Annotated in this window: 54 protein-coding genes, 1 tRNA gene and 1 pseudogene (1 of these 56 running past the window's edge); 33 read left to right on the top strand and 23 right to left on the bottom strand. The window is 70.4% G+C overall.

What is annotated here, in order from left to right:
* Window positions 1-1,992: the 5' portion of a cation-translocating P-type ATPase gene (locus WD341_RS18390; RefSeq protein ID WP_368426946.1), read on the bottom strand. Its footprint begins 492 nt before the window's first position; only the first 1,992 of its 2,484 coding nucleotides appear in the window; the start codon lies at window positions 1,990-1,992; its stop codon lies beyond the left edge, outside the window.
* Window positions 1,993-2,111: 119 nt separating this feature from the next.
* Between WD341_RS18390 and WD341_RS18385 the strand changes: the two genes are divergently transcribed.
* The 3 genes from WD341_RS18385 to WD341_RS18375 all read left to right on the top strand — a co-directional run bounded on the left by WD341_RS18385 (window position 2,112) and on the right by WD341_RS18375 (window position 6,995).
* Complete coding sequence (locus WD341_RS18385) at window positions 2,112-2,258, top strand: hypothetical protein (RefSeq protein WP_368426945.1); 147 nt, start codon at window positions 2,112-2,114, stop codon at window positions 2,256-2,258.
* A 188-nt stretch (window positions 2,259-2,446) separates the two neighbouring features.
* Window positions 2,447-4,174: a Na/Pi cotransporter family protein gene (locus WD341_RS18380; RefSeq protein ID WP_368426944.1), complete on the top strand. Its 1,728-nt coding sequence runs from the start codon at window positions 2,447-2,449 to the stop codon at window positions 4,172-4,174.
* Window positions 4,175-4,265: 91 nt separating this feature from the next.
* Entirely contained in the window at window positions 4,266-6,995 is a 2,730-nt protein-coding gene (locus WD341_RS18375; RefSeq protein WP_368426943.1) for an HAD-IC family P-type ATPase, read from the top strand.
* Between the two features lie 88 nt (window positions 6,996-7,083).
* Here the strand turns inward: WD341_RS18375 and WD341_RS18370 are convergent, their stop codons facing one another.
* Window positions 7,084-7,938 (bottom strand): universal stress protein, encoded by an 855-nt coding sequence (locus WD341_RS18370; RefSeq protein WP_368426942.1) that lies wholly within the window; start codon window positions 7,936-7,938, stop codon window positions 7,084-7,086.
* Window positions 7,939-8,017: 79 nt separating this feature from the next.
* Between WD341_RS18370 and WD341_RS18365 the strand changes: the two genes are divergently transcribed.
* Both WD341_RS18365 and WD341_RS18360 read left to right on the top strand, forming a co-directional pair.
* Window positions 8,018-8,548, top strand: a complete 531-nt coding sequence (locus tag WD341_RS18365) for a hypothetical protein (RefSeq protein WP_368426941.1) — start codon at window positions 8,018-8,020, stop codon at window positions 8,546-8,548.
* Between the two features lie 130 nt (window positions 8,549-8,678).
* Window positions 8,679-9,434 carry a class I SAM-dependent methyltransferase gene (locus tag WD341_RS18360; protein ID WP_368426940.1) on the top strand — a complete coding sequence of 252 codons (756 nt, stop codon included), beginning with the start codon at window positions 8,679-8,681 and terminating at the stop codon, window positions 9,432-9,434.
* Window positions 9,435-9,500: 66 nt separating this feature from the next.
* Here WD341_RS18360 and WD341_RS18355 read toward each other — a convergent pair whose 3' ends face one another.
* Both WD341_RS18355 and WD341_RS18350 read right to left on the bottom strand, forming a co-directional pair.
* Window positions 9,501-9,785: an SRPBCC domain-containing protein gene (locus tag WD341_RS18355; RefSeq protein WP_368426939.1), complete on the bottom strand. Its 285-nt coding sequence runs from the start codon at window positions 9,783-9,785 to the stop codon at window positions 9,501-9,503.
* 20 nt (window positions 9,786-9,805) lie between these two features.
* Window positions 9,806-11,356, bottom strand: a complete 1,551-nt coding sequence (locus WD341_RS18350) for a winged helix-turn-helix domain-containing protein (RefSeq protein WP_368426938.1) — start codon at window positions 11,354-11,356, stop codon at window positions 9,806-9,808.
* Window positions 11,357-11,495: 139 nt separating this feature from the next.
* On the opposite strand from WD341_RS18350, the gene WD341_RS18345 reads away from it, so the two are divergent.
* Window positions 11,496-11,858 carry a hypothetical protein gene (locus tag WD341_RS18345; RefSeq protein WP_368426937.1) on the top strand — a complete coding sequence of 121 codons (363 nt, stop codon included), beginning with the start codon at window positions 11,496-11,498 and terminating at the stop codon, window positions 11,856-11,858.
* Window positions 11,859-12,265: 407 nt separating this feature from the next.
* Here the strand turns inward: WD341_RS18345 and WD341_RS18340 are convergent, their stop codons facing one another.
* Window positions 12,266-13,351, bottom strand: coding sequence for a hypothetical protein (locus WD341_RS18340; protein ID WP_368426936.1), 1,086 nt, complete (start codon window positions 13,349-13,351; stop codon window positions 12,266-12,268).
* 137 nt (window positions 13,352-13,488) lie between these two features.
* Here WD341_RS18340 and WD341_RS18335 point away from each other — a divergent pair, with 137 nt between their 5' ends.
* Entirely contained in the window at window positions 13,489-14,970 is a 1,482-nt protein-coding gene (locus tag WD341_RS18335; protein ID WP_368426935.1) for a ferric reductase-like transmembrane domain-containing protein, read from the top strand.
* A 259-nt stretch (window positions 14,971-15,229) separates the two neighbouring features.
* On the opposite strand, the gene WD341_RS18330 is transcribed toward WD341_RS18335, so the two are convergent.
* Window positions 15,230-16,021, bottom strand: coding sequence for a potassium channel family protein (locus WD341_RS18330; protein ID WP_368426934.1), 792 nt, complete (start codon window positions 16,019-16,021; stop codon window positions 15,230-15,232).
* Window positions 16,022-16,194: 173 nt separating this feature from the next.
* Here WD341_RS18330 and WD341_RS18325 point away from each other — a divergent pair, with 173 nt between their 5' ends.
* The gene (locus WD341_RS18325; RefSeq protein ID WP_368426933.1) at window positions 16,195-16,494 is read left to right on the top strand and encodes a hypothetical protein; all 300 of its coding nucleotides are present in this window, start codon (window positions 16,195-16,197) and stop codon (window positions 16,492-16,494) included.
* 51 nt (window positions 16,495-16,545) lie between these two features.
* Here the strand turns inward: WD341_RS18325 and WD341_RS18320 are convergent, their stop codons facing one another.
* On the bottom strand, window positions 16,546-17,586 hold the full coding sequence (locus WD341_RS18320) for a DUF21 domain-containing protein (RefSeq protein ID WP_368426932.1): 1,041 nt from the start codon (window positions 17,584-17,586) through the stop codon (window positions 16,546-16,548).
* Window positions 17,587-17,779: 193 nt separating this feature from the next.
* On the opposite strand from WD341_RS18320, the gene WD341_RS18315 reads away from it, so the two are divergent.
* The 3 genes and pseudogenes from WD341_RS18315 to WD341_RS18305 all read left to right on the top strand — a co-directional run bounded on the left by WD341_RS18315 (window position 17,780) and on the right by WD341_RS18305 (window position 19,263).
* Window positions 17,780-18,160 carry a hypothetical protein gene (locus tag WD341_RS18315; protein ID WP_368426931.1) on the top strand — a complete coding sequence of 127 codons (381 nt, stop codon included), beginning with the start codon at window positions 17,780-17,782 and terminating at the stop codon, window positions 18,158-18,160.
* A 276-nt stretch (window positions 18,161-18,436) separates the two neighbouring features.
* Window positions 18,437-18,631 (top strand): annotated as a pseudogene (locus tag WD341_RS18310) (helix-turn-helix domain-containing protein); the annotation flags it as partial.
* Between the two features lie 53 nt (window positions 18,632-18,684).
* The gene (locus tag WD341_RS18305; protein ID WP_368426930.1) at window positions 18,685-19,263 is read left to right on the top strand and encodes a DNA cytosine methyltransferase; all 579 of its coding nucleotides are present in this window, start codon (window positions 18,685-18,687) and stop codon (window positions 19,261-19,263) included.
* 170 nt (window positions 19,264-19,433) lie between these two features.
* Here WD341_RS18305 and WD341_RS18300 read toward each other — a convergent pair.
* Together WD341_RS18300 and WD341_RS18295 are read right to left on the bottom strand one after the other, a co-directional pair.
* A tRNA-Ser gene (locus WD341_RS18300) sits at window positions 19,434-19,522 on the bottom strand.
* Between the two features lie 85 nt (window positions 19,523-19,607).
* Window positions 19,608-20,906, bottom strand: a complete 1,299-nt coding sequence (locus WD341_RS18295; protein WP_368426929.1) for an oligosaccharide flippase family protein — start codon at window positions 20,904-20,906, stop codon at window positions 19,608-19,610.
* A 251-nt stretch (window positions 20,907-21,157) separates the two neighbouring features.
* Here WD341_RS18295 and rplU point away from each other — a divergent pair, with 251 nt between their 5' ends.
* From rplU to WD341_RS18230, 13 genes are all read left to right on the top strand, one after another.
* The gene (rplU, locus tag WD341_RS18290) at window positions 21,158-21,472 is read left to right on the top strand and encodes a 50S ribosomal protein L21 (RefSeq protein WP_368426928.1); all 315 of its coding nucleotides are present in this window, start codon (window positions 21,158-21,160) and stop codon (window positions 21,470-21,472) included.
* A gap of 25 nt (window positions 21,473-21,497) precedes the next feature.
* A complete protein-coding gene (gene rpmA / locus WD341_RS18285; RefSeq protein WP_368426927.1) occupies window positions 21,498-21,779 on the top strand; it encodes a 50S ribosomal protein L27 in 282 nt (93 codons plus the stop codon).
* A 114-nt stretch (window positions 21,780-21,893) separates the two neighbouring features.
* Window positions 21,894-22,949, top strand: a complete 1,056-nt coding sequence (gene obgE, locus WD341_RS18280) for a GTPase ObgE (RefSeq protein ID WP_368426926.1) — start codon at window positions 21,894-21,896, stop codon at window positions 22,947-22,949.
* A 7-nt stretch (window positions 22,950-22,956) separates the two neighbouring features.
* Complete coding sequence (gene proB, locus WD341_RS18275) at window positions 22,957-24,114, top strand: glutamate 5-kinase (protein WP_368426925.1); 1,158 nt, start codon at window positions 22,957-22,959, stop codon at window positions 24,112-24,114.
* A gap of 49 nt (window positions 24,115-24,163) precedes the next feature.
* Complete coding sequence (locus tag WD341_RS18270) at window positions 24,164-25,480, top strand: glutamate-5-semialdehyde dehydrogenase (RefSeq protein ID WP_368426924.1); 1,317 nt, start codon at window positions 24,164-24,166, stop codon at window positions 25,478-25,480.
* The gene (locus WD341_RS18265; protein WP_368426923.1) at window positions 25,477-26,202 is read left to right on the top strand and encodes a nicotinate-nucleotide adenylyltransferase; all 726 of its coding nucleotides are present in this window, start codon (window positions 25,477-25,479) and stop codon (window positions 26,200-26,202) included. Before WD341_RS18270 ends, WD341_RS18265 begins: the two co-directional genes overlap by 4 nt.
* A gap of 137 nt (window positions 26,203-26,339) precedes the next feature.
* The gene (gene rsfS, locus WD341_RS18260; RefSeq protein ID WP_368426922.1) at window positions 26,340-26,654 is read left to right on the top strand and encodes a ribosome silencing factor; all 315 of its coding nucleotides are present in this window, start codon (window positions 26,340-26,342) and stop codon (window positions 26,652-26,654) included.
* Between the two features lie 100 nt (window positions 26,655-26,754).
* Window positions 26,755-27,225 carry a 23S rRNA (pseudouridine(1915)-N(3))-methyltransferase RlmH gene (gene rlmH, locus WD341_RS18255; RefSeq protein ID WP_368426921.1) on the top strand — a complete coding sequence of 157 codons (471 nt, stop codon included), beginning with the start codon at window positions 26,755-26,757 and terminating at the stop codon, window positions 27,223-27,225.
* A gap of 93 nt (window positions 27,226-27,318) precedes the next feature.
* Window positions 27,319-27,966, top strand: a complete 648-nt coding sequence (locus WD341_RS18250; RefSeq protein ID WP_368426920.1) for a 2,3-diphosphoglycerate-dependent phosphoglycerate mutase — start codon at window positions 27,319-27,321, stop codon at window positions 27,964-27,966.
* A gap of 153 nt (window positions 27,967-28,119) precedes the next feature.
* Window positions 28,120-29,517 (top strand): murein hydrolase activator EnvC, encoded by a 1,398-nt coding sequence (locus WD341_RS18245; RefSeq protein WP_368426919.1) that lies wholly within the window; start codon window positions 28,120-28,122, stop codon window positions 29,515-29,517.
* On the top strand, window positions 29,517-30,887 hold the full coding sequence (locus tag WD341_RS18240; RefSeq protein WP_368426918.1) for a S41 family peptidase: 1,371 nt from the start codon (window positions 29,517-29,519) through the stop codon (window positions 30,885-30,887). Before WD341_RS18245 ends, WD341_RS18240 begins: the two co-directional genes overlap by 1 nt.
* A 199-nt stretch (window positions 30,888-31,086) precedes the next feature.
* Window positions 31,087-32,373, top strand: a complete 1,287-nt coding sequence (locus WD341_RS18235; RefSeq protein ID WP_368426917.1) for a divergent polysaccharide deacetylase family protein — start codon at window positions 31,087-31,089, stop codon at window positions 32,371-32,373.
* An 8-nt stretch (window positions 32,374-32,381) separates the two neighbouring features.
* Window positions 32,382-32,903 carry an RNA pyrophosphohydrolase gene (locus WD341_RS18230; protein WP_368426916.1) on the top strand — a complete coding sequence of 174 codons (522 nt, stop codon included), beginning with the start codon at window positions 32,382-32,384 and terminating at the stop codon, window positions 32,901-32,903.
* A gap of 41 nt (window positions 32,904-32,944) precedes the next feature.
* On the opposite strand, the gene WD341_RS18225 is transcribed toward WD341_RS18230, so the two are convergent.
* The 6 genes from WD341_RS18225 to WD341_RS18200 all read right to left on the bottom strand — a co-directional run bounded on the left by WD341_RS18225 (window position 32,945) and on the right by WD341_RS18200 (window position 39,011).
* Window positions 32,945-33,778: a ferritin-like domain-containing protein gene (locus WD341_RS18225; RefSeq protein WP_368426915.1), complete on the bottom strand. Its 834-nt coding sequence runs from the start codon at window positions 33,776-33,778 to the stop codon at window positions 32,945-32,947.
* 254 nt (window positions 33,779-34,032) lie between these two features.
* On the bottom strand, window positions 34,033-34,443 hold the full coding sequence (locus tag WD341_RS18220; RefSeq protein WP_368426914.1) for a F0F1 ATP synthase subunit epsilon: 411 nt from the start codon (window positions 34,441-34,443) through the stop codon (window positions 34,033-34,035).
* Window positions 34,444-34,464: 21 nt separating this feature from the next.
* Window positions 34,465-35,901 carry a F0F1 ATP synthase subunit beta gene (atpD, locus tag WD341_RS18215; RefSeq protein ID WP_368426913.1) on the bottom strand — a complete coding sequence of 479 codons (1,437 nt, stop codon included), beginning with the start codon at window positions 35,899-35,901 and terminating at the stop codon, window positions 34,465-34,467.
* A 72-nt stretch (window positions 35,902-35,973) separates the two neighbouring features.
* A complete protein-coding gene (locus tag WD341_RS18210) occupies window positions 35,974-36,861 on the bottom strand; it encodes a F0F1 ATP synthase subunit gamma (RefSeq protein ID WP_368426912.1) in 888 nt (295 codons plus the stop codon).
* A gap of 60 nt (window positions 36,862-36,921) precedes the next feature.
* A complete protein-coding gene (atpA, locus tag WD341_RS18205) occupies window positions 36,922-38,451 on the bottom strand; it encodes a F0F1 ATP synthase subunit alpha (protein WP_368426911.1) in 1,530 nt (509 codons plus the stop codon).
* Complete coding sequence (locus WD341_RS18200) at window positions 38,451-39,011, bottom strand: F0F1 ATP synthase subunit delta (RefSeq protein WP_368426910.1); 561 nt, start codon at window positions 39,009-39,011, stop codon at window positions 38,451-38,453. The genes atpA and WD341_RS18200 overlap by 1 nt, the downstream gene beginning before the upstream one ends.
* Window positions 39,012-39,343: 332 nt before the next feature.
* Between WD341_RS18200 and WD341_RS18195 the strand changes: the two genes are divergently transcribed.
* Window positions 39,344-40,174: a dimethylarginine dimethylaminohydrolase family protein gene (locus WD341_RS18195; RefSeq protein WP_368426909.1), complete on the top strand. Its 831-nt coding sequence runs from the start codon at window positions 39,344-39,346 to the stop codon at window positions 40,172-40,174.
* A 121-nt stretch (window positions 40,175-40,295) separates the two neighbouring features.
* Here the strand turns inward: WD341_RS18195 and WD341_RS18190 are convergent, their stop codons facing one another.
* Window positions 40,296-42,569 carry a primosomal protein N' gene (locus tag WD341_RS18190; RefSeq protein WP_368426908.1) on the bottom strand — a complete coding sequence of 758 codons (2,274 nt, stop codon included), beginning with the start codon at window positions 42,567-42,569 and terminating at the stop codon, window positions 40,296-40,298.
* Window positions 42,570-42,620: 51 nt separating this feature from the next.
* Here WD341_RS18190 and WD341_RS18185 point away from each other — a divergent pair, with 51 nt between their 5' ends.
* From WD341_RS18185 to WD341_RS18175, 3 genes are all read left to right on the top strand, one after another.
* The gene (locus WD341_RS18185) at window positions 42,621-43,397 is read left to right on the top strand and encodes a DUF484 family protein (protein WP_368426907.1); all 777 of its coding nucleotides are present in this window, start codon (window positions 42,621-42,623) and stop codon (window positions 43,395-43,397) included.
* Window positions 43,376-44,344 carry a tyrosine recombinase XerC gene (locus WD341_RS18180; RefSeq protein ID WP_368426906.1) on the top strand — a complete coding sequence of 323 codons (969 nt, stop codon included), beginning with the start codon at window positions 43,376-43,378 and terminating at the stop codon, window positions 44,342-44,344. Before WD341_RS18185 ends, WD341_RS18180 begins: the two co-directional genes overlap by 22 nt.
* A gap of 100 nt (window positions 44,345-44,444) precedes the next feature.
* Window positions 44,445-44,927 carry an anti-virulence regulator CigR family protein gene (locus WD341_RS18175; protein WP_368426905.1) on the top strand — a complete coding sequence of 161 codons (483 nt, stop codon included), beginning with the start codon at window positions 44,445-44,447 and terminating at the stop codon, window positions 44,925-44,927.
* A 12-nt stretch (window positions 44,928-44,939) separates the two neighbouring features.
* Here the strand turns inward: WD341_RS18175 and WD341_RS18170 are convergent, their stop codons facing one another.
* The 3 genes from WD341_RS18170 to WD341_RS18160 form a co-directional block, all read right to left on the bottom strand.
* Window positions 44,940-46,148: an MFS transporter gene (locus WD341_RS18170; RefSeq protein WP_368426904.1), complete on the bottom strand. Its 1,209-nt coding sequence runs from the start codon at window positions 46,146-46,148 to the stop codon at window positions 44,940-44,942.
* A 46-nt stretch (window positions 46,149-46,194) separates the two neighbouring features.
* The gene (locus tag WD341_RS18165; protein ID WP_368426903.1) at window positions 46,195-46,458 is read right to left on the bottom strand and encodes a Usg family protein; all 264 of its coding nucleotides are present in this window, start codon (window positions 46,456-46,458) and stop codon (window positions 46,195-46,197) included.
* 139 nt (window positions 46,459-46,597) lie between these two features.
* Window positions 46,598-47,011 (bottom strand): tellurite resistance TerB family protein, encoded by a 414-nt coding sequence (locus WD341_RS18160; RefSeq protein WP_368426902.1) that lies wholly within the window; start codon window positions 47,009-47,011, stop codon window positions 46,598-46,600.
* A gap of 155 nt (window positions 47,012-47,166) precedes the next feature.
* Here WD341_RS18160 and WD341_RS18155 point away from each other — a divergent pair, with 155 nt between their 5' ends.
* A complete protein-coding gene (locus WD341_RS18155; protein WP_368426901.1) occupies window positions 47,167-48,102 on the top strand; it encodes an AEC family transporter in 936 nt (311 codons plus the stop codon).
* Between the two features lie 318 nt (window positions 48,103-48,420).
* On the opposite strand, the gene nth is transcribed toward WD341_RS18155, so the two are convergent.
* Window positions 48,421-49,059 carry an endonuclease III gene (gene nth / locus WD341_RS18150; protein ID WP_368426960.1) on the bottom strand — a complete coding sequence of 213 codons (639 nt, stop codon included), beginning with the start codon at window positions 49,057-49,059 and terminating at the stop codon, window positions 48,421-48,423.
* Window positions 49,060-49,184: 125 nt separating this feature from the next.
* On the opposite strand from nth, the gene WD341_RS18145 reads away from it, so the two are divergent.
* Entirely contained in the window at window positions 49,185-49,745 is a 561-nt protein-coding gene (locus WD341_RS18145; protein ID WP_368426900.1) for a DUF2244 domain-containing protein, read from the top strand.
* A 13-nt stretch (window positions 49,746-49,758) separates the two neighbouring features.
* On the opposite strand, the gene dapB is transcribed toward WD341_RS18145, so the two are convergent.
* Complete coding sequence (gene dapB / locus WD341_RS18140; RefSeq protein WP_368426899.1) at window positions 49,759-50,568, bottom strand: 4-hydroxy-tetrahydrodipicolinate reductase; 810 nt, start codon at window positions 50,566-50,568, stop codon at window positions 49,759-49,761.
* 137 nt (window positions 50,569-50,705) lie between these two features.
* Here dapB and WD341_RS18135 point away from each other — a divergent pair, with 137 nt between their 5' ends.
* The 3 genes from WD341_RS18135 to WD341_RS18125 all read left to right on the top strand — a co-directional run bounded on the left by WD341_RS18135 (window position 50,706) and on the right by WD341_RS18125 (window position 52,213).
* On the top strand, window positions 50,706-51,272 hold the full coding sequence (locus tag WD341_RS18135; RefSeq protein ID WP_368426898.1) for a GNAT family N-acetyltransferase: 567 nt from the start codon (window positions 50,706-50,708) through the stop codon (window positions 51,270-51,272).
* On the top strand, window positions 51,269-51,922 hold the full coding sequence (locus WD341_RS18130) for a putative 2OG-Fe(II) oxygenase (RefSeq protein ID WP_368426897.1): 654 nt from the start codon (window positions 51,269-51,271) through the stop codon (window positions 51,920-51,922). The genes WD341_RS18135 and WD341_RS18130 overlap by 4 nt, the downstream gene beginning before the upstream one ends.
* Before the next feature lie 90 nt (window positions 51,923-52,012).
* Window positions 52,013-52,213: a CsbD family protein gene (locus tag WD341_RS18125; protein ID WP_368426896.1), complete on the top strand. Its 201-nt coding sequence runs from the start codon at window positions 52,013-52,015 to the stop codon at window positions 52,211-52,213.
* 18 nt (window positions 52,214-52,231) lie between these two features.
* Here WD341_RS18125 and WD341_RS18120 read toward each other — a convergent pair whose 3' ends face one another.
* Window positions 52,232-52,912, bottom strand: coding sequence for a tyrosine-protein phosphatase (locus tag WD341_RS18120; protein ID WP_368426895.1), 681 nt, complete (start codon window positions 52,910-52,912; stop codon window positions 52,232-52,234).
* A 2-nt stretch (window positions 52,913-52,914) separates the two neighbouring features.
* Window positions 52,915-54,051: a molecular chaperone DnaJ gene (gene dnaJ, locus WD341_RS18115; protein ID WP_368426894.1), complete on the bottom strand. Its 1,137-nt coding sequence runs from the start codon at window positions 54,049-54,051 to the stop codon at window positions 52,915-52,917.
* Window positions 54,052-54,101 lie beyond the last annotated feature (50 nt).

The following is a 54,101-nucleotide window of genomic DNA, read 5'->3' as shown; positions in this document are numbered from 1 at the left end:
GAGCAGCGGGTGTCCGAGCAGCGGCACCAGCGCCGCGCTGATGACCAGCGGGATGTGGACCAGAAGCAGGTAGGCGAACGACAGCTGCAGATTGCGGAACAGCTGGCGACCCTCGGCGATGGCCCGCACGATGGTGCGGAAGTTGTCGTCGAGCAGCACGATGGCCGCGACCTCGCGGGCGCTCTGAGTACCGCGCTCGCCCATCGCGACGCCGATGTCGGCGGCCTGCAGGGCCGGCACGTCGTTGACGCCGTCGCCGGTCACCGCGACGATCTCGCCGGCCGCCTGCAGGGCGCGCACGAGCGCGAGCTTCTGCCTCGGCGACGCGCGGGCGACGACGTCTGCGCCGGTCAGCCCCTGCTCCTCTGCCGCGCCGGATTCCTCCAGGGCGTCCGCGGTCACGACCCGCGGGCGGTCGCCGCCGAGGCCGGCCTCCCGGGCGATCGCGCCGGCGGTCGCCGGATGGTCGCCGGTCACCATGATCACCCGGATGCCGGCCTGCCGACAGGCGAGCACCGCCTCCCGGACACCCTCGCGCAGCGGGTCCCCGAAGGCGAGCAGGCCGGCCAGCCGAAAGCCCCGCTCCGGCTCGAGAGCGCCGCTCGCCGCGGGGTCGAGCGGCTGCGAGGCGCAGGCGATCACCTTATGGCCCGAGGTCGCGAAGGCGATGACTCGCTCGCGCCAGGCCGCGAGGTCCGCCGGCGCGTCGCCGCAGCGGTCGAAGACCGTCTCCGGCGCCCCCTTGACGACGGCAAGGCGCGACCCGTCCGGCAGGCGCACCAGCGCGGTTTCCCGGCGCCGCTGCTCGGTGAAGGCAAAGTTGGCGAGGCGCTCGACTCCGGCCGCGGGCGGTGCGCGCGCGAGCAGCGCGGCGTCGAGCGGGTCGCCGCTGTCGGGCCGGGACGCCAGCACAGCCAACGCGAGGAGCTCGCCGGGCGCGAGGGAGGCCGCGGCCACCTCGTGCGCCAGCTCCAGCCGGCCCTCGGTCAGGGTCCCGGTCTTGTCCGAGCAGATGCAGGTGACCCGGCCGATGTTCTCGACCGCGACGGCGCGGCGCACCAGCGCCTGGCGGCGCGCCAAGCGATAGACGCCGACGCCCAGGAAAAAGGTGAAGACCACCGGAAACTCCTCCGGCAGGGCGGCTACGGCAAGGGTCGCAGCGCTGATCAGCGCGTCGACCGGGCCGTGGCCCTGCGCGAGGCGGATCGCGGCGAGCAGCAGGCAGAGCGCCAGGGCCGCGACCAGCACCACCCCAACGAGACGGGCGATGGCACCCTGGAGCGGCGTCCGGCCGGCGCCGCCGGCCAGGGCCGAGCGGACGATCTCGCCGTAAAGCGTCTCCGCGCCGGTGTAGGCGACCCGCACGCGGGCCCGGCCGGCGAGCAGGCGGGTTCCGGCGAAGACCCAGCTGGCGGCATCGCCGACCGGCCCATCGCCCGCGGGAGCCTCCTCGCAAGGCGCCTCGCCCTCTGCCAGCGGCCGCTTGCGCACCGCAGCGGCCTCGCCGGTCAGGCTCGATTCGTCGACCTGCAGCGCATCGCCGGAGAGCACGAGGCCGTCGGCGGGGAAGACCTCGGACGGGCCGACTTCGACCAGGTCGCCAGGCACCAGCTCGCGCGCCGGCAGGCGGGTCCGCCGACCCTCGCGCAGCACCGTCGCGCTTGCCGCCAGCCGGCTCGCGAGCCCAGCGGTCGAGGCGCGCGTCCGGTGGTGCAGGTAGAGATCCATGGCGGCGAGCGGCAGCAGCGCGACCGCCAGGACCGCCGCTTCCGCATAGTCGCCGAGCAGCGCGAACAGGGCGGCGACGCCGACCAGGAACCAGATCATCGGGTCGCGCGCGGTGTCGAGGGCCATGCCCAGCCAGGTGCCGGGCGGGGCGACCAGGACATCGTTCGCGCCGAAGCGCGCGCGCCGGTCCAGGACCTGCTCTGCGGAGAGCCCGTCGGCCGACAGGCCCGCCAGCCGGTCGGCGGGGAGAGGACGGCTCGGCATGGCGCGGCTCTCCAGGCGCGTGACGGTCCCAGGGTCGGGCAGTCTCCCGCGTTTGCCGGCCGCGGCGCAATCGCCGCGCGGTTCCAGTCGCTGTGGGGCATCGAAGCGTCGCTCGCCCGGTGCACGCGATCCCCGGGCCGGCCGACCCGACCGCCCACTACATCGCCCTGCGCGCCCTGCTCGAGACCGACGCCTCCTCGGCCGGCGACGTCGGCCTGCAGCTCGGTGCGGCAACCGCCGTCGGAGCGCTGGCTGCTGGCCCATGAGAGCTGGAGCCTCGAGCCACGGTCGGCGCAAAGGAAGCTCGCGACCGCTTAAGGCTTGCGCCGCGCCCGGCGAGACGGTTTTTTCGGGTGCGGGGGGCAAAGGAACCGGGAGTCGGTGCCGGCGCGCCGCCGACCGTCCGGAGTTCGCTCGTGCCGTTCCGCCTCTCGCTTCCGCCCGCCGTCCGCCGATGATCCCGCAGGCGACAATCCTGCAGGCGACGATCCTTCACTGGGCCGAGGTGATCGCGGGGCTCGGCCTGTTCTTCGCCGGCATGGAGCTGCTGTCGGGCAACCTGCGCAGCCTGACGAGCCGCCGCTTCCAGCGGGCCGTCGCATCCTGGACGAAACGGCCGGGCCAGGGCTTCCTCTGGGGCCTGCTGGCCGGCGCCGTCACCCAGAGCAGCGCGGTCGTCACCTTCGTCGTCGTCGGCCTCTTGATGGCAGGCAACCTGACGGTGCGCCGCGGCCTGCCGATCCTGCTGGGCTGCAACCTCGGGGTCGGCGCCTTGCTGTTCGTCGTCTCGCTCGAGGTCGGCACCGCCGTGTTGCTGCTGGTCGGCCTGGTCGGCATCGGCGTCACCCTGGACCGCCTGCAGCGCTGGCGGACCCTGCTGTGGGCGCTGTTCGGGGTCGCCCTGCTGTTCGTGGGGCTCGACTTCGTGCGCAGCGGCAGCGCGCCGCTCGCCGAGACGGGACTGCTGCGCGACGCCCTGGCGGCGACCGCGGACTCGGCGCTGCTGGCCTTCCTGATCGGCGCGGCGCTCAGCGTCGCCGTGCACTCCTCCCTGGCCGTCGCGGTGCTGGCGATGTCGCTGGCCGCGGCCGGGCTGTTCGGCTTCGAGACCGCGGTGATGGTGATCTACGCCACCAACTTCGGCTCGGGGCTGCGCATCCTCTTCCTGTCCTGGAGGCTGCGCGGCGAAGCGCGCCAGCTCGCGATGTTCCAGGTCGCGGCAAAGGTCGCCGGCTGCCTCGTCTTCCTGCCACTGTTCTTCCTGGAGCGGGCGACCGACTGGCCGCTCGCGCTGGCGCTGATCGAGTGGCTGAGCCCGGACGCCGACCAGCGCATCGCCTGGGCCTTCCTGCTGTTCAACGGCGGCGTCGCGCTGCTGCTGCTGCCGCTGCTGGCGCCGGCCGCGCGGCTGCTGGCCCGCGTCTGGCCGCGCACGGCGGCCGAGGAGGCGGCGCGGCCGGCCTTCCTCGGCGACTACGCCCTCGACGACCCGGAGCTGGCGCTCGACCTGGCGGCGCGCGAACAGCACCGCCTCTACCTGACGATCCTCGGCCTGCTCGACCCGCTGGTCGAGGAGCGGCAGCCGGCGCCGGGCCCGGGGCCGGACGGGCGGGCGGCGCGCGAGCTGCTGCGGGTCACCCAGGGTTTCCTCGATGACCTCGGCCGGCAGGCGATGACGCCGCGGCAGTACGAGCGCTACTACGCCCGGCTCGACGCCCAGGGACACCTGGAGGGCCTGCTCGCCGACGTCGGGCGCTTCGCCGAGGTCCTGGCGCGGCTGGAGGCCAGTGCCGGCGGTCGCCGCCTCGGCCACCTGCTCGGCCACTCGCTGCACGCGGTAATGCACGCCTGCGCCGAGGCGCTGACGCCCGAGGCCGGCCCGGAGGAGGTCGCCCAGGCCCGGGCGCTGACCGCCGACCGCGGGCCGGTCCTGCGCAGCGTGCGCGAAGGCTACCTCGGCGACAGCGCCCGGGCCGAGGAGCCGACGCTCGCCGGCGCCATGCTGACCGGCTTCTCGCTGTTCGAGCGCCTCCTCCTGCGCCTTGGCGCGCTGCTGGCGCGCCGCGCCGGGCCGGGAGAGACCCGGTCGGGGCATGGCTTGTCGCGGACACGGGAAGAGGCGGCGGAGGGGATCCCGTGTCTACCTTCTCTGCTTGCGGAATTCACTAAGGAGCGATCCTAGTTGGCGGCAGGAATCCGGTCGCTCCGATGGTCTGGATGCCTATCATGAGTGCCCCTCCCTTGATGTCGCTCGCTGGTAGAGAAGACCCAAGATGCGCGTTGCCCCCAACTCGGCCAGCCAAACAAGGCCTCAGCCAGTTCGCGCTGCCCACGCACGAGATGCGGCAAGCGTTATAGCCGACCTGGCCTCGACCTCGCGTGGCCTAAGCGCCACAGAGGCCCTGGAGCGGCTTCGACAGCATGGCCCCAATGCCATTCCTTCTGGCACCCGCCGCCACCCCGTCCTGCGGTTCCTTTCACAGTTCAAGAATGCGCTCATCTATTTCTTGCTTGCCGGCGCTGCGGCGGCGGCGGCGCTGGGGCATTTCGTCGATGCCGGGGTGATCCTTGCTGTTGTCATCGTGAACGCGATCGTCGGGTTCCTGCAGGAGGGCAAGGCCGAGGACGCGCTGGCGGCGATCGGCAACATGATTGCGCCACATGCGAACGTACTCCGCGACGGGATGCGAAGCAGTGTCCCGATGGCGGACCTCGTCCCAGGCGATGTCGTTCTGATCGAGGCCGGCGATCGCGTCCCCGCCGAGTTGCGTCTGTTGCGAGCCCGCAGCCTGCGCATCGACGAGGCGATCCTGACAGGCGAGTCGGTGGCGGCAGCCAAACACGCCGATCCCGTAGCTGAGGACGCCCCGCTGGGAGACCGGCGCTCGGTGGCGTTCTCCGGCACTCTGGTCGCCTCGGGGCAAGGTACGGGTGTCGTCTTCGCGACCGGTCTCGACACCGAGATCGGGCGCATCAGCGAACTCCTGGGCAGCGTCGAGGAACTGACCACGCCGCTTCTGCGCCAGATCAATCGCTTCGGCCGGCGGTTCACGCGGTTCGCCTTCGCCGGGGCGGCGGTGCTGTTCGTCTTTGCGGTCGGTCTGCGGGGCTTCAGCTGGGACGAGGCGCTGATGGCTGTCGTCGCCCTCGCCGTCAGCCTCGTCCCCGAGGGGTTGCCCGCCGTCATCACGATAACTCTGGCCATCGGCGTCCAGCGAATGGCGGCGCGCCATGCGGTGATCCGCCGCCTGCCGGCGGTGGAAACGCTCGGCGCGACGTCTGTCATCTGCTCCGACAAGACCGGAACGATGACCCGCAACGAAATGACGGTCAGGCGCGTCGTCACACCCGGACAGGCGATTTTCGTCGAAGGCTCCGGCTACAATCCGGGCGAGAATCGGCTCTTTGAAGAAGGCGGACTGCACGGTCCCGAAGGCCATGCGACGTCGCTTTCGCTAATCCGCGCCGGTTTGTTGTGCAACGACGCCCGGCTGCGGACCAACGGGGCGGAGTGGCATGTCGAGGGGGACCCGATGGAGGGGGCGCTCGTCACGCTGGCGATGAAGGCTGCGTTCGATCCCGAGAACGAGCGCGCGGAGTGGCCGCGTCTGGACGAGATCCCCTTCGATGCCGAGCATCGGTTCATGGCGACGTTGCATAAGATGTCTTTCGCCGAACACGTTGTCCTGGTCAAAGGAGCTCCTGAAGCCGTGTTGGCCATGTGTAGCCGGCAGGAATCCACGGAAGGTGCGACGGCGCTCGACGCGGGCTTCTGGTCGGAACGGATTGCCGAAGCCGCGGCGCAGGGCGAGCGGGTTCTGGGCTTTGCCATGCGCCATATGCCTGAGAGCGCCGAGCGCATCGATTTCGTCGATGTCGAATCCGGACTGACGTTCCTCGGCATCGTGGGTTTCATCGATCCGCCCCGTGACGAAGCGATCCGTGCCATCGCAGAGTGCCGTACGGCCGGGATCGGGGTGCGCATGATCACCGGTGACCATGCCGCCACAGCCAAGGCCATTGCGCGTCAGCTGGGCCTGGGCGATGACCCGGCCGTGCTGACGGGAAACGATCTCGACCGACTGTCGGGTGAGGCATTCGCGCAGGCCGTCCGCGACACGGTGGTTTTCGCCCGTACCAGCCCCGGGCACAAACTGCGCATCGTGCAGGCGCTTCAGGCCGAAGGACGAGTCGTCGCCATGACCGGCGATGGGGTCAACGATGCGCCTTCGCTCAAGCAGGCCGACGTGGGCATCGCGATGGGCCTCAAAGGCACCGAGGCCGCCAAGGAAGCCTCGGAAATGGTTCTGATGGACGACAACTTCGCCTCGATCGTCGCCGCAGTCCATGAAGGCCGTACCGTTCATGACAACATCCGCAAGGTGGTCGGCTGGACGCTACCCACCAACGGCGGCGAGGCGCTGACGGTCATCGTCGCGATCCTGTTCAGCTTCGCGATGCCGATGACACCGGTCCAGATCCTGTGGGTGAACCTGATCCTTGCCGCGACGCTGGGCCTCGCGCTTGCCTTCGAGCCGTCCGAGCCCGGCGTCATGCGCCGCGCCCCGCGCCGCCCGGATGCGGGACTCCTGACGCCGTTCATCCTGTGGCGAGTCTTCTTCGTCTCGCTCCTGTTCGCGGGGATTTCGCTGGGGGTGTTCTTCTGGGCGCTCGGCGAGGGACGCGATCTAGACACGGCACGTACGATGGTGGTGAACACGCTGGTGGTGCTGGAGATCTTCTATCTGTTCAGCGTGCGCTTTCTGCACATGACGTCTCTGACGCTGACGGGGGCAAGGGGTACGACGGCCGTGCTGGTCGCGCTCTTGGTAGTAGTGGCCGGACAGCTCGCCTTCACCTATCTGCCGATCATGAACACCATCTTCGGGTCGCGCCCGCTGACGATTGCGGAAGGGGCACTGATCGTTGCCCTGGGGGCGGCGAGTTTCGTGCTCCTGGAGGTTGAGAAGCACTTCCTCCGCGGCCGCTTCGCGAACGAGTAGCGGTGGCCAGCTCGGCCATGCAATCTGGCGACGACCCGGCTGAATGGGAGCCGCCGATCGGCCCGCCATCGATACGGCCCAGCAGCAGCTATTCCGTCGGCGGCACCGCAAGAATGTCAATGTCGAGGCTTCCCATCAGCTCCTGCGCGACGCTGCCCAGAAAAAGGCGCTTCACCCCGGATAGGCCGCGCGTTCCGATCACCAGAAGATCGGGCTTCGCCTGCTCGACAACACCGACAATCGCCAGGGCGCCGAGCCCCTCGACGATGCGCGCACCGTAGCTCAAGTCGCCAAGGCCAAGTCCCCGGATGAACTCGGCGACCTCGCGGCGGATGGCCTGGAACTCGCGCTCAGCTTCCTCCCTGACGCGGTCCTCCGCGACACCTGCAAAGGTCATCATCTGCCGGGTGATTGGTGCATAAGCATGGACGAAGCTTACCTCGGCGCCATCAAGCAAACCGAGGGCCTGTGCCTTCCGGGCCGCCACCGCCGAGGTCTCTGACATGTCGATGGCGATGAAGACCTTCTTCCAGCGTTCACCGGTCATGGCGTTGGCCATGAGCACGGGCCGACCTGCGGTCCGGGTGACGCGTTCGATGGTGGTGCCGACAAAGACATCGCGCAGGAACTGGCGCCGATGCGCACCCAGAACGATCACATCGGCGGCGCGCTCCCGAGCCACTTCGCTGATGATCTGGAAGGCATCCCCCGCCCGGCTGAACACCTCGCACTTGTCGGGTTTCCCGAAGCTGCCGACCTGCGCTTCGAGCAAGGCCTCCGCGCTTCGCATCTCCTCGTGCATGCGGGCTTCTGGCTGATCGTCCTCGACGACATGCAGGACCCCGAGTCTCGCTTCCTGGGCCTGGGCAAGCTGCACCGCACGCCAAACAGCGGGTTTCGAGCGGCTCGACAGGTCAGAGGCGGCTAGGAGGGCTCTCAGCATGGCAGTGTCGCCTACGTGTAGCTCGATCGCATGCGAGTATGGCGGGCTGACCTCGTCTTTGGAACCCGGGTCGCACTTGTTGGAGCAGCTCAGGGGCGCTGACGACCTCCTCGAGGATCTCGGCTGTCAGGCGAGGACGCGGCGGCAATACGAGCGCTACTACGCCCGACTCGACGCCCAGAAGCGCCTCGATGACCTGCTCGCCGACGTCGAGCGCTTCGCGGAGGTCCTGGCGCGGCTGGACGGCAACGCCGGCGGTCGCCGCCTCGGCCAGCTGCTCGGCCACTCGCTGCACGCGACGATGCACGCCTGCGCCGAGGCGCTGTCGCCCGAGGCCGGCCCGGAGGAGGTCGCCCAGGCCCGGGCGCTGACCGCCGACTGCGGGCCGGTGCTGCGCAGCGTGCGCGAAGGCTACCTCGGCGACAGCGCCCGGGCCGAGGAGCCGACGCTCGCCGGCGCCATGCTGACCGGCTTCTCGCTGTTCGAGCGCCTCCTCCTGCGCCTCGGCGCGCTGCTGGCGCGCCGCGACGGGCCGGCAGAGACCCGGTCGGCGCATGGCTTGGCGCGGACACGGGAAGAGGTGGCGGAGGGACAGCCCTCGCTCGGCTGAGCCTTCATCTCGCAGTCTTCGCCGTGCGAGCGTGAGGTATCGTCGGACCCGTCGATACGCATGACTTGGGAAACGGCATCAGGCGCGGAAACAAATGGACCATCCGCCTTCCGACATCGGGGGACTCTAAATGGACGACTTTCAGTTGCTCGTGGATCTGCACAGGGACGCGGAGCGCCAGGGTCCCGGCGGCGAAGCGGAGACGCGCCTGTCGATTGCCCTCTCGGGTCTCTCGGCGGCCAAGAACCTGAGGATCGCCGATATCGGCTGCGGTTCCGGTGCCTCTACGCTCGTTCTGGCGAAACACCTTGAGGCACAGATCACGGCGGTGGATTTCATCCCGGACTTTCTTGCCAAGCTGGAGGTGGAGGCCGCGCGCGCCGGCCTCGCAGGCCGGATCAGAGCGCTCGCGGGGTCGATGGAGGCGCTGCCGTTCGGAGAGGCGGAGCTCGATGCCATCTGGTCCGAGGGCGCGATCTACAACATGGGCTTCGAAGCCGGTGTCGCTGCCTGGCGGAAACACCTGAAGCCGGGCGGCATCCTGGCTGTCTCCGAACTGACCTGGCTGACCCGTGAACGGCCGGCGGAACTGCAGGCGCACTGGCAGCGCGAGTACAGCGAGATCGACACGGCATCCGGAAAGCTCGCGATCCTCGAAAAGCACGGATTCTCACCCTTGGGTTACTTCGTGCTTCCCGAGCGTTGCTGGCTCGACAACTACTACGGGCCCATGGAGCAGCGGTTCGCCAGCTTTCTGGAGGCGCATGGAAACTCGGATGCCGCGTTCGCGCTCGTGGAAGCCGAGCGGCACGAGGTTTCGCTTTACGAGCGGTACAAGGCCTTTGTCGGTTACGGATACTACGTCGCCAGGAAAGTCGCCGGCTGAGGGGCCACGGATCGCCTATCCCGCCGCGACGCCTGCGTTGATCAATTTTCTTGATTGATTGTCCGGCTACTGATTGATTTCGGGCTCGACGAGTTTCTTGAGCTTCTCCAGGCACTCCTGCCAGCCGAGATAGCAGGCTTCGGCGGGAATCAGGTCCGGCACGCCTTCCTGCACGATCGTCATGTCGGTGCCGACCGAGACCGCCTTGAGCGTCACGGTCACTTTCATCTCGCCGGGAAGATTCGGATCGTCGAATCTGTCCGTGTAGACGAGCCGCTCGCCCGGAACGAGCTCGAGATAGGTTCCACCGAAGGAATGGCCGTCACCGGTCGTGAAGTTCCGAAACGACATCCTGTGCTACGGGATCGGGATCAGAACCCCTGCCGGTGCAGTTCCGTCGTAATGCGCGTCCGGGAGGGGGTATCGCGTGTCGGAAAGGCGGCGAAGTAATCCGCCGCCGTGGCATCGGGCTTGCGGCGACGCACCTCCCGCCGCCAGCGGGCCGCCTGGTCGTAACGGCCGGCCAGACCGTTCGCGGCAACCGCAATCATCGCGATCAGGTAATGCGCCCCTGGTGTGGTGGCCGCGCGGTCGGCCCAGTGGGCCGCGGCCTGATGGTCCTCCTGCTGGATCAGTAACTGCGCACGGACGCCGTGGATGCCGTAGAGCAGCGGATCGAGCGGGCTGAGATGCAGCGAGGTGTCCAGCGCAGCCACCGTCCGAGGCGCGTTCCCGGTCAGCATCGCGGTGAATGCCGAGGCATAGAAGCCCTGCGCGTAGTTCGGGTTCAGCGCCGTCGCCCGCGCCAGCCAGGCGGCGGCGACTTCGGGATCGTCCGTCAGCCAGAACGAGCGTCCCATGGTGAAGTTCGCGAACGGGTCGAGGGCGTCCAGTTCCAGGCTGCGCTCGGCATGGTGCCGCGCGGCGCTCGCCGCGGCTTCTGGATCGGCGCTCAGGCGCAGGAAGGCCTCGATAAAGCTGGTGAAGGACAGACCCGCGTGGGCGCGCGCGAACTGCGAATCCGCCGCGACCGCCCGTTCGAATCGGGCCTTCGCAAGGGCCGTATCGCCCGGCGTGAAGCGGTAGAGATGACCGAGGCCGACATGATAGTTGGCCCAAGCATCGAGCCCATCGGGGCCGTTCAGCCGCGCCTGGCGCGCCTCGTTGAAGGGTATGTATGTCTCGAGCGCCGCTACCAGATGCGCCACGATGCGCGCCCTCAGATCGTCGATCTCGTCGAGGCGCGCCGTGAGCCGGTCGGCCCACAGAACATCGTGCGCGTTGGTGTCGGTGAGCTCCACCGTCACCGCAACGGTGCGATCCCGGCTTTCGACGATCCCGGACAGGACGTAACGCGCCGCGAGCGCCGTCGCCACCGGATCCAGATCGGCGGTGGCTGGACGGAAGCGGAAGGACGAGCCTCGCGCGATCACCGCAAGCCAGCGCAGTCGCGATAGCGCCTGGATGATCTCGTGCGGGATTGCTTCGCCCAGGATGGCAAGCTCGGGTGACATGGCGAGCGGCTGGAACGGCAGCACCGCAATCGAGGGGCGTCCCGCCGGATGCTGGGGCGGCTCGCTGACGGCAGTGGTCGAAGCCGCTTGCGCCGGCGGCAAGATTGTCACCTCCGGGATGAAGCGGAACCCACGGCCATGCACGGTGCGGACCACCGCCTGTCGTGCACCGTCGTCGCCCACCGCCTGCCGGGCCGAGCGGATGCGGCTGGAAATGCTCGCGTCCGAAACCGCCTGACCCTGCCAGACAGCCGCGACAATCTCGTCCTTCGTCACCATGCGGTCGTGGTGTCGGACAAGATGGATCAGCAGGGAAAGCACCTGCGGCTCGAGCCGCACCGGCTGTCCGCAGCGGCTGAGCTGGAAGCGCTGCGGGTCAAGTCGGAAGTCTCCGAACGTCCATGTCATGCGTGAGCATACAGCGCGATCTTTGCCTTCTGCATGATTTCTTCAGGACTCCGTCAAGCACGCCCTCAGCGAAAGCGTAGGCTCAACGACCTCGGCGAAACGGACCGGCACTCGTCCCTAAGCAGAACGGAGCAAAGCCATGAGTACGATTGAGATCAGACGGTTCGAAACGCCCGACCAGCTCCTCGACATGAAAGAGCGCGGCGGCATTTCCATCGTCAGGATGGGCGATGGCAGCGCAGGAATGCACGCGATCTTCGAGCCCGGCTGGACCTGGGAGGCTGACGAGAAGCCGCTGCTCGGCTCGCCTGACTCCTGCCCGATGCGGCACACCGGCTACTGCATCTCGGGCAGCCTCATGGTCCGCATGGTCGACACGGGTGTCGAGACACGCATCGGCGTAGGTGATTTCTTCGAGATTCCGCCGGGCCATGACGCCTACGTCGAAGGCGCCGACCGGGTCGAACTGATCCTGTTCGCGCCGCCCGAACACCAACACTGACGGCCAGTCACTTCCATTTGGTTCACCCTGAACGAGCGTGGAAAGCAACATGATACGCGCCCTAACATGTGACGCAATTTCACGGCAGGGGGACGGCGTTGATGGACAAGTCGTTCATGACCTGCGTTGATCTTCAACCGAACGCGCTGCACGTCTAATGAGTAAATGAGGTTCAAGCTTTGGAACCGAATGCGAGCGACGCTCTCGATCCCTCGGGTGTCGACGGAGGGGCAGGGGTGGGGCCCGACGTTCTTTGGGGCAGGGGTGGGGCCCGACGTTCTTTGATCGGCAGAATCCGCCTTCGTTGCTCACCGTGCAGCCGCAGGAAGTGCTCAACGGCTCGTCACGCCCGTCGGAAGAATTCGATGCCGCTCAGAACGGCGTCAGACGGTTCGCTTGGCTGACCGTCAGGGCCGACGCAGCGTGGCCATGTCCATGGCGATCCGCGCCGACAGGCTTTCAAGGCTGTCGTAGAGCAGCTGCATCGCATAGGGCGGATTGTGCGTGTAGGCCCCCGGATCCTTGGCGACGAACTGATAGTTGTAGGCGGCTTTCAGCAGTCGCGGTGTCCAGCTTGCATAGCGATTGGCCATCGCGGCCTCTTCGCTGGAGATTCGCCCGTCGCCGTCGGTATCGTTGAAGAAGTAGGGGAATTTCCCGGATGCGTACCCGATGGGTGTTCCGCTCACCTGGAGGGCATAGGCCTGAATGGCCCGATAGAGGCTCTCGTGCAGACCCATGATCTCCGAATGGATGCCGCCGTGCGCCTGGCCGTCCCCGTCGAAATCCCCGTGCCGTGTGCGGATGGCACGGAGGTCCTCCACCCCACGGTGACAGCTCAGGCAGCCTTCGGTCTCGACCCGCGTCGAATGCGCGTCATGGCAGGATACGCAGGTGCTGGCGCTGGGCACGTGGGCGAAGCGACCGACATAGGTGCGTCCGGGATACTGGAAACCTCCCCGCACCGCGGAGCCGTGCAGGACTGCGGCGGCCACACCGTAGTGGACGTTGATGAAGGTCAGCTCGGCCGATACCCCGTCCTCCTCCAGCCCTTCGGTCGCGGAAACCACGGCATCGCCCGACTGGCGACCCTGATGGCAGACGGTGCAGACCGCTGACCTGCCGATCCCCTCTACCGTCTCGCCCGAGGGAAACCGGATGGCCTCCAGCGCATGGGCGGCCGCGGTGTGGCAGGAAGCGCAGCCGATCGGGGAATTGATCGCCGCCGGACGCTCCACGACGAAGGGCGTGCTGCCGTCGGCGCCCAGATAGTCGATGAAGCCCGGCTCGGAATGGCAGGCCGCACAGGCCTCGGGGACAGCGCCCGCCTCGTTCCAGTACGTGAAGGACGGAGAGCTGTAGTTGCCATGGGGCGAAGCAAGCCAGGCTTCGACGAGATCGGCCAGCCCGACTTCGGCGCGCGCGGCGGGCAGAAGGGGCAGCGCCGAGACGGCGACACAGACGATAGCTCGCAGTAAGCGGGCGCTGAGCATATGCCGTCCATTCCGCTCGGTTTGACCGGATCGACACTAGCATGGCTCACCCATCGGCCATAGAGTCGCGCCGAAGGATTGCCTTGGCAATCCTGTAGTATCGGCGCCTTGTTGCCGAGACGCAGAGGTCCGTTCCCATGGCTGAATCCGTGTCCGACGGCCGGGCTGGTCAGTCCGGCGGCACAGATCCTTCGCGGTTTTCTGCAGCCGCCCTTGGAGTGCTGTATGTGCTGTTCTGCCTGGGGCCGCTGGGCCTGGCCCTGACACGGCGCGCCGCACCCGCAGGTCCCTGGGAGTACGCGGCGGCCGGGCTCGGGCTCGCCGGCCTCGGCGCGATGGCGGCGCAGTTCGTCACGTCCGGTCGGTTCCGGATCGTGTCCCGGCACCTCGGCATCGACAAGATCATGGCCTTTCACAAGATCGCGGCATGGTGGGTGCTTGTCGCGCTGATGCTGCATCCCTTGGCCTATGTCGTGCCGACATGGCTGGAAAATCCCGGTCTCGGGGTCGAGCGGTTCGAGGCCTATCTGACGCTGCCCCGCTACCGCAGCGGTCTGATCGCCCTTGCCGCGCTGGCGCTGCTCGCGGCAACTTCCGTGCTGCGCGACCGGCTGCCGTGGCGCTACGAGCTTTGGCGTGCCAGTCATGTCATCCTTGCGTTGGCGGCGGTTGGCGGCGGCCTGCATCACGCGGTTGCGGCTGGGCGGTTCAGCCCGATGGGCGCCGTGCAGGGCTTCTGGTGGGGTGTCGGCGGCGCGGTCGTTGCCGTCATGGCCGTGCTCTACGGATGGCGCTGGCTGCGTTTGCGGCTCCAGCCATGGCGACTGGCATCGGTCACGAAGCGAGCCGACCGTCTTTGGGAACTGGACATCCAGCCCGCGCCGGGCACCCGGCCGCTCGGCTATCGCGCGGGCCAGTTCGTCTGGATGACCGAAGGGACACGCCGCTTCCCGCTGTTCGACCATCCCTTCTCACTTGCCGACAGCCCACTCCGTCCGGGGTTGAGTCTGATCGTCAAGGAGGCGGGAGATTTCACCCGGCGGATCGGCTCCCTCGCCCCCGGCACGCCCATCGGAATCGACGGTCCCCATGGCGACTTCACGCTCGAGGACCACGAGGGCGAGAGCATCCTGCTTCTGGCTGGCGGCGTCGGCATCGCCCCGATCATGGGGCTCCTGCGCGACCTCGCCGCGCGTCGCGACCCGCGCCCGATCCGCCTCGCCTACGCCGCCGGCCAACCCGAGAACTTCGCCTGCCTGCCCGAAATCGAGGCGGCCCGATCCCGTCTCGACCTGCAGGTGACGCTGCTGAGTGAAGAGGGCGGTCCCGGGTGGAACGGCTCGGTCGGGCGATTGGACCGCGGCCGGCTGGAGCGGATGCTCGAAGGGCTCGACCCCGCGCGCAGCGTCGCGCTGATCTGTGGCCCCGGCCCCATGGTCACCGCCATCTCGGACAGGCTGCTCGATCTGGGCATGACGATGGAAAGGGTGATCTACGAGCGCTTCGACTATTCCGACGGCGGCGCGTCGCGCCAGGACCGAAGACGCCGGCGCCGCTTTCTGGGCATCGGGGCCGCGCTGACGCTCGGCGTGGCGCTGTTCGCGACGTTGCTCTCCTGAGATCGGACCACAGCCGGTAAGAGCCGGGAAGATCAGTCGGGGTGGTGTTCCCCGCGAGCGCAGCCCAGAAGGTGCGTGCCCGAACCGCCCGTCTCACGGGCGTTTCAGTCGCGTGTCCCTCGAGCGGGGACCGCTGTACGGGGTGAAATGGCGGAGGGGATGGGTCTGATTTCCAACCTTCTTCACCTTAAGTATATGATAAATAATGATAAAACTTCCGCGTCCATGGCCGCGCAATAGCAGTTCGGCGACGGCGCGTTCAGCTCAACGCCGACCTTCGCAACTCCTCGCGCAACGCCGCGATCTCCTCCCGCAGTGCAGAGATCTCGCGAGAACCGGCGACATCGCTGTCCGGTGCCGCGGCCTCCTGACCGATGAAGAAGGTTGCGAGGCTGGCGGCGATATAGCCGAAGATCGCGAGGCCGTAGATCGATAGGAGCAGCGCGAGCACCCGGCCCTCGGGCGTCAGGGGCCAGAAATCCGACCCGGTCGTCGTCACCAACATCGCCGTCCACCAAAGTGCGTCAGCATAGCCGGAGAAGCCGCCGCTGACGTCGCGTGCGGGTTCGAAGGCCAGCATTCCACCCGCGCCCAGCAAGATGACAACCGCAGTGGTGGCCAGCACATAGCCGAGCCCACGGCGGTCGAAGCTTTTCTGCAGCGCAATGAAACCGCGATTTGCAGTGCCGACGATCCTGACAAGCCGCAGCCCGCGGCTCAGGCGCAGCAGGCGCAAGGCGCGCAGGAACCGGAAGGCGGGCGCGATGAGGGCGATGATCGTGATCGGGTTGCGTCGCAGGAACTTGATCTTGCGCGGCGCCAGGGCGAAGCGCAGCAGGAACTCGATGATGAAGATGATCCAGATGATGGTGCCGAGCAGTTCGAACACGCCCGAGGTCGTCCAGACCAGTTCGACGATGACGAGGCTGAGCCAGATGAACGACAGGACCAGCATCGGTCGCTCAAGCCAGTCTTCGAGCTGCGTCAGCACTTCCCAGCGCTCGCGTTCTTCCTCCGGCGCATCGGTCTGCGGGTCGGGTGCCTCTTTCATGGGTCTCTCCTTTTGGAACGTCAGAAAAATCCCTGAAAGTCTGAACACGTTCCCGATCGGGCTTCATCCGCTCAGTATCGGGTCTCGCACCACGGCAGATGCCGTTCTTCTTGCGGCAGCGTGACGCTGCATGGCGATTGTGCCGCGTTGGCCGTCGTTGCAAGGTCCGTCTCATGAGGAAACTCATTGCCCTCTGGTCCGGCGACCTTGCTCTCGACGAGGCCTTTTGGACCTGGACGGTGACGGTGGGTCTGCTGGTCAATGTCGCGACCAGCATCCTGTTTCTGGTGCTGGTCCTCCAGGACCAACCGCTGGCCGCCGTGCTGGTCGGCTACGGTCTCTCGGTACCCTACAACATCGTCGCGACCGTCGGGGTCTGGCGTTCGGCCGCGCGCTACGGCGGTCCGTCGCTCCATGCGGATCTGGCACGCATCGTAAGCGTCATTCTGATGGCGGGCCTGACGCTGACATGAGACGTGCGTCTTGTCGCAACTCAAAATTCATCCCGTGGTGCCGTTCGCCGCTCAGGGACTTGGCGCATCCATGACTGCAACCTTCTCGTGCTCGCCCATGCCGCTCAGCAGGCATCTGAGGACGTCCGACCCGGTGATCATCCGCTTCACCCCCGGCGACCAGAGCAGCATGACCGTTTCGTCATGGCCGGCGTCCTGCGCGCGCAGCGTGGCAAGGATGCCGAGGGCTTTGTCGAGGGTTTCGGTCGGCCTGGTGACCACCGCCGGGCGATGGCAGTAGTCGATGAGCCCGACATCGCTCCCGAGGACCAGAAAGTCCCGCAGGAAGGCATTCGCGTTCAGCAGCAGGCGCGGCTTGCCTTTCTCATCCTGCAGGACGATCCACTTTTTCCGCGACGCGGCCAGCTTACGGACGAACGGATCGTCTTGCGCGCGGTCGATTGCGGGGAAGACCGGCCGATCCTCATCGAAGGGCAGTTGGACGATGCTGTTGGGATCGAGAGGTTTGCCCTGATCCTGCACGACGAGGTCGTCGAGCGCGAGGAAGTTGATCGCTCCGATTGCCTCCACGCGCCCCACCTCGCTGCCGGTATTCACCGCGTGATAGCGAAGTATGTTGTGCAGCTCGCGTTCACGGAACCAGGGGACGCTTTCGGTGCCGACCCATGCGTCCAGAAGAAGGGCTGTGGGCTTTGCGAGGGGCCAGAGCAGGATACGGTAGAACCGCAGAACCGGCGCAAAGATCGCGACCGCCCGGAGTGCATTACGGGAGAAATAGGCCTGAGGCCCGATCTCACCCAACGCGGTGATGACGACGGTGGAAAAGAGAAAGGCCAGCACACCCGCCATCACGGAATCCGCCAACATGGTCAGAAGCACGTTGATGGCGACATTGCCCATGAGGATTGTGACGAGCGTGAAGTTCGCATCGCGCCTGAGCTCGAGGGCACTTGAAGCGGTGTTGTCGCCCGCTGCGGCCGCCGCCTCGAGCCGGAGGCGGCTGAGGCTGAAGACGGCGATGTTCGAGCCGGAGAACAGGGCCGATTGCGAGACGCAGAAAGCGATCCCCAACCAGATCAGCGCGTCGTTCATGAGATCTCCTTTCAATACAAGGTGAACCGGGGGCCACGCCAATGGTCCCGGCGGTAGGATAAGAATAGCGCAGGAAGCGCGTGAAACGGACCTTATCGTGGAATTCTGCGGATACTGAGCACCCGCTTTGTACCGTTGCTTGCCAATCCTACCCGGTGCTGGCCACGAAGCAACGGGCCGCATCGATATCGGCTTGCAGACAGCATGGGGATTCAGCGGCGTCGTCGAGCAGATGGTGCGTACCGGGGAAGGACTTGGTGAGCTCGCCGCAGGCCTCCTGCATGGCTACGCAATGGCCAGCCATGTAGCTCATGCGGATTATCTGGGAATTGGGATGGTTATGGAGCGCGAGCACCGGTCCGAGGTCCGACGCGCCGCCATTCACTACGCGCATGCAGCTCGCGTGATTTCAGATCAGTTATGGTACAGCGCTTTTCGATTGATCGCCGCGTATCGCTTCATCGAAGAGCCCCGAACAGAGATCCTTGAGTTGATGACGGACAAGTCAGAGCTATCACAGATACTTAGAGAGGCGCAGGCTGAATGGTATCGCATTGAATCTAAGTATAAATAGCCTTGACCGTGCCGCGAACGGTCATGAGTTGCGCCGCGGCGAACAGGAGCTCTCTCCCCGTTTCTCTCTTCGCCAAGACCGAGCTTCGGACCAAGATGGTCGAGCCATCTAGGCCCCCTAGTCGCTGGCGCCTCTCATCAAGCCGCGCCCCACCCGAACTCCCCTAATCCGATCAAATCCTACTGAACCCAAGAAGACCAGCATCATTCCGGTTTATTCTTGACCGACCGGATGAGATACTCGGGCTCTGCACTAGGCTGGCTGTTGAAGGGCCGCATCATGTCCGATCGCTGGGTCTCCGTGGAGGAGATCGCTGAATATCTCGGTGTCAGTAAAGACACGGTCTATGGGTGGATCGCGAAGAAAGACATGCCGGCCCACAAGGTGGGGAGGCTTTGGAAATTCAAGACCGACGAAGTTGATGACTGGGTGAGGCACGGAAAAGCATCGGACGATCAAAAGGAAAGCGAAGCGACCGAGGCCAATTCACAGAAGGGGAAGAATGCGAGGGGGAGAGAAAACGGATGGCTGATGTCGCATGCGTCGACCTTTTCTGCGGGGCCGGGGGTCTCACGCATGGCCTCATCTCGGAGGGCATCAGGGTCGTCGCGGGTATTGACGTCGATGAGGCATGCCGTCATCCCTTCGAAGCCAACAATGCAGCGCGCTTCATCAACGAAGACGTGGGGCGCCTCGCTCCGAAAAACCTCAAAGAGTTGTTCGGTAGCGCCGAAGTCCGGGTGCTCGCTGGTTGCACACCCTGCCAGCCTTTCTCGACCTATGCCCAGCGCTACGATGTCGTTGGGAGCCCCCGTTGGGGTCTGCTCTACCAATTCGGACGACTGATAAAAGCTACACGTCCCGACCTGGTCACGATGGAGAATGTACCTTCGGTCGCCAAGCACGCCGTGTTCGACGATTTCGTCGAGACCCTTGCTGGCGTCGTTGGCCATATTCAGCGCCGCACTGACTTGGGCTCGGCCGCCACTGCACCGTTTCCCCTATCGCCCTTTGGTTCCGCTTCGGTCTCCGCTACCGAATTTCGACGCGAAAAGGGCGCTTACGGACAAAAGACAAGTCATTGCAATAACTGCGCTTTTTGAAAGCGCCCTTCTGAGGGCAAGGGGCGCTCGAAGAGAGACGCGGGCGATTTGGAGACCCGATTTACGTAAGACGCCAGTCTCCGAGGGGCGGATGGCACCGCCAAGTTCCTTTGAAACAAAAAGAAAAAAGGCCCCGATCGGGGCCCTTGGTCGGATTCGGTATCTGAATGTGGCGGAGGGGGTGGGATTCGAACCCACGGTACCCAGAAGGCACACTCGATTTCGAGTCGAGCCCGTTCGACCACTCCGGCACCCCTCCGCCGGGGTCGAAGGCGGCGGAAACTAGCCCAAGCCCAAGCGGCCGACAAGCCCGGAAAGCGGGCGCCGCCGCGGGGGCCCGGGTCTCAGCGCCGGCGCGCGCGCAGCTCGCGGAGCAGGTCGCCGAGCACGGCCAGGTCGTCGGCGTTCGGCAGCGCCAGCATCGCCAGCGAGAGGCCGAGCCTGAGCCAGGCCCGGCGCAGCATGTAGAGCAGGCCCGCGGCCTCGCCGACGGCGATAGCAGCCGCCGCGCCGACGATGCCGAACAGCGGCAGCAGGATGGCGAGGCAGAGCGCCTGCAGTACCAGGTTCAGGCTTTCGGCGCCGAGCGTCGAGACGTTGTCGCCGTGCGCCTGCAGGCCGGCCGTCGCCATCCGCCGCGTCCCGACCAGCAGGCCGCCGACGAGCAGCACTTGGCTCGCCGGCACGGCGGCGGCGAAGGCCTCGCCGAAGATCAGGGGCACGAACCAGGGCGCCAGGGCCAGGCCGACCGCCGTTGCGGCGCCGCTGCACACCAGGTTGAGCTTGAAGTAGCGGGCGAAGATCAGGCTACGCTGCCGGTCGTCCTCGGCGTTGGCGATCTTCGGGAAGGCGAGGCGCGACAGCGTCTGCGCGATGATGCCGACGGCGCCGTTCATCGCGCCGGCGACCGCGAAGAGGCCGAGCTCGGCGGCCGGCAGGTGCAGGGCGACCGCCGCGCGGCCGAGGAACTGGTTGGCGATGCCGGCGAGGCCCGCCGAATGAACGCCGACGGCGTAGCCGAGCATCGGCTTGAGGTCGGCCGCCGAGGGGCGAAGCTCGGCGCCGCCGACCGACCCGCGCGCGCGCCAGAGCAGGGCGGTCATGACCAGGATCCGGCCGAACAGGAAGGCGGCCACGAAGCCGAGCACGCTGGCGCCGACGAACAGCAGGGCGATGCCGATGCCGAGCAGGTAGCCGGCGGGCTGAAGCGCGCGGATCAGGTTCCACTCGATCAGCCGCAGGCGGCCCTGCTGGGCGCCCTGGAGGATCGTCGTGGCGTGGCCGAAGGGCGTGAACAGCAGCAGCGCCCAGGCTGCCGTCATGGCGCCCGGCGAGGCGTCGGCGAGCAGGCGCGGCAGCAGCAGGATGCCCGCCACGATCGCGAGCAGCGCCAACGGCTGGCTGAGCAACAGGGCGAGCGCCGTCAGCCGCTGCTCGCGGGCGCGCTGGCGCGCCATGCGGTAGACCAGGGCCTGGTCGAGGCTGAGCACCGAGATCGAGGCGATCAGGGTGCACCAGAGCAGGACGGCCGCCAGCTCGCCCCGCCCCTCCGGCAGCAGCAGCCGCGCCGCCAGGACGCCCGTGGCGAAGCCGCAGAGCTGCATGAAGCCGGCGACAGCAAAGGCTACGACGATATCGCGCACGGGTTCCTCGGGCGCTCGCGGGCGGCGGACGGCTGCCCGGCCTGCCGCGGCCTGCCGTCACGGCGGCCATTGGTCCTGCCCCGGGGGCGGCTGTCAATCCGGCCGCAGAGTTCGGCGGCCGGATCCTGTGGACCGGAACGGCAGAGGGCCAAATCCGTTGACACCCGGCGCGTGCTCCGTATAGTGCGCCCTCCCGTGCGGGCCTTTCGGGTTCGCGCAACCGTTTTACATGCCGTGCGAGTTCGGAATCGATGTACGCAGTCATTAAGACCGGCGGCAAGCAGTACCGCGTCAAGCAGGACGATGTGCTGACTGTCGAGCTACTGCCTGGCGAGTCGGGCGACACCTTCAACTTCGACCAGGTGCTGATGGTTTCCGGCGAGTCCGGCGTCAGCGTCGGCAGCCCGTTGCTCTCGGGGGCGAGCGTCTCCGCCGAGGTCGTCGGCCCGGCGCGCGGCGAGCGCCTGATGATCTTCAAGAAGAAGCGTCGCAAGCACCATCGCCGCAAGATGGGCCATCGCCAGGACCTGACGAAGGTGCGCATCACCGGCATCTCGGCCGGCTGAACTCGACGGAACTGGGAGCAGAAGCATGGCTCATAAGAAAGCAGGCGGCAGCTCGCGCAACGGGCGCGACTCCGCGGGCCGGCGCCTCGGCGTCAAGAAGTTCGGCGGCGAGCAGGTCGTCCCCGGCAACATCATCGTGCGCCAGCGCGGCACCAAGTGGCACCCCGGCACCAACGTCGGCCTGGGCAAGGACCACACGATCTTCGCGCTGGTCGACGGCCAGGTGACCTACTCGAAGCGCGCCGGCGGCAAGACCTTCGTCTCGGTCCAGCCCGCAGAGGTGCCGCAGCCGGAGGCCGCCGAGTAGGCTGCGCCGTACCCGTGGTTCGAGAAAAGGGGATTGGCGCGCCAATCCCCTTTTTTGTTGTCCGCCGTCCCGCCTTCCCACTCACCGTCACGACCGCCGAGCCAGCGCCCAACCATGAAGTTCCTCGACGAAGCCAAGATCTTCCTGAAGAGCGGCGACGGCGGGCCGGGCGCCTGCTCGTTCCGGCGCGAGAAGTTCATCGAGTTCGGCGGTCCCGACGGCGGCGACGGCGGCCGCGGCGGCCATGTCCTGCTGGAGGCCGTCGAGGGCCTGAATACCCTGATCGACTTCCGCTATCGCCAGCACTTCAAGGCCCCGACCGGCCGCAACGGCGCCGGCCGCGACCGTACCGGGGCGGGCGGCGAGGACCTGGTGATCCGCGTCCCCGTCGGCACGGTGGTGCTGGCCGAGGACAAGGAGACGGTGCTGGCCGACCTGACCGAGGTCGGCCAGCGCTTCCGCCTGGCGCGCGGCGGCGACGGCGGCTTCGGCAACGCCCACTACAAGACCTCGACCAACCGCGCGCCGCGCCGCGCCGACCCCGGCTGGCCGGGCGAGGAGCTGTGGGTCTGGCTGCGCCTCAAGCTGATCGCCGACGCCGGCCTGGTCGGCCTGCCGAACGCCGGCAAGTCGACCTTCCTGGCGGCGGTCAGCCGGGCCAAGCCGAAGATCGCCGACTATCCCTTCACCACGCTGCACCCGAACCTCGGCGTCGTCGGCCTCGACGAGCGCGAGTTCGTGATGGCCGACATCCCGGGCCTGATCGAGGGCGCCCACGAGGGCGCCGGGCTGGGCGACCGCTTCCTCGGCCATGTCGAGCGCTGCGGCGCGCTGCTGCATCTGGTCGACGGCACCCAGGAAGACCCCGGCGGCGCCTACCGGACGGTGCGCGCCGAGCTCGAGGCCTACGGCAGGGTGCTGGCCGGCAAGACCGAGCTGGTCGCGCTCAACAAGATCGACGCGCTCGACCCCGAGGAACGGGCGGCCCGACTGGAGAACCTGGCGGCCGCCTGCGGGGCCAGCCCCTTCGCCATCTCCGGCGCGACCGGCGAAGGCGTGCGCGACGTGCTGCGCGCGCTCTGGCGGGCGATCGAGGCCGATCGCGAGGCCGAGGCCAAGGCCGACGAGCAAGAGCAGGCCGGCGACGCGCCGGTCGTCTGGACGCCCTGAGGCGGCCATGGCCGAGAGCCCGCTCGCCGAGGCCCCCGAGGCCGGAAGCCAGAGCCAGCCGCCCCTGGCGCGGGCGCGGCGCCTAGTCGTCAAGATCGGCTCGTCCCTGCTCGTCGACGATAGCGGCCAGGTGCGGCGTCCCTGGCTCGAGGCCCTGGCCGCCGACCTCGCGGCGCTGCGCCGGGACGGCCGCGAGGTCGTCGTCGTCTCCTCGGGCGCGATCGCGGTCGGACGGCGCCTCCTCGGGCTGACCCGCGGCGCGCCGAAGCTGGAGGAAAAGCAGGCCGCCGCCGCGGTCGGGCAGATCCGCCTCGCCCACGCCTACGAGGAAGCCCTGGCGCCGCACGGCATCACCGTCGCCCAGATCCTGCTGACCTTCGCCGACACCGAGGAGCGGCGCCGTCACCTCAACGCCCGCAGCACGCTGACCACCCTGCTGCGCCACGGCGCCCTGCCGGTGATCAACGAGAATGACACGGTCGCAACCGCCGAGATCCGCTACGGCGACAACGACCGCCTGGCCGCCCGCGTCGCCGCCATGATCGACGCCGACGCGCTGGTCCTGCTGTCGGACATCGACGGGCTCTACACCGCCGACCCGCGGCGCCGGCCCGAGGCGCGCCACCTGGCGACGGTCGAGGCCCTGACGCCGGAGATCGAGGCGATGGCCGGCGCGGCGCCGACCGGCTACTCCTCCGGCGGCATGGTCACCAAGCTGGCCGCGGCCCGGATCGCGCTCTCGGCCGGCTGCAGCATGGCGATCGCCAACGGCCGCACCCTGCACCCGCTCGCCGCCCTGGCGGCCGGGGGCAAGGCGACCTGGTTCCTGGCGCAGATCGAGCCCCGCCAGGCGCGCAAGCGCTGGATCGCCGGCTCGCTGATGCCCTGCGGCAGCATCACCGTCGACGCCGGCGCGGCCCGCGCCCTGGCCGCCGGCAAGTCTCTGCTGCCGGCCGGCGTCACCGCCGTCGCCGGCAGCTTCGAGCGCGGCGACCCGGTGCGCGTGCTCGACCCGCAGGGCCGCGAGCTGGCACGCGGCCTCTCGGCCTACTCGGCCGGGGACGCGGCGCGGATCGCCGGCCACAAGAGCCGGGACATCGAAACCCTGCTCGGCTACCGTGGCCGCGAGGAGTTGATCCACCGCGACGACCTGGTGCTGGGTTGACCGGCGCCGACCCGATCGAAGTCGGGCCGAGACGAGGGACGGGCGAGCGATGAAGGCCGAAGCCGCGCTGAAGCAGGAGCCAGGCACCGAAGCCGCGACGGCGGCGGCGCCGGACCTGGCCCAGGCGATCGCCGAGCTCGGACGGCGCGCCAAGGCTGCCGCCGCCGTGCTCGCGCAGGCGCCGGGCGAGCAGAAGGACCGCGCCCTGCGCGCCGCCGCCGCCGCCATCCGGGCCGAGGGCGCGGCGATCCTGGCGGCCAACCGGGAGGACCTCGAGGCGGCCAGGGCCAGGGGCATGAGCGGCGCGCTGCTCGACCGCCTGGAGCTGACACCGGCCCGTCTCGAGGCCATGGCCGCGGGCCTGGAGCAGATCGCGGCGCTGCCCGACCCGGTCGGCCGCACCCTGGCGCAATGGCGGCGCCCGAACGGCCTGGAGATCGCCCGCGTCTCGGTGCCGCTCGGCGTCGTCGGCATCGTCTACGAGAGCCGGCCGAACGTCACCGCCGATGCCGGCGGCCTCTGCCTCAAGGCCGGCAATGCGGCGATCCTGCGCGGCGGCTCGGAGTCCTTCCATTCCTCGGGCGCGATCCTGGCCTGCCTGCGGCGCGGCCTCGCCGAAGCCGGCCTGCCGGCCGACGCGCTGCAGAGCCCGGCGACCACCGACCGCGCCGCCGTCGGCCACCTGCTGCGCCTGCATCAGTACCTCGACGTCATCGTCCCGCGCGGCGGGCGCGGCCTGATCGAGCGGGTCATGGAAGAGAGCCGGGTGCCCGTGCTGGCCCACCTCGACGGCCTCTGCCACACCTACCTCCACGCCGGCGCCGACCCCGAAAAGGCCCGCGCGATCACGGTCAACGCCAAGCTGCGCCGGGTCGGCGTCTGCGGCGCCACCGAAACCCTGTTGGTCGACCGCGCGGCGGCGGCGGACCTGCTGCCGCCGATCCTGGAGGCCCTGGCCGCCGGCGGCTGCGAGCTGCGCGGCGACGCCGCGGTCCAGGGGCTCGACCCCCGGGTCCTGCCGGCCGAGGCCGCCGACTGGGACACCGAGTACCTGGCGCCGATCCTTTCGGTGAAGACGGTGGAGGGCCTCGAGGAGGCGATGGCGCACATCGCCCGCCACGGCTCGCACCACACCGACTGCATCGTCACCGAGGACGCCGCGGCGGCGGAGCGCTTCCTGGCCGAGGTCGACTCGGCGATCGTCCTGCACAACGCCTCGACGCAGTTCGCCGACGGCGGCGAGTTCGGCATGGGCGCCGAGATCGGCATCGCCACGGGCCGGCTGCACGCCCGCGGCCCGGTCGGCGCAGAGCAGCTGACCAGCTACAAATACCGGGTGCGCGGCAGCGGACAGACGCGCCCTTGAGCGAGCCGTGCGGCCCGCCGCCGGCAGCGCCGCCCGAGGCGCTGCGTCTCGGTGCCCGGCCGCCGCTGACGCCGCGCCGCCTGGCCGCCGCCCTCGGCGGGCGGCTGCCGCAGCGCGGCCAGCGCATCGGCCTGCTCGGCGGCTCCTTCAACCCCGCTCACGACGGCCACCTGCACATCAGCCTGCTGGCCCTGCAGCGCCTGCGCCTCGACGGCCTGTGGTGGCTGGTCAGCCCGCAGAACCCTCTGAAGCCGGCCGCCGGCATGGCACCGCACGCGCTGCGCCTGTCCCGGGCTCGCGCGCTCGCCCGGCATCGCGACCTGACGGTGACGGGCATCGAGACTCTGTTCGGGACCCGGGCAACGGCGGACACCTTGACGCTCCTGACCCGATACTTTCCCGGGGTCCACTTCGTCTGGGTCATGGGGGCGGACAACCTGGCGCAGATCGCGCGCTGGGAGCGCTGGCAGCGAATCTTTCACACCGCCGCCATTGCGATTTTCGACCGTCCTACCTATTCTCATAGGGCGTTGGCGGCCAAGGCTGCCCGGCGGTTCCGCAGGGCGCGGGTGGTCGGACGGGCGACGAGCGAGCTGGCAGTGCAACCGCTCCCCGCCTGGGCTTTCCTCCCGATCCCCCTGTCGACCCTGTCGGCCACGGACTTGCGCCGCCTCGAGGGGACCAAGGGTCAGGCGTCCGCTGCGGACAGCCTGCGATCGTAAGGAGAAGGCGAGCCATACCCACCAAATCCCTGGCGCTCAGCGCCGAAAGCCAGCCGCTCTTCGCGTACGAGCCGGCTGGCGCCGCCCGCGGCAAGGACGTCGATCCCGGACAGCTGGTCGAGATCACCCGCGGCATTTTGGACGACGGCCTGGCGGAAGACGTCGTCGTCATCGACCTTTCCCAAAAAAGCAGCTTCACGGACAGCCTGGTGATCGCCAGCGGGCGCAATCAGCGTCAGGTCGGGGCGTTGGCCGATCGCCTGCAGCAGGCGCTGAAGGCGGCGACCGGACTGCCGGTCCCGGTCGAGGGCATGCGGAACTGCGACTGGGTGCTGGTCGACGCCGGCGACATCGTCGTCCACCTGTTCCGCCCGGAAGTGCGCGAGTTCTACAACCTCGAGAAGATGTGGGGCATGGCACCGGCGACGCCGAGCCCGGCCCCGCAGGCCTAGGCGGTCCCTCCCAGGCGGACGCCTGGGAGGCCGGCAGCCGGCCGCCTGTCGGCAGGTCCCCGAGACCGCGCCGGACCCCTCGCTGCAGGGCCTCCTCGCCATGCGCCTCTCCCTTCTGGCGGTCGGCCGCCTGCGCGGCGGGCCGACCGCCGCGCTCTACGACGACTACGCCGGCCGCCTGCGCGGCCAGCCGCTCGGCCCGCTGACTCTGCGCGAGGTCGAGGAGAAGCGCCCGCTGGCCGCCGAGGCGCTCAAGGCGCGCGAGGCCGAGCTGCTGCTCGCCGTCTGCCCGACCGGCGCCCGGCTGGTCGCGCTCGACGGCGGCGGCCGGGCGCTGGCTTCGGCAGCCCTGGCCGAGACGCTCGGCCGCTGGCGCGACGAGGCCGTGCCCGAGACGGCCTTCGCGATCGGCGGTGCCGAGGGCCACGGAGCGGCCCTCCTGGCCCGCGCCGACCTGACGCTCTCGCTCGGCCCCATGACCTGGCCGCACCTGCTGGTCCGCGTACTGCTCGCCGAGCAGCTCTACCGGGCCGACTCGATCCTGTCCGGCCACCCCTATCACCGCGCCTGAGGCGCCGCGGCAAGCAACCGGCACCCTTTATCGTCGGGCCCGGCGAGGCTAAACAGGGCACTCGACGAACCGGATCCGAGGAGACGCATCCCGATGAATGCCCTGCTGCTGCTGCGCCACGGCCAGAGCGACTGGAACGCCCAGAACCGCTTCACGGGCTTCGTCGACGTCGACCTCACCGAGGCCGGCGAGGCGGAGGCGCGCAAGGGCGGTCGCGCCCTGCGCGGCCTGCACATCGACCGGCTCTACGCCTCGACCCTGAAGCGCGCCTACCGGACGGTCGAGCTGGCGATGGAAGCCTGCGGCGACAACGAGCACCTGAAGGATCCCGACGGCAACTGGATCATGGTCCGGCACGACGACCTGCGCGAACGCGACTACGGCGACCTCGCCGGCCTCAACAAGGCCGAGACGGCCGAGCGCTACGGCAAGGAGCAGGTCCATATCTGGCGGCGCAGCTACGACGTGCCGCCGCCGGGCGGCGAGAGCCTGGCCGACGTCGTCGCCCGGGTCGGCCCCTACTACGAGCGCGAGCTCCGGCCCAAGCTGGAGGCCGGCGAGACGATCCTGGTCGGGGCCCACGGCAATACCGTGCGCGCGCTGCTGGTCGCGCTCGGCCTGCACTCGCCCGAGGACATCTCCGGCGTCGAGATCCCGACCGGCGTGCCGATGCTGTTCGAGCTGAAGGAAGGCCGCCCGGTCGCCTACCGCTTCCTCGACGGCGAGGCGGCGGCGGAGTAGCGCCGCACCCGCGCCCCCGGGCCGCCCTACGCGAGCCTCGGGACGTGGCGCGCGTTCTTCGCTAGTCTGCGGGCGATGCTTCCGTTCCAACACCCGCCGGCCCAAAGCCCTCTGGCACGAAACCCGCTGGCCCAACACCCGCCAGCGGCTGCCGTGCGCCCGGCGGGGGCCCTGCGCGCGGCCGTCGTCCTGTGCCTGGGCCTCGCCACGGCGCTTCCGGCGCCGGCTACCCAGGCCCAGGGCACGGGCCAGCCGGCTCCCGACAGCGAGCTGGAGAACGTCGAGCGCCAGCTCGAGCTCAAGCGGCAGCGCGCCGAGGAGCTGGCCCGGGAGCGCGCGGCCCTGAACGACGAGATCGCCGGGCTGCGCCAGCAGGCGATCACCGCGGCTCGCGAGGCGCAGAACCTGGAGAGCGAGCTCGACGCGATCGAGTACACCCTGGCGGCGTTGCGCGCCGAGGAGGCCCGACTGGGCCACGGCCTGGACCAGCAGCGGCAGACGCTGACCGAGACGCTGGCGGCGCTGCAGCGAGTCGCGCTACTGCCGCCGGAGAGCCTGCTCGGCCAGCCCGGCGAGCCGCTGGACCTCGCGCGCGGCGCCCTGCTGCTCGGCGTCGCGGTGCCCGAGATCGAGCGCCAGGCGGCCAGGCTGCGGCACGACCTGGAAACCCTCGCCGAGCTGCACGACCAGATCGACGGGCAGCGACGCGATCTCGGACAGGCCGCCTCGCGGCTGGCCGGAGAGCGCGAGAAGCTCGACGGGCTGGTCGCACGCAAGCAGACGCTGGAATCGGCGGCCGGCGCCGACCAGCAGGCGCTGGAGCGGCAGGTCTCGAGCCTGGCCGGCGAAGCGCAGTCGCTGCGCGACCTGATCGTCCGCCTCGAGGAGGACCGCAAGCGCCGCCAGGAGCAGGCCCGGCGGGTTCGCGAGGCCGCCGAGCAGGCCGCCGCCGCGGCCGAGGCCCGCGCCCGCGCCGAGGCCGCCGAGCGGGCCGCCGCGCAGCCGGCTCCCGGAGCCGCCCCCGGGGCCCAGCCCGGGGCGCAGCCGCCCGCGGAGGCCCCGGTCGAAGCCCCGCCGCAGGTCGCGGCCCTACCGGCCCCGCCGGCGGCCGAGCTGTCCAGGCCCGCAGGCCTACGGGGCTTCCAGCGCGGTGCGGACGTCCTGGTGATGCCGTTGCGCGGCCGCGTCGCCCGCCGCTTCGGCGAGCCGGCGGAGGGCAGCTGGGAATCGGCGCAGGGGCTATCGCTGGCGGCGCGCGCTGGCTCGACCGTGGTCGCGCCCTACGACGGGCGCGTCGCCTATGCCGGGCCGTTCCGCGGCTACGGGCTTATATTGATTATAGAGCACGGCGACGAATATCATTCCCTGGTAGCGGGCTTCGACCGCTTGACGGCCGTTGTCGGACAGTGGGTTCTTGCCGGCGAGCCGGTCGGCACGCTGCGGACCGGCGCCGAGCCCGACCAGAGACTCTATCTCGAGCTGCGGAGGAACGGCGTGCCGGTCGATCCCCTGCCCCTGCTTGCAACCGGCGACGACAAAGCGAGAGGCTGATGCGATTTCTTCTTCCGGCGGCCGTGGCCGCCCTGCTGCTGACGGCCGTGCCCGCGACCCACGCGCAGGATAACCAGTCCACCTACGAGCAGCTCAAGCTGTTCGGGGACGTCTTCGAGCGCGTGCGCGGCGACTATGTCGAGGAGGTGACCGACGAGCAGCTGATCGAGGCGGCGATCCGCGGCATGCTCGGTCATCTCGACCCGCATTCGAGCTATCTCGACCCCGATTCCTTCGGCGACATGCGGGTCCAGACGCGCGGCGAGTTCGGCGGCTTGGGCATCGAGGTCACAATGGAGAACGGCGTGATCAAGGTGGTCTCGCCGATCGAGGACACACCGGCCTTCCGCGCCGGCCTCGAAGCCGGCGACCTGATCACGCACCTTGACGGCGAGCCGGTGCTCGGCCTGTCGCTCACCGAGGCGGTCGACAAGATGCGCGGCCCGATCGATTCGACCCTGACGGTGACCATCCTGCGCGGCGAGCGGGAGCCCTTCAACGTCACGCTGACGCGCGCCGTCATCAAGGTCCAGTCGGTGCGCAGCCGGGTCGAGGGCGACGTCGGCTACCTGCGCATCACGACCTTCAACGAGCAGACCTCGCCCGGCGTCGAGCAGGCCATCGAGTCCCTGAAGCGCGAGCTCGGCGACGGCATGCACGGGCTGGTGCTCGACCTGCGCAACAACCCGGGCGGCCTGCTCGACGAGGCGATCAGCGTCGCCGACGATTTCCTCGATCGCGGCGAGATCGTCTCGACCCGCGGCCGCCACGAGGACGACACCAAGCGCTGGAACGCCACGCCCGGCGACCTCGCCGCCGGCATTCCCATGGTCGTGCTCATCAACGGCGGCTCGGCCTCGGCCTCGGAGATCGTCGCCGGCGCCCTGCAGGACCATCACCGGGCCATCGTCATGGGCACCAAGTCCTTCGGCAAGGGCTCGGTCCAGACGATCATCCCGCTGGCCCAGCACGGCGCCATGCGCCTCACGACGGCGCGCTACTACACGCCGAGTGGCACCTCCATCCAGGGCACCGGCATCGAGCCCGACATCATCGTGGCGCGCGCCCAGCTGGAGGAGATCCAGGGCGGCGTGCAGCGGCGCGAGGCGGACCTGCGGGGTGCACTGAGCAACGACACGCCGGGCGCGCCGGACGGCCTGGAAGCGCCGGTTCCCGACGCCCTTCAGGATCCAGCCCAGGATCCGGCCCAGGATCCGGCCGGCCCCCCCTCGGGCGGCACGGAAGGGGTCCCGCCGGGGGAGGTCGCGACACCCGGCGCCGCGGACGCGGCCCTGCAGGACTACCAGCTGGCCCGAGCCATCGACCTGCTGAAGGGGCTCTACCTGTTCAGAGAGCGCACCACCAACTGACCGTCTCGGTCCCGCTCTCGCCGCCGGCAGGCCCGGGTCTGCAAACCGTCCCGTGCACCGGCGGCTTCCGCGCTCTCGGCGATTCCGGTAGCCTGCCCGGCCGGAGCCAAGCGGCTCGCCGCGCGGGCTTCCGGCGCGGACGCACGGACGAGGGAGCGGCGGGCGGTGGGGCCGCCGTGCAGGCTTGGGCACAGGATCCTTGAACGAGGCTGGCGACAGGGTCCGGACCGGCGACCGGCCGGCCGGCGGGGCCGTGCGGCCGCCGCGGCGCGGCCGGCGGGTCCTGGCCCTCGCCTGGCTGCTGCTGCTGCTGACCGTCGGGGCCGCCCTGGCCTACGCCTTCCTGACCTATCGGCCGACCATTCCCGAGCCGACGGTGACGCCGGCGCCGCGCTTCGAAGAGGCGCCGGTCCCGCCCCCAGAGCTGCCGGACGATGTTCCCCAAATCGGCACGGGGGAAGGCGAGAGCCCCCCCTCCGGCACGCCGCCGGACGAGGCGACGGAGGCATCGCCAGAGGCCGAGCCCGCCCCGACAACGCCCGAGACCACGACGCCCGAGACCACGACACCTGAGCCGCCCGCCGTCCCGAGCGAACCGAAAGCCGAGGCCAAACCAGCCGAAGACGAGCCGCCCCAAAGCGAGCCCGCGGAGGCCGGCACCGGTACACCGCCGGCCGCGACCGAGGCGCCAGCCCCGGCCGACGAGCAGCAGGCCGCGCTGCCGCGCATCCAGGATCCGCCGCTGGCGCCACGCGAGCCGGCCTGGCAGCGCTTCGCCATGCCCCACCCCGAAGCCACCAATCGGCCGCGCATCGCGGTGGTGGTGACCGGTCTCGGCCTGCACGACGACCTGACCCAGCAGGCGATCGAGCTGCCCGCCGCCATCACCTTGTCGTTCTCGCCCTACGCGCGAGGCGTCGAGACCTGGCTCGCGCAGGCTCGGGCGGCCGGCCACGAGGTCATGCTCGACCTGCCGATGGAGCCGCAGAGCTACCCGAACGACGACCCAGGGCACTTCGCCCTCTTCGTCGCCAACAGCAGCGACCAGAACCTCGTCCGGCTCAGAGAGGTCCTGGCACGCGGCAGTGCCTACGTCGGCGTCGCCGCGGTCATGGGCTCGCGCTTCACCGCCGAGGCCGAGGCGCTGCGCCCGGTCCTGACCGCGCTCGGGGACCGCGGCCTGATCTTCCTCGACAACCGCGAGAGCGACACCGGCATCGCCGGCGCCCTCGGCCGCGAGCTCGGCGTGCCGACGCTCTACAGCGACCGTACCCTCGACGGCGAGTTCGTGCAGGCCAATGCGATCGACGCACGGCTCGCCCAGGTCGAGCGCCTGGCGCGCACCAAAGGCGTCGCCGTCGCGCTCGCCAACGTCTACCCCGTGACCTTCAGCCAGCTCGAGCTGTGGGCCGAGGGGCTGCGCGAGAAGGGCCTGGTGCTGGCGCCGGTCACCGCTGTGCTTGGCCGCCAGCCGCCGCCCGAGTGAGGCAAGCCATGGGCCATACGAGCTACGATCCGACCGCCGAAGCCAACCTGACCCGCGAGCAGGCCGAGCGCCTGCCCTACCGGCTGGGAGTCGGCATCATGCTGCTGGATCGCCGGAACCGCGTCTTCGTCGCCCAGCGCGCCGACATGCGCACGACGGCCTGGCAGATGCCACAGGGCGGCATCGATGCCGAGGAGGGGCCCCTACCGGCCGCCCGCCGGGAGTTGCGCGAGGAGACGGGCGTGACCACGGTCGAGCTGCTCGCCGAGAGCCGCGACTGGCTCGACTACGACCTGCCGCTCGACCTGGTGCCCAAGCTGTGGGGCGGGCGCTATCGGGGCCAGCGGCAGAAGTGGTTCGCGATGCGCTTCCTCGGAGCCGAGAGCGAGATCGACATCTTCGGGCCGGACCAGGAGTTCACGGCCTGGCGCTGGTCCCCCCTGCAGGAGGTGCCGGCGCTGATCGTGCCCTTCAAGATCGGCCTGTACCGCCGGATCGTCGAGGAGTTCGCGCCGCTGATCGAGCGCTGACGCCGAGCGACGCCTGCCCCTATCCGACAAGCGGAGCGCGGTCAGGCCGCGACGCCGTCGTCCTCGGGCAGCCGCTGCGCGCGGCTCTTCATCATCCAGAAGGCGCCGCGCGACATCCAGTCGGCGAGGCGGCTCTGGGGATCGAGGCCGGCGGCCTTGAGGGTCATGGAGGTCGCCCGGTCGACGTACTTGCGGCGGTAGATGCGGTAGGCCCGGCCCATGTAGGCATCCGACCAGCGCTTGCGGTCGTAGGGCTCGCCCTCGGCCGCGTTGGCGGCGTAGTACGCATAGGACAGCTCGTCGTCCTCGCTCTCGCGCATCCGCCCGAGCGCGATCAGCAGGCGGCGCAGCCGGCTGATGTTCTCCATGTCGAGGTAGCGCTTCAGGTGGTCGTAGAAGAGCTTGTAGTGGCGCAGCTCATCGGCCGCGACGCGCTGGCAGACCGCCCGCAGCACCGGCTCTTCACAGGCCTCGCCGAGCGAGCCGTAGTAGCTCGAGGTGCCGACCTCGACGATGCAGCGGGCGACCAGCTCGCCGGCGCGCGAGCCACGCACGGATTCGGTGGCATCGACCGAGATGCTGTAGCCGTCGCGGAAGCGCTGCACCGCGGCCGCGAAGTCCCAGTCGGGATCGGCCAGCGTCGCCCAGCGGCCGAGCGCCTCGCCATGCTGGACCTCCTCGGCGGCCCAGCGCTTGGCCTCGCCTTGAAACTCCGGATCGTCGCCGAACACGTTGCAGAGATATTCGGCGTAGTCTTCGCCGTTGTACTCGACCAGACTCGCCGCCTTGACGATCTTCAGCAGCTCCCCGTCGACCTTGCTGGGGTCGAAGCGGTCCCACGGAATGTCGTCAAGCGTCCAGTGCTTGCGGGACATCGCTTGCTTGCCCTTCCCTCTCCGGTTCGCCCTGCCGCCCCGAGCGGGGCGGGCACGGCGTTTCCCCAACGCGGGGGACGAGATGTAGGTTGCGGCCGGGCGCCCCGCAAGGCGGCGCCCCATGCGAAAGGCGTGCACCGGCCCTCCGACTCGCCCGCCCTTAGGGTAATATTAAGAAGAAATGCGGCCGAAAGGAAGCAGGCGCCCTCGCGCGGCCCCGGGACCGAACCCCGAACCGACCCGAAGGCCGGTCTTCAGGAGCCGGCGATCTTGAGCATGGTCTCGCGCAGCGAGATCTCCCGCCGTGCGGCGGTGCGGGCCGTCTCGTCCCTGGCGTCGGCCAGATCCTCGCGGGCGTCCTTCAGGCGCTGCTCGGTCTCGGCGCGGTCGATCCTGTCGACGGGCACCGCCAGCTCGGCCAGCACCGTGCAGCGCTCCGCCGTCACCTCGGCGAAGCCGCCGGCGACGAAGATCCGCTCGCTGAGCGTATGGCGCTCGTTCTTGTAGACCGAGATCACCCCGGCCCGGACGCTCGAGATCAGCGGCGCGTGGCGCGGCAGGACGCCGAAGTCGCCCTCCTCGCCCGGCACGACCACCATGGCGACGTCCTCGGACAACAGCAGCTCCTCGGGCGACACCAGCTCGAATGCGACCGTTTCGGCCATGATCAAGGTCCCCTGCTGGCCCTAGGCCGCCTCGGCGGCGAGCTTCTTGGCCTTCTCGACCGCCTGGTCGATCGAGCCGACCATGTAGAAGGCGCCTTCCGGCAGGTGGTCGTACTCGCCCTCGACGAGGCCCTTGAAGCCGCGCACCGTCTCCTCGATCGGCACCTGCACGCCGGGGAAGCCGGTGAACACCTGGGCGACGTCGAAGGGCTGCGAGAGGAAGCGCTGGATCTTGCGCGCCCGGGCGACCGTCAGCTTGTCCTCCTCGGACAGCTCGTCCATGCCCAGGATCGCGATGATGTCCTGCAGCTGCTTGTACTGCTGCAGCGTCTCCTGGACCCGCCGCGCGACCCGGTAGTGCTCCTCGCCGACCACGCCCGGCTCCAGGATCCGGCTCGTCGAATCGAGGGGGTCGACGGCCGGGTAGATGCCCAGCTCGGCGATCTGCCGGCTCAGCACCGTGGTCGCGTCCAGGTGGGCGAAGGAGGTCGCCGGCGCCGGATCGGTCAGGTCGTCGGCAGGCACGTAGATCGCCTGCACCGAGGTGATCGAGCCCTTGTTCGTCGTGGTGATGCGCTCCTGAAGGTTGCCCATGTCGGAGGCCAGGGTCGGCTGGTAGCCGACCGCCGAGGGAATCCGGCCGAGCAGCGCCGAGACCTCGGAGCCAGCCTGGGTGAAGCGGAAGATGTTGTCGACGAAGAACAGCACGTCCTGGCCTTCCTCGTCGCGGAAGTACTCGGCCAGGGTCAGGCCGGTCAGGCCGACGCGGGCGCGCGCGCCCGGCGGCTCGTTCATCTGGCCGTAGACCAGGGCCGCCTTGGAGGGCGAGCCGTCGGTCTTGATGACGCCGGAGTCCATCATCTCGTGATAGAGGTCGTTGCCCTCGCGGGTCCGCTCGCCGACGCCGGCGAACACCGAGTAGCCGCCGTGCGTCTTCGCGACGTTGTTGATCAGCTCCATGATCAGCACGGTCTTGCCGACGCCGGCGCCGCCGAACAGGCCGATCTTGCCGCCCTTGGAGTAGGGCGCCAGCAGGTCGATGACCTTGATGCCGGTGACCAGAATCTCCGACTCCGTGCTCTGCTCGACGTAGCTCGGCGCGGGGCGGTGGATCGGCGCGCTCTGCTTGGTCGTGACCGGGCCCAGCTCGTCGATCGGCTCGCCGATCACGTTGAGGATGCGGCCCAGGGTCTCGGGACCGACCGGCACGCGGATCATGTCGCCGGTGTCGGTGACCTCATGGCCGCGGACCAGGCCCTCGGTGGCGTCCATGGCGATGGTGCGCACGGTGTCCTCGCCGAGGTGCTGGGCGACCTCCAGAACCAGGCGCTGGCCGTCGTTCATGGTCTCCAGGGCGTTCAGGATCGCCGGCAGGTCGCCGTCGAACTGTACGTCGACGACCGGGCCCATCACCTGGGTGATCTTGCCCACCAGATTCTTGCCGGGTTTCTTGGCCATCTTATGCGAACTCCTTCGCGTCATTCGTCCTTCGGCTCGGCTGTGCGCCGGCCGGGGCGCCGCAGCGCCGCACTACATCGCTTCCTTGGCGGAGATGATCTCGATCAGCTCCTTGGTGATCGCCGCCTGGCGGGTCCGGTTGTAGACCTGGGTCAGGCGCTTGATCATCTCGCCGGCGTTGCGGGTGGCGCTGTCCATGGCGCTCATCCGCGCGCCGTGCTCGCTCGCCGCGTTCTCCAGCAGGCCCCGATAGAGCTGCACCGAGAGGTTCCGGGGCAGCAGCTGCTGCAGGATCTCGCCCTGCTCGGGCTCGTAGTCGTAGACCAGCCCGGGCGCCGCCTCGGCCGCCTCGTCCGCGGCCTCGTCGGGGGCGAAGGGGATCAGCTGCTGGCGCGTGACGATCTGGCTGATCGCCGACTTGAAGCGGGCATAGAACAGCGTCGCCACGTCGAATTCGCCGTTGTCCAGCATCGCCAGCATCCGCCGGCCGATCTCGTCGGCCCGCTCGTAGCTCGGGCGCGGCTTGGAGACGTCCTCGAGGGTGTCGACGATCCGCTTGGCATGGGCGCGGCGCAGCTGGTCGCGGCCCTTGCGGCCGATGCAGAGGATCTTGACCTCCTTGCCCTCGGCCAGCTTCTGGTCGATGAAGCGGCGAGCCTCACGCACGATCGAGGAGTTGAAGGCGCCGCAGAGGCCGCGGTCGGCGGTCGCCACGACGACCAGCTGGACCTGCTCGGAGCCGGTGCCGGCGAGCAGCGCCGGCCCGCCCGGCGTGTTGCGGTCCGCCGCCGCCAGCGAGCCGAGCATGCGGTCCATCCGCTCGGCATAGGGGCGCGAGGCCTCGGCCTGCTCCTGGGCCCGGCGCAGCTTGGCGGCAGCCACCATCTTCATCGCAGAGGTGATCTTCTGCGTGTTCTTGACGCTGCCGATGCGGTTGCGCAGTTCCTTAAGGCTAGCCATGACGCCTCAACAGGTCCCTATCCGTGCGACTCTCGCTTCGCAAAGCGCTCACCGGGCGCCTCAGACGAAGGTCTTCACGAAGTCCTCGAGCAGCGCCTTGAGCCGCTCCTCGGTCTCCGAGGTCAGGTCCTTCTCGGTGCGGATCGCGTCGAGGACCCGGCGGCCCTTGTCGCGCATCTCGCCGAGCAGCTTCTGCTCGAAGTCGTTGATCTTGTTGAGCGGCACCTTGTCGAGATAGCCACGGGTGCCGGCGTAGATGACCACGACCTGCTCCTCGACCGGCAGCGGCTTGTGCTCGGCCTGCTTGAGCAGCTCGGTCAGGCGCTGTCCGCGCTGCAGCAGGCGCTGGGTGGCGGCGTCGAGATCGGAGGAGAACTGGGCGAAGGCCTCCATCTCGCGAAACTGCGCCAGCTCCAGCTTGATCGAGCCGGCGACCTTCTTCATCGCCTTGGTCTGGGCCGCCGAACCGACGCGGCTGACCGACAGGCCGACGTTCACGGCCGGGCGGATGCCCTTGTAGAACAGCCCGGTCTCCAGGAAGATCTGGCCGTCGGTGATCGAGATCACGTTGGTCGGGATGTAGGCCGAGACGTCGCCTGCCTGGGTCTCGATGATCGGCAGGGCGGTCAGGGAGCCGGCGCCGAGCTCGTCGTTCATCTTGGCGGCGCGCTCGAGCAGGCGGCTGTGCAGGTAGAAGACGTCGCCCGGGAAGGCCTCGCGGCCCGGCGGGCGGCGCAGCAGCAGAGACATCTGGCGGTAGGCGACGGCCTGCTTCGACAGGTCGTCGTAGCAGATCACGGCGTGCATGCCGTTGTCGCGGAAGAACTCGCCCATGGTGCAGCCGGAGTAGGGCGCCAGGAACTGCAGCGGCGCCGGGTCCGAGGCGGTCGCAGCGACGATGATCGAGTACTGCAGGGCGCCGCGGTCTTCCAGGGACTTCACGAAGCGCGCGACGGAGGAGCGCTTCTGGCCGATCGCGACGTAGATGCAGTAGAGCTTGCTCTTCTCGTCGTCGCCCTGGTTGGTCGGCTTCTGGTTGAGGAAGGTGTCGAGCACGATCGCGGTCTTGCCGGTCTGGCGGTCGCCGATGATCAGCTCGCGCTGGCCGCGGCCGATCGGGATCAGCGAATCGATCGCCTTGAGGCCGGTCTGCATCGGCTCGTGCACGGACTTGCGCGGGATGATGCCCGGCGCCTTGACCTCGACGCGGCGCCGCTCGACGTCCTCGAGCGGGCCCTTGCCGTCGATCGGGTTGCCAAGCGCGTCGACGACGCGCCCGAGCAGGCCGCGGCCGACCGGCACGTCGACGATCGAGCCGGTCCGCTTGACCGTGTCGCCTTCCTTGATGCCGCGGTCGTCGCCGAATAGCACGATGCCGACGTTGTCGGTCTCGAGGTTCAGCGCCATGCCCTTGATGCCGCCCGGGAACTCGACGAGCTCGCCGGCCTGGACGTTGTCCAGTCCGTAGGCGCGCGCCACGCCGTCACCCACCGACAGCACCTGTCCGACCTCGGCAACATCCGCTTCGGCACCGAAGTTCTCGATCTGCTGCTTGAGGATCTCCGAGATTTCCGCAGCGCGGATGTCCATCACTGAGCCCCTTTCATCGCCAACTGGAGACGATCGAGCTTGCCCTTGAGAGAGCCGTCGATCATTCGGCTGCCGACCCTGACGACGAGACCGCCGAGCAGGGCAGGATCAACCTTCAATTCGATTTTCGCCGTGCCGCCGACGACCTTGTCGATCGCCTGCTGGAGCGTCTTGAGCTGGGCCTTGTCGAGCTCGCGCGCGGCGCTGACCTTGGCCGTGACCTCGCCGCGCCGGCGCGCCAACTCGGCGAGGTAGCCGTCGATCATGCCCGGCAGCGCGAACAGGCGGCGGTTGCCGGCGACGACCAGGACGAAGCGGCGGGTCAGATCGTCGACCCCGGCGCGGCTCAGTACCTCGCCCATCGCGGCGATCTGCTCGTCGCGATCGTAGAGCGGACTGCGCAGCAGTCTGCGCAGGTCCGCGCTCTCCTCGATCAGGCCGGAGAGGCCGCGCAGATCCTCGGCGACCGCGTCCAGCTTCTTGGCCTGGTCGGCGAGCTCGATGAGCGCCGTCGCATAGCGCTTCGCCAGGCCGCCTACAGGTGAGTCCTCGCCTGCCAAACCCCTTGCCTCTCCCTCGAACCGCTGACCGACCCACCGCAGAACACAGGGATCGTCGGAATGGCGCCTCAGGCCCTTCGGGAACGCGGCAGCGCGAGGGCTCGCGCGCGGCGGCTCCCGGCCGAAGGCGGCGCTTGGTAACACAGCCCCCCACCCACTGCAAGCCGACTCGCCCGCGGAAAATCGGCCTTTCGCTGCAGCGCGGCAAGTCTCGCCGAGGCAGCGCCAGCGGTGCGCCCGGCGCCCGCCGCCACGTCGGCTATCGAGGCTCGCGGCGGCCTGCCGCCCAGGCTAGTCTGGCAGGCGTGTACACCTTGCGGAGCCGCCGCGCGATGTCCTTCGCCACAACACCGAGTGCCGCCGCACCGGCCCTGCGCCCCGGCCTGTCCTGCCGCTTCACCCGCGCGATTCTCCGGCGGCCCGCCGCCACGATCGCCCGCGGCCTGCGCGCCGAGGACCTCGGCGACCCCGACCTCGTCCGCTTCGAGCGACAGCACGCCGATTACCGCGCCGCGCTCGAGGCCGCCGGGCTCGCCGTGACCCTGCTGCCGCCGCTGGACGACTACCCCGACAGCGTCTTTGTCGAGGACGCGGCGCTCTGCCTGCCCGGCCTCGCGGTCGCGCTGCGGCCCGGGGCGCCGAGCCGGCGCGGCGAGGCGGCGGCGCTGCGGCCGGACCTGGAGGCGGCCTTCCCCGACGTGCTGGACCTCCCCGAGGCCGCCAGGATCGACGGCGGCGACATCCTGGTCACCGACCGCGAGATCCTGGTCGGGCTGTCGGCGCGCAGCGACGCCGCCGGCGCCGAGGCCCTGGCCCGGGTGCTGGCGCCTTACGGCTACGCGCTGCGCCGCACCGGCACGCCGCCGGGCGTGCTGCACCTGAAGAGCGACTGCGCGACCCTCGGAGGGGAGACGGTGCTGGCGACGCCGCGTCTCGCCGCCAGCGGCTGCTTTGCCGGCTACCGGGTGATCGAGACCGCCGCGGGCGAGGCGGCGGCGGCCAACGCGATCCGGGTCAACGACCGGGTCTTCCTGGCCGCAGGCTTCCCGCGCACCGCCGAGCGGCTGGCGGCCGCGGGCTACGATCTCGCCGTCCTCGACCTCTCCGAGGCGGCCAAGCTCGACGGCGGCCTCTCCTGCCTCTCTCTGCGCTTCTCGGGGTAGGGGCGACCTGCTCTCTTGGATGCGGAGGTGCAGCTCGCGCTTCGTGGTTCGCCCTTCGACAAGCTCAGAGTGAAGGGCGAACCATGCCAGCGTGGGAGCGCCTGGCGCCGATCCGGCGGCCCTAGAAGAAGGAGTAGGGGTCGATGTCGACGGCCAGGCGGGCGCTCGAGGGCACCTTGACCGCCGCCAGCCAGGCGCGCAGCAGGCGCTGCAGCGGCAGGTCGCGGCGCGCGCGGACCAGGAAGCGGCGCCGGTGGCGGCCGCGGATCACCGCCAGCGGCGCCTCGGTCGGCCCGAGGACCTCCAGCCCCTCCCGGCGTGGCGCGGCGCGGGCCAAGCTGCGGGCCAGATCGTCGAGGCGGCGGGCGTCGGGATCGCTCAGGATCAGCGCGGCAAGGCGCGTGAAGGGCGGATTGTTGCCGCGCCGCCGCTCCTCGGTCTCGTAGGCCAGGAAGCCCTCGCGGTCGCCCGCGACCAGAGCGCGCAGCACCGGATGCTCGGGGTCGTGGCTCTGCAGGAAGACGCGGCCGGGCAGCAGGTCGCGGCCGGCGCGGCCGGCGACCTGCTGGAGCAGCTGCCAGGTCCGCTCCAGGGCGCGCAGGTCGCCGCCGGCGAGGCCGAGGTCGGCATCGACGACGCCGACGCAGGTCAGGTGCGGGAAGTGGTGGCCCTTGGCGACGATCTGGGTGCCGACCAGGAGGTCGATCTCGCGGTCGCGCAGCCGCTCGACCAGCTCGCTGGCGGCCCGCGGCCCGGTCAGGGTGTCTGAGGAGGCGAGCGCGATGCGCGCCTCGGGGAACAGCAGCCGCGCCTCCTCCTGCAGCCGCTCGACGCCGGGCCCGCAGGCCCGCCAGCTGTCCTCGGCGCCGCAGGCCGGACAGGCCGGCGGCAGCGGCCGGCCGTAGCCGCAGTGATGGCAGAACAGCCGGCCGCGGAAGCGGTGCTCGACCAGCCAGGCGGTGCAGTTCGGGCACTGCAGGCGGTGGCCGCAGGCGTCGCAGAGGGTCAGCGGCGCATAGCCGCGGCGGTTCAGGAACAGCAGGCCCTGCTCGCCAGCGGCCAGGGTCTCGGCCAGGGCCGCGCGGAGCGGCGGCGCCAGCCAGCCGGGGTTGCCGTCGGGAAGCCGCTCCGGCTTCTCGACGCGCAGGTCGATCGAGGCGATCTCGGGCAGCAGCGCGCCGCCGTGGCGGTCGGGCAGGCGGACCTCGCCGTACTTTCCGGCCTGGACGTTGACCAGGGATTCCAGGGAAGGCGTCGCCGAGGCGAGGACGATCGGGATCTCGCCGAGCCGGGCACGCACCACCGCCATGTCGCGGGCGTGGTAGATCACGCCCTCCTCCTGCTTGAAGGCACCGTCGTGCTCCTCGTCGACGACGAGCGCGCCGAGCCGGGGGTAGGGCAGGAAGAGCGCCGAGCGGGCACCGACGACGACGCGCGCCTCGCCCTCGGCGACGGCGCGCCAGGTGCGCCGGCGCTGGGTCGGATTGAGGTCGCTGTGCCATTCGGCCGGCGCCACGCCGAAGCGCCGCCGGAAGCGCTCCAGCCACTGCGCCGAGAGCGCGATCTCCGGCAACAGCACCAGCGCCTGCTCGCCGCGCGCCAGGGCAGCCGCCACGGCCTCCAGGTAGACCTCGGTCTTGCCCGAGCCGGTGACGCCGTCCAGCAGGGTCACCGAGAAGCCCCGCCCGAACTTGCCGGTCAGCACCTCGGCCGCCGCCGCCTGGGCCGCAGAGAAGTCGACCGGCGGCCGACGCCAGTCCGGTGCCGCGAAGGCCGGCGGCGCCGGCAGCTCGAGGCTCTCCAGCGCGCCGAGCGCGATCAGCTTGCGCACGACCTCCGGGGTCACGCCGGCGGCGCGGGCCAGTTCCCCGGCCGGCCGCGCGCCGCCCGCGGCGGCGGCCTCCAGGACCGCAAGGCGCTGCGGCGTCGGGCGCAGGCCCTCGGGGCGCGGCGAAGCGGCACGGACGAGCTGCCGTGGCCGCGGCGGCTGCAGCGCCGAGGACACGGAGACGACCATGCGCAGCACCGCGCCCGGCGCCGCCATCGTGTAGCCGGCGACCCACTCGACGAAGCGGCGCGAGACCGCGGGCAGCGGCGGCGCCGGCAGGCGCGCGCCGATCGGCTTCAGCCGCGCGGGGTCGGGCGCCGCGGCCGCGCTGGGGCCGCCGTCGGCGCCGATCTCGTGGTCCCAGACGACGCCCCAGGTCTCCCGGCGGCCGAGCGGCACCGCGACGAGATCGCCGGGCGCCAGCTCCGGTTCGCCGCCACCGTCCCGGGGCCACGGCAGGTAGCTGTAGCTGCCGCCCAGGGGCAGCGGCAGCAGGACCGGCAGGCTGCTGCCGGCCTCGGGCGCCCGCTCGGCCGCGGGGGCGGTGCTTTCACCGGGGCAAGCCATGGGTTAGAGTCTAGGCGAAGCTTCGGAGTCGCGGCAGAAGGGGAGAAGTCTGTGACGCAGAACCGCCGCGATCCAGCGGCAGAGCAGAAATCGGCCGAGGCCAGGCCGTCGGCAACCGGCGAGCCGCTCGCCCGCCAGGCGGTGGACGACGATCAGGTCGCGGCCTACCTGCGCCGTCACCCGGATTTCCTGGCCGAGCGGCCCGACCTGCTCGACGTGCTGAGCGCGCCGGCGCGCCCCGCCGTGGCCGCCGCCGGCCCCGGCGTCGTCGACCTGCAGCAGGCGATGGTCGAGCGGCTGCGCCATGAGAACGAGGCGCTGCGCCGCAGCCACGAGGACCTGCTGCTGACCCTGCGCAGCAACCAGCACGCCCAGAGCCGGACCCAACAGGGCGCCCTGGCGCTGCTGAGCGCGCGCTCCTTCGAGCACCTGATCGAGACGGTCGCCACCGACCTGACCGCGATCCTCGACCTCGACGCCGTGACGATCTGCGTCGAGCCGGCGATCGACAGCCCCTCGGAGGTGCGCACACGCGGCGTGCTGCGCGTCGCCCCCGGCGCGGTCACGGCGCTGCTCGGCCCGGGCAAGACGATCCGGCTGGAGGCCGAGCTGCCGGGCGACCCCTCACTGTTCGGCCCGACCGCGGGCATCGTGCAGTCGCAGGCCCTGGTCCGCCTGCAGGTCTCCAGCGCCACGCCGCCGAGCCTGCTCGCCCTCGGCTCGCGCCAGCCCGGGCACTTCCAGCCCTCCCAGGGCACCGAGCTGCTGGCCTTCCTGGGCCAGGTGCTGGAAAGCCAGCTCAGGGCATGGCTCGAGCTGCCGGAGTAGCCGGAGCCGCGCTCGGCCGGGCCGCGGCGCCCGACCTGCTGGCCGCCGTCGAGACCTGGCAGGCCTGGCTGCGCAACGAGAAGCGGGCCTCGGCCCACACGCTGGTCGCCTACACCGCCGATCTGGACGGCTTCCTGGCCTTTCTCGCCGGCCATCTCGGACAGGCGCCGGGCCTCGCCGACCTGGCGGCGTTGCGGGCGGCGGACTTCCGCGCCTGGCTGGCCGCCCGCGCCCGCCGGGGCTTGGCCAAGAGCTCGACCGCGCGCGCGCTCTCGACGGTGCGCGGCTTCTTCCGCTGGACGGCGCGCCAGGGGGTCATGGAGAACGCGGTGCTCCCCACCGTGCGTACGCCGAAGCTCGACCGGCCGGTGCCGAAGGCGCTGACCGCCGCCGACGCGCGCGACGCCGTCGAGAGCGTCGGCGAGCTCTCCGACGAGCCCTGGATCGCGCTGCGCGATACCGCCGTGCTGCTGCTGCTCTACGGCGCCGGCCTGCGCATCTCGGAAGCCCTGGAGCTGACCGTGCGCGAGGCGCCGAAGCCCGGCCAGGACGGCCTGACCGTGCTCGGCAAGGGCCGCAAGCAGCGCCAGGTGCCGCTGCTGCCGGCGATCGGCGAGGCGGTCGCCGCCTACCGCGCCGCCTGCCCCTGGCCGCTGCCCGAGGAGGGCGCGCTGTTCCGGGCGCGGCGCGGCGGGCCGCTTTCGCCGCGCGAGGTGCAGCGGCGCGTGCAGCTGCTGCGTGGCCGGCTCGGCCTGCCGGCGAGCGCGACCCCGCACGCCCTGCGCCATTCCTTCGCGACCCACCTGCTCGGCGCCGGCGGCGACCTGAGGGCGATCCAGGAGCTGCTCGGCCACGCCTCGCTCTCGACGACCCAGCGCTACACCGCTGTCGACAGCCGACGGCTGCTCGACGTCTACGCCGCCGCTCACCCGCGTGCCCGAGACTGAGACCAATCCTCGCGCGTTACGGGAGAAAAGAGGAACATTTCGCGCGATAGGTTTGTTTACCCGGTGACTTCGCCGTCGGCGAGCACCAGGAGTCCGTCCCATGTTCCGCAAGACCGCCCTCATCGTCGCTCTCGCAGCCCTCTCCCTCGTCGCCGCGCCCTGGGCCGGCACCCTCGACTCGCCGGCCGTCGCCGCGGGCAAGCCGGATCACGCCGGCAAGTCCGGTCAGGCTGGCAAGCCCGACCGTGCCGACAAGGCCGACCACGTCGACAAGCCGGCGAAGCGCTCGGACCGGCCGGCAGCCGGTGGCATCGCCATCACCGGCGCCGCCGCGGCCCTGATCGAGCGCTACGAGCGGACGGCGGGCCATCCGCGCCCGGAGGCGCTGCCGCCGGGCATCGCCAGGAACCTGGCGCGCGGCAAGCCTTTGCCGCCCGGTATCGCGAAGAAGCAGCTGCCGGCCTCGCTGCTCGGCCAGCTGCCGCACTACGAGGGCCATCGCTACTACTCGGTCGGACGCGACGTCGTGCTCATCTCCGAGGCGAGCCAGCGCGTCGTCGACATCCTGGTCGGCGCGCTCTGAGGCCGCGCCGGCTCAGCGCAGCAGCGCCCGCAGCAGCAGCGGACCCAGGATCGCCCCGGCGGCGAGCGTGGCGAAGGCCAGGCCCCAGCCGGTCGGCGCATCAGGGCCGGCGGCGTCCAGCACCAGGCCGAAGACCACCGGACTGACCGCGCCGGCGCCGAAGCCGAGCAGCGCATGGACGGCCATGGTCGCGCCCTTGCGCTCGGGCTCGGCGTTGAGCACGGCGCCGCCCGTGAGCGCGCCCGAATCGCCCATGACCAGCAGGCCGTAGGCGACCAGCAGGACCGCCAGCAGCCACAGCGGGGCGGCGGCGGCGAAGCCGAGCACGGCGGCCAGGGTCGCCGAGGCGCAGAGCACCAGGCTGACGAGCCGGCGGCGGCCGTAGCGCTCGGCGAGATAGCTGCCGGCGACGGAGGCCGGCAGGCCGAGCAGCAGCAGCACCGTCGCCAGCTGCGTCGCGCTGCCGCCGAACAGGGTTTCGCGGCCCTGGGCGGCCAGGGCAAAGACCAGGAAGGCGACGACCCAGGCGCGGAAGCCGAACAGCTCCCAGATGTGGCAGGCGTAGGACAGGTTGTAGGCAAGGGCCGCACGGTTGCGCAGCGCCGGCCGCAGGTCGAGGGGGTTGCGGCGCGCCGCCGGGTCGGCCGAAGCGGGCCTTGGCAGGGGCCGGGTCGCCAGCAGCACGAGGAGGCCGGCGCCGGCAGTCAGCAGGCCGGCGATCCAGAAGGCCGCCGCCCAGCCGAGCCGCCCAGCGACCTCGCCGGCGAGCAGCACCGACAGGCTGACGCCGAGGGAGAAGTGGGCGGTGTACCAGCCGACCCCGCGGCCCTGCCACTGCTGCGGCAGGCGGTCGCTGAGCAGGCGCAGGCCGACCATGTAGGTGCCGGCGAGGCCGATGCCGCCGAGGAGGCGGAACGGCAGGGCGCTCCAGAATCCCTCGGCCAGCAGGGCGAAGCCGAGCAGCGAAAGGCTGCCGGCCAGGCTCGAGGCGAGGTAGATGCCGCGCGCGTCGCGGGCGTCGGTGAGCGCGACCAGCAGCGGCACCGCGGCGACGTAGCCGGCGTAGTAGAGGCCGCCCAGCCAGCCGGCCTCGGCGTTGTCCAGGCCCCACTCCAGGCGGAAGGTCGGGATCAGCGCCGGGAAGGTGGCGTTGCCCGCCATTCCCAGGACCTGGGCGAGGCAGAGCAGGGCGACGAGCAGGCCGGGGCGGTGGCGCGACATGCGGCGGGTGTACCGGCCCGGCTGCGCCGCCGCCAGCCTGCTCGGGCTATTGCAGGGTCAAGAGGCAGTCCGCGTGCTGGGTCGTCCCCGGACTGACCAGCGGCAGGTGGGCGATCTTCACGGAATGCAGCTTGCCGTCGAGGTTGCTGTTCCAGAAGTCGAGGAACTGGCGGAGCTGCGGGAACTGGGGCGGCAGGTCGTATTCCTGCCAGGTGAAGGACTGCAGCAGGTGCGGGTGGTCGGGCAGGTGATAGAGGATTTCGGCGGTGGTTAGCCGCCAATCGCGCATCTGAAGACTGAGCGAAGCCATGAGCGAATCGGCCTCCTATCCCACGGTTCATGCGTCAACAACGACAGCATGGCGAGAAGAGGTTCCAGCCTACAAGGGGAATAATTAATGATTCCAGAAGGTTAGCAGCAGGCGCCGCGGACTGCTGCCAGAGGCCGGCTCACAGCTTGCGGAAGCGCGCCCCCGCGCCGCGCTCGATCGCCGCGGCCTCGAGCCGGCCGACGCCAATTTTGTGGCGCAGCATCTCGAGCAGGCGAAGCTCCTCCTGGCTGGCCTTGCCGTCGGCGGCGACCACGTCGACCGCCAGGGCGTAGGCGGTCTCCCGCAGCTTCTCCGGCAGCGCCCGGTCGATCATCTCGAGCGCCTCGTCGATGCCGTTCTCGTCGGCCAGCAGCTCGGCGCAGCCGGCCGCCGTGGTGCTGAGCGTGGCCAGGTCGTAGGCCTCGAAGACCGGCAGCAGCTTGATGATCTCGCTCATCACGCCGACCTCGGGGCCGGTCATCTCCGAATCCGCGGCCGAGGCCAGGACCATCGTGTAGATCAGGGCGGAATGGACGTCGAGTTGCTGGCTCACCGGCGTGGGGCTCCCGTTCGTGTGCGCCGTTAACTAGGGGCCAGCGAGGGCTCGGGTCAACCCGGCGCGGTATCGAGGTGCCGCGGGCGGCGCAGCCGAGCCCTGCCGTGCCGAGGCTCGACAGCGGCCCGGGCGCTCGTCACAGTGCCGGCCCGATGGAATCCGTGGTCAACGTCGTCCTGCCGGTCTTCGCGATCATGGCCGCCGGCTATGCCGCCGGGCGCCTCAAGCTGCTCGGGCCCGCGAGCAGCCAGGCGCTCAACGGCTTCGTCTTCTGGTGCGCCCTGCCGGCCCTGTTCTTCGGCTCGATGGCCCAGGTGCCGACCTCGGAGATCTTCAACTTCCCCTATCTGATCGCCTACGGCGGCAGCGCCCTGGCGACCTTTGCGCTGGCCCTGGCCGTCGCCGCCTTCGCCTTCCCGAACCGCTTCGGCGGCCTGTCGATGCACGCGCTCTCGGCGATCTTCTCGAACACCGGCTACATGGGCATCCCGCTGTTGCAGATCGCCTTCGGGGCCGAGGGCACGCTGCCCGGCGTCATCGCCACGGTGGTCAACGGCGCCGTGGTCATCGGCCTCGGCATCGTGCTGCTGGAATCGGACCGGCCGGGCGCAAGCTGGCAGCACATCCTGCGCGACACCCTGCTCGGGCTGGTCAAGTCGCCGCTCATCGTGTCTGCCATCGCCGGCCTGCTCTGGTCGACGACCGGCCTCGGCCTCGCCGAACCGGTGATCGCCTTCACCGCCCTGCTCGGCGCGGCGGCGGGGCCCTGCGCGCTCTTCGCCATGGGCCTGTTCATGGTCGGCAAGTCCTTCACGGCCGGGCTCGGCGAGGTCGGCTGGGTGACCTTCCTGAAGCTGCTGGTGATGCCGGCGATCGCCTTCTGGCTGGCCTTCGACCTGCTGGAGATGCCGCGGATCTGGGCGCTCTCGGCGGTGATCATGGCGGCGCTGCCGACCGGTGCCCTGATGTTCGTCCTGGCCCAGGAGTACGGGATCTACATCCAGCGCTCGGTCGCCGTGATCCTGATCTCGACGGTCGCCTCTGTGGTCACCCTCTCGGCCCTCTTCATCTGGCTGGGCATGGGGTGAGGGCAGGCAGCGCTGCGGTTCGTGCCGGCGGAAACAACGAGACGGCGGCCGCCCGGCCCCGCCGTTCGCCCCTGCCTCACTTCACCCCGAGCTCGTCGAGGGGCGCACGGGCCGCGGCCGGAAGCGGGCCCCTGGCACCGCCCGTGCGTCCCTCGACTGCGCCCCGGCGGGAGCGCTCGGGATGAAGCGGGTAATGTGCGGGCGGAACGAGCGAGACGGCGCTCCGCCTGTGACTCCGCCGTTCGCCCCTGCCTCGCTTCGTCCCGAGCCTCGAGGGGCGTGGGCGCGGGAAGGCGGCGGGAGCCGCCCTGCGACGGCTCAGGGCGCCAGGGTCTTGGCCTTGTAGCGGCAGAGGTCGGCGACGACGCAGGCGGGGCAGTCCGGCCGGCGCGCCTTGCAGACGTAGCGGCCGTGCAGGATCAGCCAGTGGTGGGCGTGCTGCAGCCGGTGCTTCGGCACGACCTTCTCGAGCCGGCGCTCGACCTCCTGCGGCGTCTTGCCGGGCGCCAGGCCGGTGCGGTTGCCGATCCGGAAGATGTGCGTGTCGACGGCGATGGTCGGCTGGCCGAAGGCGATGTTGAGCACGACGTTGGCGGTCTTGCGGCCGACGCCGGGCAGCCGGACCAGCGCCTCGCGCTCGGCCGGCACCGCGCCGCCGTGCTCGCGGATCAGCAGCTCCGAGAGCGCGATCACGTTCTTGGCCTTGGTGTTGAACAGCCCGATGGTCTTGATGAAGGCCTTCAGCCGGGCCTCGCCGAGGGCGACCATCTTCTGCGGCGTGTCGGCGACCTCGAACAGCGGGCCGGTCGCCCGGTTGACGCCGACGTCGGTCGCCTGGGCCGAGAGCACGACGGCGACCAGCAGGGTGTAGGGATTGACGTAGTCGAGCTCGCCCTTCGGCTCCGGCAGGCGCTCGGCCAGGCGGTCGAAGAAGCGGGCGGCCTCGGCTCGGGTCATCGGCATGGCACGGGTTCCCCTGGTTGCCGCGCCACCCTACCCGGGCCGCCGAGCCGGGCAAGCCTCGAGCGCACCGGCGCCGCAGGGTCTTACCAAGCGCCGCCGCGAGGCCATATCATCGGACCATGAGCGACGCCCAGGTCGAGCCCGGGCCGAGCGGAACCGGCACGCCGGTCCTGTTCGAGGCCCTGCTGACGCCCCACCGCAGCCTGAGCCCGCGCGGCTTCCTGCTGCTGATGAGCGCGATCGCCGGCGTCGCCTTCGTCGCCGGCACCGCCTTCTTCCTTATGGGCGCCTGGCCGGTCTTCGGCTTCCTGGGCCTGGAGGTCCTGCTGGTCTACGGCGCCTTCCGGATCAACTACCGCCGCGCCGGCGCCTTCGAGCGCCTCGAGCTGACTTCCGAGCGCCTGACCGTGCGCCGCGTCGGTCCCGACGGCGCGGAGCGCACCTGGCGATTCCAGCCCTACTGGCTGCGGGTCGAGATCGCCGACCCGCCCGAGCCGGACAGCCCGCTCAGGCTGCGCAGCCATGGCCGCAGCCTGGCCATCGGCAGCTTCCTGAGCGCCCAGGAGCGCCTCGACCTGGCCCGCGCCCTGCGGCACGAGCTCGACAGGCTGCACGGCACGGGGCCACCGGCCGCCGCGTCCGCGGTCGCCGCGCCGCAAGGCCTGGCGCCCGAGACCTGACGGCGCCAGTGCCTCAGAGTCCCAGCACGTCCTTCATCGAGTAGAGCCCGGCCGGCTGGCCGGCGAGCCACTTGGCGGCGCAGATCGCGCCCCGGGCGAAGACCGCGCGGTTGGAGGCGCGGTGGCCCAGCAGCAGCCGCTCGCCCTCGGCGGCGAAGATCACCTCGTGATCGCCGGCGACGTCGCCGCCGCGCAGGGTCGCGAAGCCGATCGCGCCGGCCTCGCGCGCGCCGGTATGGCCGTCGCGCACCCGCACCGAGGCGTCCTCGAGCGCGACGCCGCGGCCGGCCGCGGCCGCCTCGCCGAGCGCCAGGGCGGTGCCGGAGGGGGCGTCGACCTTGTGGCGGTGGTGCATCTCGAGGATCTCGATGTCGTAGTCCTCGGCCGGCAGCCGTGCCGCCGCCTGCTCAACCAGCGCGAGCAGCAGGTTGACGCCCAGGCTCATGTTGGCTGAGCGCAGGACCGGCGCACGCGCCGCCGCCGCCGCAACCAGTTCGAGCTGCGCGGCGGCCAGGCCGGTGGTGCCGATGACCAGGGCGGTCCCGGTCTCGGCGGCGAGGTCAGCGTGGACCAGCGTCGCCGCGGGCAGCGTGAAGTCGATGGCGACGTCGGCCAGCTCGAGGGCGCCGCGGGCATCGCCGGTGACCTCGACGCCGAGCGGCTGGCCGCCCGCCGCCGTGCCGAGATCCCAGCCCAGGGCGCGGCTGCCGGGCCCCTCGATGCCGGCGACCAGCCGGCAGTCGGGGTCGGCGCGCGCGGTCTCGACCAGGAGCCGGCCCATGCGGCCCGAGCAGCCGAGGATAGCGAGGCGAAGGGCGGTCATCGGCGGTCTCCCGGCGGGGTGGCAGGGCCTCTCGCGGCGAGGCGGGTGGCGGCAAGGCTGTGCTAGAGCAGGCACCGGGCGATGTCGAGCCCGCTCGGCCCTGGCCAAGCGGCCTCCGGCGGGGCTATCACCCTGTCATGGTCGATGCCGCGCCCGCCGAGATCCTGACCGAGCGCCTGCGGCTCCGCCCGCCGCGGCTGGAGGACGTCGAGGCGCACCTGGAGATGGACCGCGACCCCGAGGTGATGCGCTTCGTCGAGCCCCTGCCGGGGTCGCCGCCGGATCTGGAGGCGAAGCGGCGCCGCCTCCTCGAGAGGATCGAGAGCGGCTGGCCCGCCGTCGGCCGGCAGTTCTACGTCGCCGCCCGCGACGGCGGCGAGTTCCTGGGCTGGTGCGCCCTCTTTCCGCTCGAGGACAGGGCCGGCCAGCCGGTCGAGATCGGCTATCGCTACCGGCGCGCCGCCTGGGGCCGGGGCGTCGCCACGGAGGCCGCCGCAGCGCTGCTCCGCTTCGGCTTCGAGACGCTCGGGCTGGACCCGATCGTCGGCGTCACCGACCACGCCAACCGCGGCTCCCAGGCGGTCCTGGCCAAGGTCGGCCTGAGGCGGGCCGGCAACATCCGGGCCTACGGCGAGGACGTGGCCTTCTTCGTCGCGCACCGCGCCGGCTGGCTGGCAGCGCAGAGCGGCGGAAGCGGTCGATGACCGCCCGCGCGCCCGACGCCGACGGCTTCCTCGCGCTCTGGCCGACGCTGCTGCTGCAGCGCCGGCTGCCCGGTGCCGAGGCCGCCAACCAGGTGCTCGGCCAGCTGATCGCCGCGGAGGAGACCCAGAGGGCCGACCTGACGACCGACTACCGCGGCGACAACCTGCTCGCCCGCCAGCACCCGGCGCTCGACTGGCTGCGCGACTGCATCAACAAGACGGCGATCGACTACCTGAAGCGCTGCGGCCTGGCTTACCGGGTCGACTGGAGCCTGCACGGCTGGGCCAACGTCAATCGCTTCGGCGACTACCACGACCTGCACAACCATCCGCACGCCTACCTGTCGGGCACCTACTACGTCTCGGTGCCGCTAGCCTCGGCCAACGAGCCCCTGCCGGGGCGCGGCGACCGGCGGCCGGGCGCGATCTCCTTCTACGACCCGCGCCCGCAGGCAAACATGACCGCGATCGCCGGCGACCCGCAGATCGAGGCCGAGCACACGATCCTGCCGGCGGCCGGCACGATCCTGCTCTGGCCGGCCTTCCTGCATCACTTCGTGCATCCGAACCTGGCCCGCGCCGAGCGCGTCTCGATTTCCTTCAACCTGACCCTGAAGTGGCGCGACGACTACCTGCCGAAGCAGGACTAGCGGCGGGCGCCGGAGGCGGGCCGGGAACGGTTCGGCGAGGCCCCCGTTGTTGCGTGAGACGCTTCACGCAACCTCGGAAGGAGCAGCGCCATGAACTGGGACCAGATCAAGGGCAAGTGGACGCAGATGAAGGGCATGGCGCGGGAGCAGTGGGGCGACCTGACGGACGACGACCTCGAGCGCGCCGCCGGCGACCGTGACCAGCTGATCGGGCGAATCCAGGAGCGCTACGGCATTGCCAAGGAAGAGGCGGAGCGGCAGGTCGACGACTGGTCGAAGCGCAACGTCTGAGCGCAGCGAGGCAGGCGATCAGGCGACCCGGGCAGGGGGGCGCCAGCCGCCGCTGAGTCCGCGCGCGTCGAGCCAGGCGGCCAGCGCCAGGGGGTCGTAGTCCTCTGCGATCCACTCGGCCAGCGTCCGCTCGCCGGTTCCGTGCAAGCCCTGGCCCTGGCCGAGGCCCTCCTCGACGAAGTCGAAGAAGGGCCGCAGCCACTTCTGCTGCTTCTTCGGGAGGTGCAGGTAGGGCCAGCGGGCGAGCTGGCGGCGCGCCGCGGGCAGGCCGGCCCTGCCGTGGCGGGCGACGAGATGCAGGCCGGCGGCGAAGCCGGTCCGGTCGGCGCCACCGGAACACTTCATCAGCAGGGGCTTGGGCGCCTGCTCGAGAGCCTGCAGCAGCGTCAGCAGGGCGGCGCGATGGGGCAGGCGGCGGGAGCTCAGAGCGACGCTGTAGAGGGGCAGGCCGCGCGCCAGGCAGGCTGCCTTCTCGGCCTCGTACCAGGGCGCGCCGCTGTTCTCGCCGCGCAGGTTGAGCAGGCTGCGCAGGCCGTAGAGGTCGAGCAGCAGGCCGGTGTGGCCGAAATAGGCCTGGCCGCTCCGCGCCACGGACTCGTCGACCCAGTGGAAATGATGGATTCGCGCCACGACCCGGCCCCAGGCTCGCTGCGGCCCGCTGAGCGGGCGCAGCGGCACGGACTGGGGACGGATGCCCATGGCTATTCCGTCAGGTCCTCGAAGAACTCCTTGACCCGAGCAAAGAAGCCGGAGGACTCCGGGTGGTGGCGCGCCTCGCCGTCGCCGAACTCGGCGGCGAACTCCTCGAGCAGCTCGCGCTGGCGCTTGGTCATGTTGACCGGCACCTCGACGGAGACCTGGATGTAGAGGTCACCGCTGGCGGTCGAGCGCAGCACCGGCATGCCCTTGCCGCGCAGGCGGAACTGGGTGCCCGACTGGGTCCCCGCGGGCACCGTCACCTTGGCGCCGCTGCCCTCCAGGGTCGGCACCTCGACGCTGCCGCCGAGCGCCGCCGTGGTCATCGGGATCGGGACCCGGCAATAGAGGTTGGCGCCGTCGCGCTGGAAGAAGCGGTGCGGCTTGATCGACAGGAAGATGTAGAGGTCGCCCGGCGGCGCGCCGCGCACGCCGGCCTCGCCCTCGCCTGCCAGGCGGATGCGGGTGCCGTCCTCGACGCCCGGCGGGATGTTGACCTGGAGGGTCTTTTCGCGGTGCACCCGGCCGGCGCCGCCGCAGCCCTCGCAGGGGTCCTCGATGACCCGGCCCTGGCCCTGGCAGCTCGGGCAGGTGCGCTCGATGGTGAAGAAACCCTGCTGAGCGCGAATCCGGCCGCGCCCGCCGCAGGTCGAGCAGGCGACGGGGCTGGTGCCCGGCTTGGCGCCGCTGCCGCTGCAGGTCTCGCAGCCGACGCTGGTCGGCACGCGGATCTGCGCCTGCTTGCCCTCGTAGGCCTCTTCGAGGCCGATCTCCATGTTGAAGCGCAGGTCGGCGCCGTGCTGGCCGGTCTGGCGGCCGCCGCGCCCGGTGAAGTCGCCGAACATCTCGTCGAAGATGTCGGCGAAGCCGGTGAAGTCGAAGCCGCCGCCGCCGGGGCGCGGCCCCCCGCCCATGCCGTCGAAGGCGGCGTGGCCGAAGCGGTCGTATTGTGCGCGCTTGTTCGGGTCCTTGAGGACGTCGTAGGCCTCGTTGATCTCCTTGAACTTGCGCTCCGCCTCGGCATCGCCGGGGTTGCGATCCGGGTGGTGTGCCATCGCGAGCTTGCGGTAGGCCCGCTTGAGCTCGTCGAGGCCGGCGCCGCGCTCGACACCCAGCGTCTGGTAGTAATCCTGCTTGGCCATGGCCCCCGTTACCTAGAGCGAAGACGAACGGAAGCGGGGGGGGGGGGGGG

Source organism: Tistlia sp. (assembly GCF_040905785.1).
GTDB lineage: Bacteria > Pseudomonadota > Alphaproteobacteria > Kiloniellales > DSM-21159 > Tistlia.
The sequence above is the reverse complement of the archived record's forward strand: the minus strand, read 5'-3'. Positions and strand labels throughout refer to the sequence as shown.

What these genes read in the sequence shown, in the direction of transcription:
- WD341_RS18380 (WP_368426944.1), top strand. Translation starts at nt 2,447, where the DNA reads ATGATCCCGCAGGCGACAATCCTGCAGGCGACGATCCTTCACTGGGCC.
- WD341_RS18375 (WP_368426943.1), top strand. Translation starts at nt 4,266, where the DNA reads ATGCGCGTTGCCCCCAACTCGGCCAGCCAAACAAGGCCTCAGCCAGTT.
- WD341_RS18370 (WP_368426942.1), bottom strand. Translation starts at nt 7,938, where the DNA reads ATGCTGAGAGCCCTCCTAGCCGCCTCTGACCTGTCGAGCCGCTCGAAA.
- WD341_RS18360 (WP_368426940.1), top strand. Translation starts at nt 8,679, where the DNA reads ATGGACGACTTTCAGTTGCTCGTGGATCTGCACAGGGACGCGGAGCGC.
- WD341_RS18355 (WP_368426939.1), bottom strand. Translation starts at nt 9,785, where the DNA reads ATGTCGTTTCGGAACTTCACGACCGGTGACGGCCATTCCTTCGGTGGA.
- WD341_RS18350 (WP_368426938.1), bottom strand. Translation starts at nt 11,356, where the DNA reads ATGACATGGACGTTCGGAGACTTCCGACTTGACCCGCAGCGCTTCCAG.
- WD341_RS18345 (WP_368426937.1), top strand. Translation starts at nt 11,496, where the DNA reads ATGAGTACGATTGAGATCAGACGGTTCGAAACGCCCGACCAGCTCCTC.
- WD341_RS18340 (WP_368426936.1), bottom strand. Translation starts at nt 13,351, where the DNA reads ATGCTCAGCGCCCGCTTACTGCGAGCTATCGTCTGTGTCGCCGTCTCG.
- WD341_RS18335 (WP_368426935.1), top strand. Translation starts at nt 13,489, where the DNA reads ATGGCTGAATCCGTGTCCGACGGCCGGGCTGGTCAGTCCGGCGGCACA.
- WD341_RS18330 (WP_368426934.1), bottom strand. Translation starts at nt 16,021, where the DNA reads ATGAAAGAGGCACCCGACCCGCAGACCGATGCGCCGGAGGAAGAACGC.
- WD341_RS18325 (WP_368426933.1), top strand. Translation starts at nt 16,195, where the DNA reads ATGAGGAAACTCATTGCCCTCTGGTCCGGCGACCTTGCTCTCGACGAG.
- WD341_RS18320 (WP_368426932.1), bottom strand. Translation starts at nt 17,586, where the DNA reads ATGAACGACGCGCTGATCTGGTTGGGGATCGCTTTCTGCGTCTCGCAA.
- WD341_RS18305 (WP_368426930.1), top strand. Translation starts at nt 18,685, where the DNA reads ATGGCTGATGTCGCATGCGTCGACCTTTTCTGCGGGGCCGGGGGTCTC.
- rplU (WP_368426928.1), top strand. Translation starts at nt 21,158, where the DNA reads ATGTACGCAGTCATTAAGACCGGCGGCAAGCAGTACCGCGTCAAGCAG.
- rpmA (WP_368426927.1), top strand. Translation starts at nt 21,498, where the DNA reads ATGGCTCATAAGAAAGCAGGCGGCAGCTCGCGCAACGGGCGCGACTCC.
- obgE (WP_368426926.1), top strand. Translation starts at nt 21,894, where the DNA reads ATGAAGTTCCTCGACGAAGCCAAGATCTTCCTGAAGAGCGGCGACGGC.
- proB (WP_368426925.1), top strand. Translation starts at nt 22,957, where the DNA reads ATGGCCGAGAGCCCGCTCGCCGAGGCCCCCGAGGCCGGAAGCCAGAGC.
- WD341_RS18270 (WP_368426924.1), top strand. Translation starts at nt 24,164, where the DNA reads ATGAAGGCCGAAGCCGCGCTGAAGCAGGAGCCAGGCACCGAAGCCGCG.
- rlmH (WP_368426921.1), top strand. Translation starts at nt 26,755, where the DNA reads ATGCGCCTCTCCCTTCTGGCGGTCGGCCGCCTGCGCGGCGGGCCGACC.
- WD341_RS18250 (WP_368426920.1), top strand. Translation starts at nt 27,319, where the DNA reads ATGAATGCCCTGCTGCTGCTGCGCCACGGCCAGAGCGACTGGAACGCC.
- WD341_RS18240 (WP_368426918.1), top strand. Translation starts at nt 29,517, where the DNA reads ATGCGATTTCTTCTTCCGGCGGCCGTGGCCGCCCTGCTGCTGACGGCC.
- WD341_RS18230 (WP_368426916.1), top strand. Translation starts at nt 32,382, where the DNA reads ATGGGCCATACGAGCTACGATCCGACCGCCGAAGCCAACCTGACCCGC.
- WD341_RS18225 (WP_368426915.1), bottom strand. Translation starts at nt 33,778, where the DNA reads ATGTCCCGCAAGCACTGGACGCTTGACGACATTCCGTGGGACCGCTTC.
- WD341_RS18220 (WP_368426914.1), bottom strand. Translation starts at nt 34,443, where the DNA reads ATGGCCGAAACGGTCGCATTCGAGCTGGTGTCGCCCGAGGAGCTGCTG.
- atpD (WP_368426913.1), bottom strand. Translation starts at nt 35,901, where the DNA reads ATGGCCAAGAAACCCGGCAAGAATCTGGTGGGCAAGATCACCCAGGTG.
- WD341_RS18210 (WP_368426912.1), bottom strand. Translation starts at nt 36,861, where the DNA reads ATGGCTAGCCTTAAGGAACTGCGCAACCGCATCGGCAGCGTCAAGAAC.
- atpA (WP_368426911.1), bottom strand. Translation starts at nt 38,451, where the DNA reads ATGGACATCCGCGCTGCGGAAATCTCGGAGATCCTCAAGCAGCAGATC.
- WD341_RS18195 (WP_368426909.1), top strand. Translation starts at nt 39,344, where the DNA reads ATGTCCTTCGCCACAACACCGAGTGCCGCCGCACCGGCCCTGCGCCCC.
- WD341_RS18190 (WP_368426908.1), bottom strand. Translation starts at nt 42,569, where the DNA reads ATGGCTTGCCCCGGTGAAAGCACCGCCCCCGCGGCCGAGCGGGCGCCC.
- WD341_RS18180 (WP_368426906.1), top strand. Translation starts at nt 43,376, where the DNA reads ATGGCTCGAGCTGCCGGAGTAGCCGGAGCCGCGCTCGGCCGGGCCGCG.
- WD341_RS18175 (WP_368426905.1), top strand. Translation starts at nt 44,445, where the DNA reads ATGTTCCGCAAGACCGCCCTCATCGTCGCTCTCGCAGCCCTCTCCCTC.
- WD341_RS18170 (WP_368426904.1), bottom strand. Translation starts at nt 46,148, where the DNA reads ATGTCGCGCCACCGCCCCGGCCTGCTCGTCGCCCTGCTCTGCCTCGCC.
- WD341_RS18165 (WP_368426903.1), bottom strand. Translation starts at nt 46,458, where the DNA reads ATGGCTTCGCTCAGTCTTCAGATGCGCGATTGGCGGCTAACCACCGCC.
- WD341_RS18155 (WP_368426901.1), top strand. Translation starts at nt 47,167, where the DNA reads ATGGAATCCGTGGTCAACGTCGTCCTGCCGGTCTTCGCGATCATGGCC.
- nth (WP_368426960.1), bottom strand. Translation starts at nt 49,059, where the DNA reads ATGACCCGAGCCGAGGCCGCCCGCTTCTTCGACCGCCTGGCCGAGCGC.
- WD341_RS18145 (WP_368426900.1), top strand. Translation starts at nt 49,185, where the DNA reads ATGAGCGACGCCCAGGTCGAGCCCGGGCCGAGCGGAACCGGCACGCCG.
- dapB (WP_368426899.1), bottom strand. Translation starts at nt 50,568, where the DNA reads ATGACCGCCCTTCGCCTCGCTATCCTCGGCTGCTCGGGCCGCATGGGC.
- WD341_RS18135 (WP_368426898.1), top strand. Translation starts at nt 50,706, where the DNA reads ATGGTCGATGCCGCGCCCGCCGAGATCCTGACCGAGCGCCTGCGGCTC.
- WD341_RS18130 (WP_368426897.1), top strand. Translation starts at nt 51,269, where the DNA reads ATGACCGCCCGCGCGCCCGACGCCGACGGCTTCCTCGCGCTCTGGCCG.
- WD341_RS18125 (WP_368426896.1), top strand. Translation starts at nt 52,013, where the DNA reads ATGAACTGGGACCAGATCAAGGGCAAGTGGACGCAGATGAAGGGCATG.
- WD341_RS18120 (WP_368426895.1), bottom strand. Translation starts at nt 52,912, where the DNA reads ATGGGCATCCGTCCCCAGTCCGTGCCGCTGCGCCCGCTCAGCGGGCCG.
- dnaJ (WP_368426894.1), bottom strand. Translation starts at nt 54,051, where the DNA reads ATGGCCAAGCAGGATTACTACCAGACGCTGGGTGTCGAGCGCGGCGCC.